The 57,671-nt window shown below is 44.3% G+C and carries 52 protein-coding genes (2 of these 52 running past the window's edge); 22 read left to right on the top strand and 30 right to left on the bottom strand.

The annotated features are described in order from the left end of the window. From JMX70_RS02435 to JMX70_RS02410, 6 genes are all read left to right on the top strand, one after another. Nucleotides 1-167 carry the end of a 2Fe-2S iron-sulfur cluster-binding protein gene (locus JMX70_RS02435; protein ID WP_201589272.1) on the top strand. 508 nt of this gene lie to the left of the window's left edge, so the window shows 167 of its 675 coding nt (coding positions 509-675); its start codon lies off the left edge, out of view; the stop codon is at nucleotides 165-167. Beyond that, nucleotides 164-1,156, top strand: coding sequence for an FAD binding domain-containing protein (locus JMX70_RS02430; RefSeq protein ID WP_201589270.1), 993 nt, complete (start codon nucleotides 164-166; stop codon nucleotides 1,154-1,156). Before JMX70_RS02435 ends, JMX70_RS02430 begins: the two co-directional genes overlap by 4 nt. A gap of 2 nt (nucleotides 1,157-1,158) precedes the next feature. Next, a complete protein-coding gene (locus JMX70_RS02425) occupies nucleotides 1,159-3,579 on the top strand; it encodes a xanthine dehydrogenase family protein molybdopterin-binding subunit (RefSeq protein ID WP_201589268.1) in 2,421 nt (806 codons plus the stop codon). Nucleotides 3,580-3,733: 154 nt separating this feature from the next. After that, nucleotides 3,734-4,984 (top strand): XdhC family protein, encoded by a 1,251-nt coding sequence (locus tag JMX70_RS02420; protein ID WP_201589266.1) that lies wholly within the window; start codon nucleotides 3,734-3,736, stop codon nucleotides 4,982-4,984. Continuing rightward, nucleotides 4,981-5,754: a nucleotidyltransferase family protein gene (locus tag JMX70_RS02415; protein ID WP_201589264.1), complete on the top strand. Its 774-nt coding sequence runs from the start codon at nucleotides 4,981-4,983 to the stop codon at nucleotides 5,752-5,754. The genes JMX70_RS02420 and JMX70_RS02415 overlap by 4 nt, the downstream gene beginning before the upstream one ends. A 187-nt stretch (nucleotides 5,755-5,941) precedes the next feature. After that, a complete protein-coding gene (locus JMX70_RS02410; protein WP_201589263.1) occupies nucleotides 5,942-6,463 on the top strand; it encodes an HdeD family acid-resistance protein in 522 nt (173 codons plus the stop codon). Nucleotides 6,464-6,574: 111 nt separating this feature from the next. Here the strand turns inward: JMX70_RS02410 and JMX70_RS02405 are convergent, their stop codons facing one another. The 6 genes from JMX70_RS02405 to JMX70_RS02380 all read right to left on the bottom strand — a co-directional run bounded on the left by JMX70_RS02405 (nucleotide 6,575) and on the right by JMX70_RS02380 (nucleotide 10,983). After that, entirely contained in the window at nucleotides 6,575-7,234 is a 660-nt protein-coding gene (locus JMX70_RS02405) for a class I SAM-dependent methyltransferase (protein WP_201589261.1), read from the bottom strand. 375 nt (nucleotides 7,235-7,609) lie between these two features. Then, a complete protein-coding gene (locus tag JMX70_RS02400) occupies nucleotides 7,610-8,224 on the bottom strand; it encodes a hypothetical protein (protein ID WP_200662937.1) in 615 nt (204 codons plus the stop codon). Between the two features lie 49 nt (nucleotides 8,225-8,273). Further along, complete coding sequence (locus JMX70_RS02395) at nucleotides 8,274-8,900, bottom strand: hypothetical protein (protein WP_200662936.1); 627 nt, start codon at nucleotides 8,898-8,900, stop codon at nucleotides 8,274-8,276. 186 nt (nucleotides 8,901-9,086) lie between these two features. Further along, a complete protein-coding gene (locus tag JMX70_RS02390; RefSeq protein WP_201589258.1) occupies nucleotides 9,087-9,836 on the bottom strand; it encodes a PhnD/SsuA/transferrin family substrate-binding protein in 750 nt (249 codons plus the stop codon). Between the two features lie 3 nt (nucleotides 9,837-9,839). Beyond that, nucleotides 9,840-10,334, bottom strand: a complete 495-nt coding sequence (locus JMX70_RS02385; RefSeq protein WP_201589255.1) for a PAS domain-containing protein — start codon at nucleotides 10,332-10,334, stop codon at nucleotides 9,840-9,842. A gap of 286 nt (nucleotides 10,335-10,620) precedes the next feature. Next, a complete protein-coding gene (locus JMX70_RS02380; protein ID WP_010201036.1) occupies nucleotides 10,621-10,983 on the bottom strand; it encodes a roadblock/LC7 domain-containing protein in 363 nt (120 codons plus the stop codon). Between the two features lie 680 nt (nucleotides 10,984-11,663). Here JMX70_RS02380 and gdhA point away from each other — a divergent pair. The 5 genes from gdhA (at nucleotide 11,664) to JMX70_RS02355 (ending at nucleotide 16,738) form a co-directional block, all read left to right on the top strand. Next, complete coding sequence (gene gdhA / locus JMX70_RS02375) at nucleotides 11,664-13,010, top strand: NADP-specific glutamate dehydrogenase (protein WP_068407251.1); 1,347 nt, start codon at nucleotides 11,664-11,666, stop codon at nucleotides 13,008-13,010. A 217-nt stretch (nucleotides 13,011-13,227) separates the two neighbouring features. Beyond that, nucleotides 13,228-13,812: a PepSY domain-containing protein gene (locus JMX70_RS02370; RefSeq protein ID WP_201589252.1), complete on the top strand. Its 585-nt coding sequence runs from the start codon at nucleotides 13,228-13,230 to the stop codon at nucleotides 13,810-13,812. A gap of 535 nt (nucleotides 13,813-14,347) precedes the next feature. Then, nucleotides 14,348-15,184: an amino acid ABC transporter substrate-binding protein gene (locus tag JMX70_RS02365; protein WP_201589249.1), complete on the top strand. Its 837-nt coding sequence runs from the start codon at nucleotides 14,348-14,350 to the stop codon at nucleotides 15,182-15,184. Beyond that, the gene (locus JMX70_RS02360; RefSeq protein WP_068407243.1) at nucleotides 15,184-15,921 is read left to right on the top strand and encodes an amino acid ABC transporter permease; all 738 of its coding nucleotides are present in this window, start codon (nucleotides 15,184-15,186) and stop codon (nucleotides 15,919-15,921) included. The genes JMX70_RS02365 and JMX70_RS02360 overlap by 1 nt, the downstream gene beginning before the upstream one ends. Nucleotides 15,922-15,994: 73 nt before the next feature. Further along, nucleotides 15,995-16,738 carry an amino acid ABC transporter ATP-binding protein gene (locus JMX70_RS02355; RefSeq protein ID WP_102077631.1) on the top strand — a complete coding sequence of 248 codons (744 nt, stop codon included), beginning with the start codon at nucleotides 15,995-15,997 and terminating at the stop codon, nucleotides 16,736-16,738. Between the two features lie 138 nt (nucleotides 16,739-16,876). Here the strand turns inward: JMX70_RS02355 and JMX70_RS02350 are convergent, their stop codons facing one another. The 9 genes from JMX70_RS02350 to uraD all read right to left on the bottom strand — a co-directional run bounded on the left by JMX70_RS02350 (nucleotide 16,877) and on the right by uraD (nucleotide 24,621). Continuing rightward, nucleotides 16,877-17,539, bottom strand: coding sequence for an anthranilate synthase component II (locus JMX70_RS02350; RefSeq protein WP_144296992.1), 663 nt, complete (start codon nucleotides 17,537-17,539; stop codon nucleotides 16,877-16,879). Nucleotides 17,540-17,573: 34 nt separating this feature from the next. Next, nucleotides 17,574-18,992: an anthranilate synthase component I family protein gene (locus tag JMX70_RS02345; protein ID WP_201589245.1), complete on the bottom strand. Its 1,419-nt coding sequence runs from the start codon at nucleotides 18,990-18,992 to the stop codon at nucleotides 17,574-17,576. 69 nt (nucleotides 18,993-19,061) lie between these two features. Next, nucleotides 19,062-19,352: a Trp family transcriptional regulator gene (locus tag JMX70_RS02340; RefSeq protein WP_068407232.1), complete on the bottom strand. Its 291-nt coding sequence runs from the start codon at nucleotides 19,350-19,352 to the stop codon at nucleotides 19,062-19,064. 211 nt (nucleotides 19,353-19,563) lie between these two features. Then, on the bottom strand, nucleotides 19,564-20,400 hold the full coding sequence (locus tag JMX70_RS02335) for a bifunctional allantoicase/(S)-ureidoglycine aminohydrolase (RefSeq protein WP_068407228.1): 837 nt from the start codon (nucleotides 20,398-20,400) through the stop codon (nucleotides 19,564-19,566). A gap of 130 nt (nucleotides 20,401-20,530) precedes the next feature. Continuing rightward, nucleotides 20,531-21,085 carry an ureidoglycolate lyase gene (locus tag JMX70_RS02330; protein ID WP_068407225.1) on the bottom strand — a complete coding sequence of 185 codons (555 nt, stop codon included), beginning with the start codon at nucleotides 21,083-21,085 and terminating at the stop codon, nucleotides 20,531-20,533. Between the two features lie 59 nt (nucleotides 21,086-21,144). Then, a complete protein-coding gene (gene puuE, locus JMX70_RS02325) occupies nucleotides 21,145-22,137 on the bottom strand; it encodes an allantoinase PuuE (RefSeq protein ID WP_201589242.1) in 993 nt (330 codons plus the stop codon). A gap of 101 nt (nucleotides 22,138-22,238) precedes the next feature. Then, a complete protein-coding gene (locus JMX70_RS02320; RefSeq protein ID WP_201589239.1) occupies nucleotides 22,239-23,579 on the bottom strand; it encodes a urate hydroxylase PuuD in 1,341 nt (446 codons plus the stop codon). 112 nt (nucleotides 23,580-23,691) lie between these two features. Continuing rightward, nucleotides 23,692-24,060 (bottom strand): hydroxyisourate hydrolase, encoded by a 369-nt coding sequence (uraH, locus tag JMX70_RS02315; RefSeq protein ID WP_068407216.1) that lies wholly within the window; start codon nucleotides 24,058-24,060, stop codon nucleotides 23,692-23,694. A gap of 39 nt (nucleotides 24,061-24,099) precedes the next feature. After that, nucleotides 24,100-24,621: a 2-oxo-4-hydroxy-4-carboxy-5-ureidoimidazoline decarboxylase gene (gene uraD, locus JMX70_RS02310; RefSeq protein WP_201589236.1), complete on the bottom strand. Its 522-nt coding sequence runs from the start codon at nucleotides 24,619-24,621 to the stop codon at nucleotides 24,100-24,102. A 377-nt stretch (nucleotides 24,622-24,998) separates the two neighbouring features. Between uraD and JMX70_RS02305 the strand changes: the two genes are divergently transcribed. Further along, nucleotides 24,999-25,664 (top strand): TetR/AcrR family transcriptional regulator, encoded by a 666-nt coding sequence (locus tag JMX70_RS02305; RefSeq protein WP_068407211.1) that lies wholly within the window; start codon nucleotides 24,999-25,001, stop codon nucleotides 25,662-25,664. Nucleotides 25,665-25,718: 54 nt separating this feature from the next. Here the strand turns inward: JMX70_RS02305 and JMX70_RS02300 are convergent, their stop codons facing one another. Beyond that, nucleotides 25,719-27,143, bottom strand: coding sequence for a uracil-xanthine permease family protein (locus JMX70_RS02300; RefSeq protein ID WP_201589233.1), 1,425 nt, complete (start codon nucleotides 27,141-27,143; stop codon nucleotides 25,719-25,721). A gap of 741 nt (nucleotides 27,144-27,884) precedes the next feature. Here JMX70_RS02300 and JMX70_RS02295 point away from each other — a divergent pair. Then, nucleotides 27,885-29,948: a TonB-dependent receptor domain-containing protein gene (locus JMX70_RS02295; RefSeq protein ID WP_200662924.1), complete on the top strand. Its 2,064-nt coding sequence runs from the start codon at nucleotides 27,885-27,887 to the stop codon at nucleotides 29,946-29,948. A 155-nt stretch (nucleotides 29,949-30,103) separates the two neighbouring features. Further along, a complete protein-coding gene (locus JMX70_RS02290) occupies nucleotides 30,104-31,504 on the top strand; it encodes a PepSY-associated TM helix domain-containing protein (protein WP_201589230.1) in 1,401 nt (466 codons plus the stop codon). 12 nt (nucleotides 31,505-31,516) lie between these two features. Here the strand turns inward: JMX70_RS02290 and JMX70_RS02285 are convergent, their stop codons facing one another. The 4 genes from JMX70_RS02285 to JMX70_RS02270 form a co-directional block, all read right to left on the bottom strand. Then, nucleotides 31,517-32,287, bottom strand: a complete 771-nt coding sequence (locus JMX70_RS02285) for an iron ABC transporter ATP-binding protein (RefSeq protein WP_201589227.1) — start codon at nucleotides 32,285-32,287, stop codon at nucleotides 31,517-31,519. Between the two features lie 52 nt (nucleotides 32,288-32,339). After that, on the bottom strand, nucleotides 32,340-33,434 hold the full coding sequence (locus JMX70_RS02280; RefSeq protein WP_201589224.1) for an iron chelate uptake ABC transporter family permease subunit: 1,095 nt from the start codon (nucleotides 33,432-33,434) through the stop codon (nucleotides 32,340-32,342). A gap of 120 nt (nucleotides 33,435-33,554) precedes the next feature. Further along, nucleotides 33,555-34,664: an ABC transporter permease gene (locus tag JMX70_RS02275; protein ID WP_223808516.1), complete on the bottom strand. Its 1,110-nt coding sequence runs from the start codon at nucleotides 34,662-34,664 to the stop codon at nucleotides 33,555-33,557. Between the two features lie 96 nt (nucleotides 34,665-34,760). Beyond that, complete coding sequence (locus JMX70_RS02270; RefSeq protein ID WP_201589221.1) at nucleotides 34,761-35,816, bottom strand: siderophore ABC transporter substrate-binding protein; 1,056 nt, start codon at nucleotides 35,814-35,816, stop codon at nucleotides 34,761-34,763. Nucleotides 35,817-36,172: 356 nt separating this feature from the next. Here JMX70_RS02270 and JMX70_RS02265 point away from each other — a divergent pair, with 356 nt between their 5' ends. The 3 genes from JMX70_RS02265 to JMX70_RS02255 all read left to right on the top strand — a co-directional run bounded on the left by JMX70_RS02265 (nucleotide 36,173) and on the right by JMX70_RS02255 (nucleotide 38,510). Beyond that, nucleotides 36,173-37,159: an energy transducer TonB gene (locus JMX70_RS02265; RefSeq protein ID WP_201589218.1), complete on the top strand. Its 987-nt coding sequence runs from the start codon at nucleotides 36,173-36,175 to the stop codon at nucleotides 37,157-37,159. 181 nt (nucleotides 37,160-37,340) lie between these two features. Then, entirely contained in the window at nucleotides 37,341-38,033 is a 693-nt protein-coding gene (locus JMX70_RS02260) for a MotA/TolQ/ExbB proton channel family protein (RefSeq protein ID WP_201589216.1), read from the top strand. A gap of 75 nt (nucleotides 38,034-38,108) precedes the next feature. Beyond that, entirely contained in the window at nucleotides 38,109-38,510 is a 402-nt protein-coding gene (locus tag JMX70_RS02255; protein WP_068407187.1) for an ExbD/TolR family protein, read from the top strand. Between the two features lie 383 nt (nucleotides 38,511-38,893). On the opposite strand, the gene JMX70_RS02250 is transcribed toward JMX70_RS02255, so the two are convergent. Further along, the gene (locus JMX70_RS02250; RefSeq protein WP_201589213.1) at nucleotides 38,894-39,433 is read right to left on the bottom strand and encodes a DUF2799 domain-containing protein; all 540 of its coding nucleotides are present in this window, start codon (nucleotides 39,431-39,433) and stop codon (nucleotides 38,894-38,896) included. Between the two features lie 297 nt (nucleotides 39,434-39,730). Here JMX70_RS02250 and JMX70_RS02245 point away from each other — a divergent pair, with 297 nt between their 5' ends. Together JMX70_RS02245 and topA are read left to right on the top strand one after the other, a co-directional pair. After that, the gene (locus tag JMX70_RS02245; protein WP_201589210.1) at nucleotides 39,731-40,321 is read left to right on the top strand and encodes a hypothetical protein; all 591 of its coding nucleotides are present in this window, start codon (nucleotides 39,731-39,733) and stop codon (nucleotides 40,319-40,321) included. Nucleotides 40,322-40,595: 274 nt separating this feature from the next. Beyond that, a complete protein-coding gene (gene topA / locus JMX70_RS02240; protein ID WP_201589208.1) occupies nucleotides 40,596-43,265 on the top strand; it encodes a type I DNA topoisomerase in 2,670 nt (889 codons plus the stop codon). A gap of 89 nt (nucleotides 43,266-43,354) precedes the next feature. On the opposite strand, the gene JMX70_RS02235 is transcribed toward topA, so the two are convergent. The 3 genes from JMX70_RS02235 to lon form a co-directional block, all read right to left on the bottom strand. After that, nucleotides 43,355-43,912 (bottom strand): superoxide dismutase family protein, encoded by a 558-nt coding sequence (locus JMX70_RS02235; RefSeq protein ID WP_201589206.1) that lies wholly within the window; start codon nucleotides 43,910-43,912, stop codon nucleotides 43,355-43,357. 170 nt (nucleotides 43,913-44,082) lie between these two features. Further along, nucleotides 44,083-45,195 carry an META domain-containing protein gene (locus JMX70_RS02230; RefSeq protein WP_201589204.1) on the bottom strand — a complete coding sequence of 371 codons (1,113 nt, stop codon included), beginning with the start codon at nucleotides 45,193-45,195 and terminating at the stop codon, nucleotides 44,083-44,085. A gap of 143 nt (nucleotides 45,196-45,338) precedes the next feature. Continuing rightward, a complete protein-coding gene (gene lon / locus JMX70_RS02225; RefSeq protein ID WP_201589667.1) occupies nucleotides 45,339-47,786 on the bottom strand; it encodes an endopeptidase La in 2,448 nt (815 codons plus the stop codon). A gap of 488 nt (nucleotides 47,787-48,274) precedes the next feature. Between lon and JMX70_RS02220 the strand changes: the two genes are divergently transcribed. Next, on the top strand, nucleotides 48,275-49,648 hold the full coding sequence (locus JMX70_RS02220) for a Na+/H+ antiporter family protein (protein ID WP_227671129.1): 1,374 nt from the start codon (nucleotides 48,275-48,277) through the stop codon (nucleotides 49,646-49,648). A 141-nt stretch (nucleotides 49,649-49,789) separates the two neighbouring features. Here the strand turns inward: JMX70_RS02220 and JMX70_RS02215 are convergent, their stop codons facing one another. Together JMX70_RS02215 and JMX70_RS02210 are read right to left on the bottom strand one after the other, a co-directional pair. Beyond that, on the bottom strand, nucleotides 49,790-50,047 hold the full coding sequence (locus JMX70_RS02215) for a hypothetical protein (RefSeq protein ID WP_201589202.1): 258 nt from the start codon (nucleotides 50,045-50,047) through the stop codon (nucleotides 49,790-49,792). Continuing rightward, the gene (locus tag JMX70_RS02210) at nucleotides 50,044-50,766 is read right to left on the bottom strand and encodes a 5-formyltetrahydrofolate cyclo-ligase (protein WP_201589200.1); all 723 of its coding nucleotides are present in this window, start codon (nucleotides 50,764-50,766) and stop codon (nucleotides 50,044-50,046) included. Before JMX70_RS02210 ends, JMX70_RS02215 begins: the two co-directional genes overlap by 4 nt. Nucleotides 50,767-50,907: 141 nt before the next feature. Between JMX70_RS02210 and fumC the strand changes: the two genes are divergently transcribed. Next, entirely contained in the window at nucleotides 50,908-52,311 is a 1,404-nt protein-coding gene (gene fumC / locus JMX70_RS02205) for a class II fumarate hydratase (RefSeq protein ID WP_201589198.1), read from the top strand. Nucleotides 52,312-53,140: 829 nt separating this feature from the next. Here the strand turns inward: fumC and JMX70_RS02200 are convergent. From JMX70_RS02200 to JMX70_RS02185, 4 genes are all read right to left on the bottom strand, one after another. After that, entirely contained in the window at nucleotides 53,141-53,953 is an 813-nt protein-coding gene (locus JMX70_RS02200; RefSeq protein ID WP_102077661.1) for a MipA/OmpV family protein, read from the bottom strand. 76 nt (nucleotides 53,954-54,029) lie between these two features. After that, nucleotides 54,030-55,028, bottom strand: coding sequence for a rhomboid family intramembrane serine protease (locus JMX70_RS02195; protein ID WP_201589195.1), 999 nt, complete (start codon nucleotides 55,026-55,028; stop codon nucleotides 54,030-54,032). A 265-nt stretch (nucleotides 55,029-55,293) separates the two neighbouring features. Further along, the gene (locus JMX70_RS02190; protein ID WP_201589192.1) at nucleotides 55,294-56,481 is read right to left on the bottom strand and encodes an alpha-hydroxy acid oxidase; all 1,188 of its coding nucleotides are present in this window, start codon (nucleotides 56,479-56,481) and stop codon (nucleotides 55,294-55,296) included. 37 nt (nucleotides 56,482-56,518) lie between these two features. After that, nucleotides 56,519-56,833, bottom strand: a complete 315-nt coding sequence (locus JMX70_RS02185; protein ID WP_102077664.1) for a glutaredoxin family protein — start codon at nucleotides 56,831-56,833, stop codon at nucleotides 56,519-56,521. A 222-nt stretch (nucleotides 56,834-57,055) separates the two neighbouring features. Here JMX70_RS02185 and mtgA point away from each other — a divergent pair, with 222 nt between their 5' ends. Continuing rightward, nucleotides 57,056-57,671 carry the 5' portion of a monofunctional biosynthetic peptidoglycan transglycosylase gene (gene mtgA, locus JMX70_RS02180; protein WP_201589189.1) on the top strand. 71 nt of this gene lie beyond the right edge of the window, so only the first 616 of its 687 coding nucleotides appear in the window; it begins with the start codon at nucleotides 57,056-57,058; the stop codon falls past the right edge of the window.

Raw genomic sequence — 57,671 nt, 5'->3', positions numbered from 1 at the left:
TAAAAAATAAAGCCGCTACTGAAAATAATATTAAGAAAGGCCCAGATGCTGCAAGTGTTATCGGTATTTGGTCGCCGCCGCCTAGTGAAACGCAGCTTAGTAAACCCTCGCAAAACAAGGCGTCACAAAATAAAAATCATAACGCCCAAGCAGGAGCTCACTCATGAAACGCTTTGACTATGTCCGTGCCGAGGCGCCTAAACAAGCGGCGACTGCTGCCGGCCCAAAAGATGCATCATTTATCGGCGGTGGCACCAATCTCTTAGATTTAATGAAGTTTGAGATTGAAACACCAACCAAATTGGTCGATATCACCCGTCTTGAGCTTGAGCAAATCGAAACCACCGCTGATGGCGGATTACGTATCGGTACGCTGGTCACCAATAGTGATTTGGCAGCGCATCCGGAGGTCATTGCCAATTATCCCGTATTATCGCGCGCCATATTAGCGGGCGCGACGGGTCAGCTGCGTAACAAAGCCACGACTGGCGGTAATTTTTTACAGCGTACGCGTTGTTATTATTTTTATCAGACCGACAGTCCGTGCAATAAACGCGAGCCCGGCAGTGGCTGTCCAGCGATTAATGGCGAGAACCGTACCCTTGCTGTTTTAGGTACAAGTGATGCTTGTATTGCCCAACATCCCTCTGATATGGCGGTGGCAATGCGGTTGCTTGATGCTGTTATTGAAACGGTGAAAGCAGATGGTTCTACCCGTTGTATTCCAATTAAAGACTTTTATTGTTTGCCAAAAGACACGCCGCATATCGAGAATGTCTTGGAGAGTGGCGAGCTTATCACTCATGTCGTTTTACCACCGCCTATCAAAGGCATGCATACCTATGACAAAGTCCGTGACCGTGCTTCTTACGCCTTTGCCTTAGTGTCTTGTGCGTCTGTCATAGAGGTTGATGACGACGGTAACTTGGCGACCGTACGTTTGGCTTTTGGTGGTATTGGGGTGATGCCGTGGCGTGATGAAGACGTTGAAGCATTATTAACGGGCACGGCGGGTGATGACGCTACGATCGCACAAGCCGCAGACTTATTATTAAAAGAGGCCAAAGGTCACGGTCAAAACGATTTTAAAATTCCACTGACGCGTCGCCTACTTAAACAAGTTATTCAGCGCGCCTTAGCGGGCGAGGGAGCATAATCATGTCATTATTGGACTCAGTATTGCCATCAGAACCTACCAAAAAAATGATGATGAATGAGCCTGTCGATTCGCTTTTTGACAAAACGGCAAGCAAGTTGGTCGGCAAACCGATCAACCGTGTTGATGGCTCGTTAAAGGTCAGCGGACAAGCGCCTTACTCAGCAGAATTTTATCGAGAAAATCAAGTTTACGGCGTTTTAGTTGGCGCGAAAATAGCCAAAGGTCAAGTGGAAAATATCGATAGCAGTGCTTTGGAGGATATTCCTGGCATCATCAAAGTCGTAACCGATCCTAAGCATTTTTTGCGAAACTCACAGCAAGGCGGTGAGACCGAAGCACCAACCCAAGGCGCCAGTGAGATTTATTATCACGGGCAGCCGATAGCGGTAGTGGTTGCTGAGACTTTTGAAGCAGCGACAGAAGGCGCTAATGCCCTTAAAGTCACTTATAAAAATGAGACCGAACAAGCGGCATTAAACTTTACCCAAGAGCTGCCAAGTGCTCATGACGTCAATGAGCAAAAGGGCTCAGATAAAAATTCTGTTACAGGCGACCCTGATAAAGGCTTAGCGGATGCAGAGGTGACTCTCGATCGCTTTTACCATACGCCAAGTCAAAGCAACTCGCCGATGGAGCCTCATGCGACGCTGGCTTATTGGGAAGACGATAAGCTCATCATGTATACCTCAAACCAAATGATTGCCTCTTGCAAGCAGCAAGTGATGGATGCTTTAGATCTAAAAAAGGATCAGGTGCAATTAATCTCTTATTTTGTTGGTGGTGGTTTCGGTAGTAAATTGGGTATCGCGCCTGAGTCGATTGCAGCAGCGATTGCGGCAAAAGAGCTTGGTCGTCCTGTGCTGATCAGTATGACGCGTCCGCAAGTGATGGAAGCAACCGTTAGACGCTCAAACACTCGCCAACGTATCGCCATTGGCTGCGATAAAGACGGCATTATCAACACCTTTATTCACGATACCGTTGGCAGTAATTTACCGGGTGAGGCATTTTTTGAGCCGACGGCGCTGTCGACCAAATATTTATACCGCGGTGAAAATCGCCGCGTGAATTATAAGCAAGTAGATATGAATTACGTGCTGTCGGGCTCCATGCGCGCGCCCGGTGAAGCGGTCGGTATGATTGCGGTTGAATGTGCGATGGATGAATTGGCCACGCAGTTAAATATTGATCCGCTTGAGCTGCGCCGCCGTAACGAGCCTGAGCAAGACCCAAGCCAAGACATTCCGTTTTCGACGCGGCAGCTACTTGCTTGTATGGAGCAAGGGGCGGCGCAGTTCGGTTGGGAGCAGCGCAATCCCAAGCCTGCCAGTCAGTTAGAGGGTGATTGGTGGATTGGTACGGGAATGGCGGCTTCCGCTCGTGGTAATCAGTTAAAACTGTCAGAGGCGCGGGCGACACTGCAAGTTGACGATTCAAAAGCCCTTGGCGTTAAAGCCATTATCGAAACCGATATGACCGATATCGGCACAGGCTCTTATACGGTGTTTTCCCAGGTTGCCGCTGATTTACTAGGCTTGCCGATAGACCATATCGAGATGAAGCTCGGTGATAGTGAGCTGCCATCAGCCTCAGGCTCGGGTGGTAGTTGGGGTGCGGCAAGTGCAGGTAGTGGTATCTATCTTGCCTGTGAGCAGCTGCGCGATATGTTGGCAGAAAAAGTAGGGCTTTATCCAGATACCATTCAGCTTGATAAAGGTCAGATCAAACAAGCAGGCGAGCATAACCCTAGCGTTACAGAAGCAGCGGTCGAAACGCTTAAAGACAAAGCGCTAGACTTAAAAGATACAGTCGCTGAGAAAACAGGTCTAGCATTATCAGAGTCTGCTACCGAAAAATACGATTTTAGCAATTCTCAGTCTTATGCATTGGCAGATATTATTGCTGAATGCGATGAGCAAAAAATGAGCGCTAAAGGTCAAATCAAACCGGGTAAAAATGCCAAAAGCCATCGCCAAGCGTCGTTTGGTGTCAATTTCGCAGAAATCGCCGTCCATAGAGTGACTGGCGAGATACGTCTCAAGCGCATGGTAGGTGCTTTTGCTGCTGGTCGGATTTTAAATCATAAAACCGCTACTTCACAGTGCTACGGCGGTATGGTGTTTGGGATTGGCTCGGCGCTCATGGAGGAAGTCATCCATGATAAGCGCGATGGTCGCCTATGCAATCATGACCTTGCTGAATACCATGTACCTGTCAATGCCGATGTGCCGCAACTAGAAGTGATATTGGTAGAAGAAGACGACCCTTATACCAATCCTATGCATATCAAAGGGATTGGCGAAACCGCGATTTCTGGAGCAGCGGCGGCTATTGCTAATGCTATTTATAATGCGGTCGGTGTGCGCGTTTACGATTTCCCAATCACCCTTGATAAGCTGCTTCATGAGTTGCCAGAATAGCTATTGTTAATAATCGATATGAAAGAATGGCTAACTGATGATTGATATAAGACACCCGCTAGCGGCCATCACTAGCGGGTTTTTATAAGGCGCAATGCAATTTTAATCATTAAAACTGCAACTAAAATAAAAATAAATAGAGATAAGAGGCACTATGAATCAGGTCGCTGATATTCTAAAGCTCGCAGGCGAGGCGCAGCAGCAAAACATCGATGCGGTGTTAGCAACGGTAGTACATACCGAAGGCTCGGCATATCGGCGTGCTGGGGCGATGATGCTTATCTGCGCTGATGGACGCTCGGTTGGGATGATTAGCGGTGGTTGCCTAGAACCACATATCATCAAACGTGCTTTTTGGTTGACGCGTCATGGCGCAAACGTGCAGGTTTATCAAACGGGTAGTGATGAGGGTGACGAGGCAGATGATGATAGTGAAAGTAATGGCAATGGAAATGGCGATTTAGAAAATGAGCTAAATTTCGGTTTGGGCTGTAATGGCAAGGTTCATGTACTGTTTGAGCGTTTGACAGCCGCAAGGCCGTTTTTAGAAGTTATTCGTCATGTTCGTCGTAGCCAAAATCCTGCAACGATAGCGACGTTAATTCGCGCAAATGAACAATACTATTTACCCATTGGGCTTCGGCTAGATCTGAAAGACTATATTGCCAACGAAAAAATAACTTTTGTCAGCGGTGCTCGTATGGGTAATCAAGCGTTCATTGAACAAGCGAATATTTTTACTCATGAGATTAGAGATATCGTTAAAAAACTGTCAACGCATGAAGTTTCTAACAAAAATACTGAATACGTTGTCCTAAAAAACGGTGATATCACCACAGAATGGCTTATCCAGCGTCTACAACCACAACACCGTTTGCTTATTTGCGGGGCAGGGAATGATGTGATGCCGCTTGTGACCATGGCAAAATTACAAGATTGGCACGTCAGCGTTATCGATAGCCGCGCCCAGTATGCCACGCGGATGCGTTTTCCCGAAGCGGATATCGTGATGCCAGTCGCATTGGACGATAATGAGAAACTGCTCAAGCTCAGTCGTCATGCGGCGGTCGCGTTGATGTCGCACAGTTTGACCCAAGACCGTGCCCGTCTTTCGTTATTGCTTGCGCATTCGACTCATTATAAGTATCTTGGACAATTAGGCCCAAGTTATCGAACCGAGCGCTTGGTAAATGAGATTCGTGCTGCCAAAGACAATCCGGCAAGTTTAAGTGAGGGCGTAAAAAAACTCCATTATCCGATTGGTTATAAACTAGGCGGTGATGGCCCTGAAGCTTTAGCACTTGGCATCATGGCACAAATAAGCGCTGTCATGCAAGAGCAAAATCCTGCTAATGATTTTTTAGATAATAATAGAACCACATCTGAAATATTGAGCGGTGTATGAAGAAAAGTGACTTAACGTCAAATAGCGCGGCATTACCAAATCAAAATTCTAGCCAGCAATCAAGCCATACCATTATTCTTCTAGCCAGCGGCCTCAGTCGTCGTCTTGGAGAGGCTAAACAGCTGCTTTATAAAAATGGCGTTCCTCTCATTAATCACATGCTACAACTGGCAGTAAGTACAAATCCGCAAGTTATTATCGTCGTTATTCCTAAAAATGAGGCATCGATAGCTAGTGAGGTAGCAAAACTAAGCGACACCCATTTACATATCAAGACTGTCATTAACCAAACGCCCGAAACTGGTATGGGACATAGTCTTTATACTGCTATTGAAGCCTTAACTCAGTTTGTTAATGATAAAGCTTTTAATCATGAAGTGGTTGAGCGAGTGTTGATTATGGGCGTTGACCAAGTTTTATTGGACATTGAACATGTTAATGAATTGCTAGCCGGTAAGCATTTAGTGGTTGCCAGTGGTTATGAGCATTGGCAGATTTTCGATATGTTATCAAAAGATGACCATATTGAGCGTAGAGCAGATGCTAAGAATGAAACGAAAAATCCCATCGTTGGTCTACCGTTAGTTATCGATTATCAGCTACTTAAACAATGGCAGCTTCATATAAGTGGAGACAAAGGCCTACGTCATTTAATCAGAGCGCTCTCGCCCAGTGAAATCAGCACAGTCTTCAATAAACAGCTGAGCTATGATATCGATACGCCCGAGCAACTTGCCTATGCCCGACAGCAGGGCTGGGTTGATAAATAATTTGATGCCAAGAATTGTTTGGATGATAGGCATATTACGCCTAAACCGTTAGTAGGGTTATAAGCATGATACAACGCCTGGGCACTGATGGTAACAGGATTACCTGAATACATTACTACCGTCATACAAGCCTGCCAATAATCTGCGATATCATTTGCGCATTATAAATATAAAGTAAGGGTATCTTATGAGTCGTATATTGTGGCTAGTCGTTGGTATCATCAGTATTCTTGGCGGTATCTTTGCTTTTTTCAATCCTCTTAGCGCCAGTTTCGCTGCTGAACAACTGGCTGGATTCGTCTTTCTTCTTGTCGGTATCTTACAGTTTATTGCCCTGTTCCGTGCTTATACCACGACGGGTAAAGTGCTAGCGGCCATTGGCGGTGTGCTTGGCATATTTATCGGTATTGAGCTGCTACAAAACCCGCTACAAGGTATTTTAACCTTGACCATGGTAATTGCTATTTTATTTATGGCAACGGGTATCGTCAGAGTGATGGTTGCTTTCGGTCTACGCCGAACCGTGGCTTTTGTGCCAATATTAATCTCAGGGCTTATCTCGATTACGTTGGCTATCATGATATTCACCAGCTATCCGCAGTCAGCAACCTATATTCTTGGCGTCCTATTGGCCGTTGAGCTGATATCTAATGGCATCTCATTAATCATGTATTCACGTGTGCAACCACCTTTGGTTAGACGCTTATAAATTTATAAACTTATAAATTACATTAATAATAAGTCATGCTATAAAATGCATAAAAAAGACGCCGTAAAATGGCGTCTTTTCTTATTATATAACCTATTAGTTTTCCAAAACCTAACGCGAAAAGGTTAAAATATGTCCTTTAAAAGGTAGCTCAAGATAAGTGGTGTCCTCAGGTTTAACATGCTGACTGCTAAAACCAAATTCAACCATCTTATGGGTCAGCTTGTTTTTGCGCCCGCGTCCAGGGTCAACGACGATAACCTCACAAGTTGGCAGCGCATGACGTTCGATAAACTCCGCTAAGATATCGATATGCTGATCTTCATATAGCAAATCGCTACCGATGATGATATCAAACTTGCCAAGGTGGCTATTGTCCTCGGCCCAGTCTAAACGCTCAAAGTTAATCTCTTTATTATTATTCAGCGTGGTATTTCTATCCAAAAAATACTCAACCGTCGGATGATAATCGGTCGCAGTAATATCGGCGTGGCGATGATTGAGTAGTAAACTTGATAACGCCATACCGCAGCCAACTTCCAAGATGCGCTTGCCTGCAATATCATAATCAAGCATGTGATTGGCCAGCACCAAGCTTGACGGCCAAATCACGCCAAACATCGGCCACGACGCCGAGCAAATACCGAGGTCCAGCGCCTCATTGTCAGGGTCACTAAATTGTTGATTATCGCGTAGGGTGCAGATATGAATGTCAGTATTGCCAATTTCAATCGTTTGATAACGTACGCGCACAGTGGTTAGCGAAGCCATAAACTGTCCTAAAAATAAGCAAGAGTGCAAGGTTTGGCAAAAGTTGCCACGTTCAGGAATGTAGTTATTAATAAAGATGATTCAAAACATTGGAAATGTGAAGATGAGGAAAATCTAGCAATGGAGGTTTTTATTCAAACTATAAATTTAACGAAAAAACTAAACAGTTGCTTGTAATCAGTATAATCTAATGTTTGAACCTTTATTGTTAATTCTAAGGGTATTGTTATTACGCGATAAAATTATAAATGGTAATTTTTATTAGTATATTCAGTGGTTCAAGTTGCAGGCATAAAAAATGCACCGCTTATGGTTAAAGAGTGCATTTATAAGAAGCAGCTGGTTTGATTAAGTGTGGCTTGCTAAATATTCGGTCTAATTAGTAAATCTAAGCCCAGAGGTTTTAAGTGCCCATACCAACTCAACAAAAGCACGGTTGTTGGTTAAAGGCTCGCCATCGATGATAAGCACGTAGCCTGAGCCATCAATCCATAAAAATACAAAACTGGTTTCAGGAATCAACAGATCAACTTGCTGAAAGAAAGAAATCGCTTGGCTCTCTACCGCCCAGCCGCGCTGCTTTTGGCGCAGCATAAAGCCTGAAAAGTCCGCCGCCGCCACACTGAGCATGTCCGCTTCTTCTTGGCTATAGCCAATCCGTGCCAGACAAAAACCTTCATCAGAACCAATCGCCGCTCGGCGTTTACCCGATAAGCTTGAAACCACATAAGGTAAAAATTGATCAAGCGGCAAATTTGGCGCGGGCAAAAATAACGACAGCTTCTCAATCCAGCCATGTTCCAAAAAGCTGTCTAACCATTCATCAGAATAGCGATCGAGCCAGTCAGCGGCCAGCAGCGTCTCGTTATGCGACAATAAATCTTGCAAGGATAACTGCTCAGGCGTTGGTTCACTTTGCGAAAATGACTCAAAAATGCCAGCTGGGGTCAAGGTCAGATAGGTTTTATCAGCGTTTAAATAAGAAGACATAGCAGCTACTCGTTAGAAGAATGTTGATGATGCTATAAAAATAAGCAGGTTAAGCGTCTTGTGCATTTTTGGTTTGCTCAAGTTTTTGCTGACAGTCATTCCAGCGCGCATCGAATTGCCAATCGCTTTTACCCAAGCGAAACCACACCAAGGAGAATGCCAGACGGTCGTGACGCGCGATACAATGGGCAAAAAACTCGTTTTCGATTTGCTCTATGGTATCCCAGTCTTGATTGTCACGCGCGAGCATCAAATCGTTGGTGATGTCTTTAGCGATTTCTTTGGCGTCATCGCTACTGATACGCAGGCGCTGCGTCTGTTCATTTAAAGATGGTGAGACCAGTACGCTCCAGCGCGTTGCCAGCATACTGTTTTTTTGGATATAGCTTTTTTTATCGATACAATCTCGAAAGCCTTGCTCGATATGCGGCAGCATGCGCCCTTGCAAGCGGGTAAACATATTAGTGACATCATAAGGAATGTCATACCAGCAGCCATAAAAAAAATCGGCTACCGCACCTTGTAGTGGTTCTTTTTCGTTTAACAGTAGGGCAGCATTGATACGTTGTTCGTGAAAATGGCGGTTGTTGGGTGCGATAAATATCTTACGTGAGTAAAGACGATAGACGCGCCGTGCTGCCATTTCACTTTCTTTGATGAGATCTAAATCAGACATAAGCGTGTCCTGTTAGTCATAGCACTATGCAAAAAGCGGTTAAAAAGTTATTCAAAAAGTATTAATAAAAATGCTATTAGGGCACCACTTTGCTCAATCGCTATGAGGTAATAGACCATAGCGATTGTTGCTTAGTATTATTGTAGCCTAATAGGCTATGACGTCAGTAAGATGCCAATGAACCTGCTAGTCAAGTAACGTTTGCATCAAATCAATCATAAATTCCGCGTCTTCTTCATTCATGGCTTCAAAACCTTGCGGCATACCAAGTTCAGTCAACGCTTCTTTACCATCATCATCGTTATGCAGATTCAAAATGGCATCCATCAAAATGTCAGTATCCGGAAAGCCGTCTTTAATCAGCAAGACGTGGCTGATATCGGCCAAATCGCTTTCGATTAATACTGATAGCTGCGCTTTGGTTAGGCGTGAAAAGCTATGGAAAATCTCCGCCAAAAAGAACGCCGCTTGCGCCTCACCCTTAATCACTTGGCGCGCCGCTGCCTGATAGGTTTCAGTCACTGACCAGTTAAGGTCGGCTTCTTCGATATCGACCGCTTCAAGCAGGCGTAAACCAATCAATTTTACATCGCGGTTATCAGCCATGGCGATAGTAGCGCCAGCTTTGATGTCGTCTAAGCTATTGATATCGCTATTTGCCGCCGCGGCGATGACCATCTCATCAGATTTACCGATAGGGCGCGCAACCGCATGGTAACCGTGCTCACGAATAAGGGTAGCCGCATCAAAAGGGTTGGCATAAATGACTTGAATATCGCCTTCACTGATAACGGTTTCTTGCTCAGCATGCGAGGTAGGGATATTTAGGTGCATGTTGAGATTGGCACGTTTTTGAATCAAAGTATTAAACATGTGCCAGCCTGCAAAACGCTCCGGCGAAAAATCAGGCGCGATTAACATATTATGTGTCGTCATGATTTAGCCTTCCTCATTTTGTTTCATTTCGGCATATTGGGCGATTGCCGCCTCAATTTTGCTGCGCGATGGTTTACGGCGCACCGAAGTATAGCCAACCGTTTCGCCGCGACGGACGTTTGGTACGACAGTCGCGTAAACCCAGTAGTGACTGCCATCTTTGCATAAGTTTTTCACATAACCATGCCATTTTTGCCCAGCGTCGGCGGTCGACCATAGGTCTTTATAAGCCGCTTTTGGCATATCAGGATGGCGTAAAATATAATGCTGCTTACCGATTAATTCATCGACATCATAGCCGCTAATCTCGACAAAAGCATCATTCACGTGCGTCAAAACGCCGTTTAAGTCGGTACGTGAGACGATTAACTTACCGTCAGGATAAGGGCGTTCGATACCAGTATCATAAACAGTGCGCGAAGTGCCGTCGTGGTAAGTCAGGGTGACTTCTTCGGCTGGCATGTCAGGCTTCATGGCGTCGGGGAGTGGAGAACCCATTGTAATCTCCTTCATTTATCATGGTTGTGATAATTATTAAAAAGCGTAAACCTTATTGAAAAAATATTTAGTTTAAGCGTATGACTTAAATTTATATGGCAAACTGACAATTAAACTTAAGTTTTAAACCGCACTGTTAGATTTATTCAATATAAACGGTATGCAATACCTTAAATAATTTTTATAAGACAAGGCATAACTTTTCATTTAAAGTGTTGTTTATCAAGTAGTTTTTATAGCACTGATAGCCCATAAAACCTTAATGACAGAACTTTAAAAATAAATATTAGATAAGTTTTGCCAAAGCTTCTGAGGCGCGCTTAATGTCTAAGAATATCAAGCCAAGTTTGGCGTTTGGTTTTGCCATAATGGTTAATACCGCTTCATCACCTGATGAGGTCATAATCACATAGCCTTTTTCGCCTTGGATCATAATACGGTCGATGCTACCACGAGCCAATTCACGACCTGCGCGGTCACCTAGTGATAACAAAGCAGCAGACATCGCGCCAACGCGGTCTTCATCAACGCCTGTAGGCAGCGCCGATGCAATCATAAGACCATCGTTCGAGATAAGGGCAGATGCTTCAACATCGGCAGATGAGCTGTTTAGGTCTTCCAAGATTTGCTGGAATGAGTCTGTACGCATAACGATTTCTCTGTGACAAATAAATAAGGGGATAATTGGGATTTTCTGATTTTAGTCTTCGACTAGTGAACAATATTATAAACCCTTACTGTTACTATTGATATGGCAGAGCGCTATTTAACGCCTTAATATCGCGCATTTTTTACTACTTAATCTTATTTCACCACCGTTTATCGCAATTTTATTATAATTAATAAATAAAAGTTGGCATATTTTAAGTTATTTAGTATTTTTATTTTCCATTAATGTGTTTTTTTCCTATAGTCTAAGTAGCAAGTAAAGCAATCAAAGGGTTAGTTAAGACGACAATGTTGCACAAAATCACCGTAAATCACTCAAATAATAGTGGTCTTTTTTTTGACTAACGAGTTTTCACGGCAGGTTTATTGATAGATTATAATGAAATAAATATCCTTTATAAATTTTGATGATGGTGATATTTACTAGACTTATACGGCAAAAAAATGCTATATAGTTATGAGATAAAAATTGTTTGTGCTTCTGGGTTTACGATTTAGAGACACATTCAGTTGGCTTCTAATCTCCCAGTTTCTATATTTATTCGCGTATAGAAACGATTTCAATCTCACATTGGTGTTTTAAATCCCATCGTTTGTATTTAAGCGATAAAACACCCACGTGAATCAGCACGATGACCATTTTTACCCTAAGGAACCTATATGAGTATCAGTCAGGCAATCGAAAAAGTCGAAGCACGTTACGCCCATCAACCTGAATTTATTCAGGCGGTAAAAGAAGTTGCAATCACCATTGCTCCGCTATACGACGCCCATCCGGAATATGATACGTTCAAAATATTTGAGCGTCTTGTCGAGCCTGACCGTGTTATCGCTTTTCGTATCAACTGGGAAAACGATAAGGGTGAAGTGCAGGTCAACCGCGGCTGGCGTGTACAATTCAGCAATGCCTTAGGCCCTTATAAAGGCGGAATCCGCTTTCATCCTACCGTCAACCAATCGGTCCTTAAGTTCTTAGGTTTTGAGCAAATTTTCAAAAACGCCTTAACTGGCTTGCCGATGGGCGGCGGTAAAGGTGGCGCTGATTTTGATCCTAAAGGTAAGTCTGACAGTGAAATCCGCCGTTTTTGCTATGCCTTTATGCGTGAGCTGCATCCATATGTCAGTAAAGACATCGATGTACCGGCAGGCGATATCGGCGTCGGTGGACGTGAAGTCAGCTATATGTTTGCGATGTATAAGAATCTAACCCGTGAGCACGGCGGCGTCTTGACTGGTAAGGGCGTGGGTTTTGGTGGTAGCTTGATGCGTACTGAAGCGACCGGCTATGGCGCAGTTTACTTCTTAGAAAACATGCTTGCCGCTCAAAACGATAACATCAAAGGCAAAAAAGTGTTGGTATCAGGTGCCGGTAACGTCTCACTCCACGCCGCTGAAAAAGCCCACATGCTGGGTGCAACAGTACTAACGGTATCTGACTCACAAGGTACGCTGCACGATGCAAACGGTATGGACCAAGAAAAAATCAACTGGCTAAAAGAGCAAAAAGCCCAAAGTAAGCCGTTGTGTGATTATGTCGATGTATTCGGCGGTGAATGGTTGGCTAAGCAAAAACCTTGGCATATCAAAGGTGATATTGCCATTCCATCAGCGACCCAAAACGAAGTTGATGAAGAAGATGCCAAATTAATGGTTGAAAACGGCATTAAATATATTGCCGAAGGCGCTAACATGCCACTGACCGCTGATGCGATTGACTATGTGCGTTTGCACCGCGTCCACTATGCACCAGGTAAAGCGGCCAACGCAGGCGGGGTCGCGGTATCGGGTCTTGAGATGTCACAAAACTCTGTACGTCAATATAAAACCTTTGAAGAAGTCGATGAGCGCTTAAAGTGCATTATGAAAAATATCCACGACTGCGCCGCTGACGCTTCAGAAAAATATAACCAGACCGATAACGGTTATATCGACTATATGGCAGGGGCAAATATCGTTGGTTTTAAACGCGTTGCTGATGCCTTATGTGCTTATGGTATCTTGAACTAAACTTGTCTTAATACGAAAGCAGTTTTTCATAAACCGCGCTTATCTAAGAGGATAGGCGCGGTTTTTTTGACTGCAAACAATGATGATACATTAGGATACTTTTTTGCTGCACAGGTCTATCTCATCAGCGTTATGATAAGAAAAGCGGTAGAGTTGAATAAAAAATACGGTAAACAAAATCGATAGTAATAAATAAAAATATGAATCAGGAGACGATATGATGAATAAAATTCTCAAAGGTTTTAAGCTAACAACATTGGGTGCTTGTCTGACATTAGCCTTGACGACGGGCGTCATAACTACAGCCGCCAGTGCCGCTAGTAATGTAGACGAAGTACGCGCTGCGCAAGCTGCGAAAATTAGCTTAAAGCAAGCCATTACTATCGCCAGTAAATCAGCTTCTGGTATTTTAATCAGTGCCGATTTTGATGAGGATGATAGCGATGCCATTGGCAAAGGTGGCGTCTATGAATTAGAATTCAGTACCGATAGCGTCAATTATGAAATCAAAGTAGATGCCAATACAGGTAAAATTGTAAAAAAGGAAACGGATCGTCTTGATGGCGATGATATCAACGCTTACCAAGTTCAAAAAAAAGCAAAAACCGATATTATGAAGGCCATTAATATCGCTGAAAAACAAACGGGTGGTAAGATATTAGAAATTGAATTTGAGAATGATCGCGATTATGCCAATCATACGGCGTATTATAAAGCTGACCTATTAAAAGGTAACAAGATTGTTAGTATTAATGTCGACGCTAACAGCGGTAAAACATTTGCCAATAAGTTCAAAAAGTAGCAGTTATTTTGATAAAAATAGTATAAAAGACATCAATCATCAGGTTGATGTCTTTTTTATTGAAAACGGCTTATTTACTATGCGAGCACTCAATATAATAAACGCTTAATATGAATATAACCAAAGTAAGTCTGCCTTACTCTTATTATGAATAAGTAGTTTCATCAAGGAGTTTTATCTAAAAAGCCGTTATATAAAGCTTTATAACTGAGTAAAGCTTAACAATCTTACGCATACTCACTGTTTTTGTACGTTTATTCTTACCCAACTGCGCTAGTATATGAGCAAGTCATGGTTGCATAAGTAGGCTTGCCGTTAAAAATATTATGAATATTAACCGTCACTTAGCCTATTTAATGCAACATAATAGAAAAATAGTATTGAAAAATAGCCACAGTATCCTCAAATCGGGAAGCCAAAGCCAAGCATGATAGTTAATAGACGCAATTCTTAGTCAAGACTGCTTGTAATGCTTTCACCCTATTTATTGGTTTGCTACTTTTTGCCTTATTCACCTACTTTATAAGGACGTCTTATGAAACGTCGTACGCTTTTAGCCTTTGCCGCCAGTACGGTATTACTTGCCGCTTGTAATCAGTCGCCTACTACTGATGCTGATACCAATGCAGCCGATAGTGCGGCGACTGGTGGTTCTGATTTGCTCCAACGTATCAATAATGGCGGTACTATTAATGTCGGTACTGAAGGTACGTATCCGCCGTTCACCTATCATGATGAGAGCGGTAAGCTGACCGGTTATGATGTCGAAGTAACGCGGGCGGTTGCTGATAAACTTGGGGTGGATGTTGAGTTTAAAGAAACCCAGTGGGATGCCATGCTAGCAGGTTTAGACTCAAAACGTTTTGACATGGTTGCCAATCAGGTAGGTTTGACCACGCCTGAGCGCCTAGCAAAGTACGATAAAGCGACTGAATATAGCTGGTCAGGCGCTGTGGTATTGGCACCGACTGATGACAATCGTTATAGCTCGTGGGAAGCGCTAAAAGGACTGCGTTCAGCGCAATCGCTTAGCAGTAATTATGGTGAGCTGGCAGAGCGTTATGAAGCTGAAATCGTTCCCGTCGATGGTATGGCGCAAGCGATTCAGTTGGTCAAACAAGGCCGCGCTGACTTTACGATGAATGACAACCTTGCCGTATTGGACTATCTAAAAAAATTCCCAGACGCCAATCTTGAGATTAAATTGGTTGCGCCTGCCAGTGAGCAGACGGGTTCGGGCTTGGTGCTGCTGAAAGGTGATGACGCAGTTGTCGAAAAACTCAATGGCGCCATGGCTGAGCTAAAAGCTGACGGCACGCTAACCAAACTTAGCGAAGAATTCTTCGGTGCTGATATAAGTCAACAAAAATAATGCTAGCGTCTATAACCTCAGTATTAAGCGATTTATTGGCACTATTGCCCTTTATGGATGCTGCACGCGCCCAAATCGTTATCAACTCATTTTGGCCAATGCTCAAAGGCGGTATTTATTATTCGATACCGCTGGCATTGATATCATTTGCGATTGGAATGGTGATTGCGCTGACGGTAGCTTTGATTCGCATCGTGCCGCGTGCAGGATGGTTCCATGAGATACTTTATCGGCTTGCTCGTATCTATGTGTCTGCCATTCGCGGTACGCCGATGTTGGTGCAGCTATTTATTATCTTTTATGGCTTGCCAAGTGTTGGCGTGAAGCTCGACCCGTTTCCGTCAGCGATTATCGCCTTTTCGTTGAACATTGGCGCTTATGCGTCGGAAACGGTGCGTGCGTCGATTCTGTCTATTCCAAAAGGTCAATGGGAAGCGGGCTCCACAGTTGGTTTAACCTATCTACAAACCTTTCGCCATGTGATTTTGCCGCAAGCGCTGCGGGTGTCGGTACCGCCATTGTCCAATACCTTTATCAGTTTGGTAAAAGACACGTCTTTGGCGTCATTGGTGCTGGTCACGGAGCTGTTTAAACAGGCGCAAATCATTACCGCCCGTAATTATGAGTTTATGCTGGTTTATACTGAAGCGGCGTTTATTTATTGGGCAATTTGTCTGTTTTTAACCTTTATTCAGGGCAAACTTGAAACCAGGCTTGATCGTTATGTGGCGAAATAATTTTTGCTAAAAAATATAGCCATCTTGTCGTTTTTTACCATCAGCGTTTTTTCATTTGTAAGCGGAAACCTCTATGATTCAAGTCACTAATATCCACAAAGCCTTTGGTAGCAATCAAGTGCTCAAAGGCATCGACTTGTCCATTGAAAAAGGCAAGGTAGTGGTCATCTTGGGTCCATCAGGGTCGGGTAAAACCACGTTTTTGCGCTGTCTGAATGCGTTAGAGATTCCTGATCAAGGGGTAATTGCATTTGATGATGGCAGCTTGACCGTCGACTTTGCCACCAAGCCAAAAAAGAAAACCTTACTCGCTTTGCAACGCAAGTCAGGCATGGTATTTCAGTCTTATAATTTATTTCCGCATAAGTCAGCCATTGAGAATTTGATGCTTGGGCCGACGGTGGTACAAGGACAAAGTAAAGCGCAAGCGCGCGAGCAAGCGTTGGCGTTACTTGATAAAGTCGGCTTATCGGATAAAGCAGATTTGTATCCATTTCAGTTGTCTGGTGGTCAGCAGCAGCGTATTGGTATTGCTCGTGCGCTGGCGATTGAGCCGTCATTGTTGCTATTTGATGAGCCAACTTCGGCGCTTGACCCAGAGTTGGTACAAGATGTGCTTGGAACGATGAAGCAGTTGGCTTCTGAAGGCTGGACGATGGTGGTGGTAACCCATGAGATTAACTTTGCGCGTGATGTTGCTGACCATGTGGTCTTGATTGAAGACGGTCACATAGTCGAAGAGGGTAGCGCCAAGCAGCTATTTGAAGATTCAACGCATCCACGCACGCAAGCGTTTTTGCAGCGTATCGAGCAGTAGTTCATTTTGAAAAAAGACTGGCTTCTAAATAGCCAGTCTTTTTTATTGTATAGTAAGTGAAAAGCAATACCGTAGCGTTTTTAGGACATTTTGACTACACCTTTATGCTTTTTAACATTAGCCTTTTAAAACCCTGCATTACACCTGCAATAAAAAATTCGTTAATAAACGCTTCGCCCCCTCAGTCGCAAACGACTCTGGGTGAAATTGCACACCTTGTATCGGGTAGTCAGTGTGCGCAAGTCCCATAATCTCATCACCTGCGACCGCTGCATCTGTCAGTCTTAAGTCATGATGGGCGTCATTACTCACGACGGCGGTAACAGTTAAGCAATCTGGTAACGTATCTGCCTTTACCATCAAGGAATGATAGCGCATGATTTCTATCTCTTGTGGCAAGCCTTGATAGACACCTGCATTATCATGGCGAATGGCTGAGACTTTGCCATGCATTGGTACGCTGGCTCGTACCACTTCGCCGCCAAAGACATGCGCAATGCCCTGCATGCCCAAGCAAACGCCCAATAGCGGCGTCGTCTTGCCCATAACCTCAATCACTTCGGCGCAAATACCAAAATAGGCCGAGTCGTCAGGCGCACCAGGGCCGGGTGAGATGATAATGCGGTCAAGATTCATCGCCTGCACATCAGCCAAGGTAATTTCGTTATTACGTTTGACGATGACATTTGCCGCTTGTTTAGCGCCGTCTTTATCACCATCCATGGTTTGTAAAATCTCGCCAATATATTGATAAAGGTTAAAGGTAAAAGAGTCGTAGTTGTCGATAATTAAAACATTCATAAGGCATAAGCTCTTTAGCAAAAATATAATGGATTTACGCTGTCATAAAGCTGTCTAACACCACTTTCATCGCTGACAGCTTACGCTGGATTTCTAAGTATTCATCAGCAGGATTGGAGTCGTAAACATTGCCGCCGCAAGTTTGCGCATAAGCCGACTCACCATTGATAAATAGACTGCGAATAGGAATGGCAAAAATACAATCACCATTAAAATTAAAGGAGCCTAGCGCGCCGCCATAAGCACCGCGGCCATCAGGCTCAAGCTCATTAATCACTTTAATGGCTTCCACTTTTGGCGCCCCTGATAAAGTACCGGCGGGGAAGTTGCTGGCAAGGGCGCTAAACATGTCTTCATCGGGATGCAAAATTCCGACGATTTCAGAAGAAATGTGCTGCACGTGTGAGAAGCGTTTGATATCCATGAGGCTACGCACCTTTACCGTACCAAATTGTGCCACACGGCCGATATCGTTGCGATGCAAATCGACCAGCATATTGTGCTCGGCAATCTCTTTGGCATCATTCAGTAGCGCGCGGGCAAGCTTACGGTCTTCTGCGATATCGACGCCGCGCTTAGCAGTGCCTGCTAATGGGTAGGTTTCCATCTCACCTTGGCGCAGGCGAAACAGTAGCTCAGGCGAGGCACCAATAATGCATTGCTGAGCAAATTTCATAAAATACATATGCGGTGACGGATTAACCGCGCGTAGCTTTTCATAAATCGGCATCTTATCGCCGGCAATGCGATATTTGGATTTAAAACCAACTTCGCACTGAAAGATGCGCCCAGAGATGATGTCTTCTTTGACTTGCAGCACCGCTTTGGCGTGCTCCTCTTGACTCATGCCATCACCCAAAAACTCTACCGAGGGTGGTTCATAATTGGGGATGGGCGCGTCAAGTAAGGCTTTGATTTGCTCTATACGGTTGTCTTGTTGTTCAGTTGGATAGTAAAAATAGAATATTTCGCCGGTCATCTTATCAAGCGTTAAGCCATCTAAATACACACCAAATTTGAAGGGTTCGAAATCATCACTGGCTTTGGCGTTGAGACTTGGCTCAAAAAAATTGACACTGTCATAACCCAAGTAGCCAACCAGTCCGCCGCTTTGGTCGCGCGCAATAACGTGCTGCGGGGTGATGCTGCGTAATAGCTGATAAGGATTGTCAGTTTGATAATGTGTGGTTTCGGCGGTTTTATTATCAGTAATTGCTAAGGTGGTACGGTCGATAGCGGCAATAGTCATCACTGGGTCAAAACCAATGGCATGGTGGCGCGCCATATGTCCATCCTCGCCCAATGATTCAAGCAAATAACAAGTTTCAAAAGCGTGCTCAATACGCTTAAATAGCGCAAAAAAATCTATATCCTGCGTGAGTTTGATACGCTGTGGTTTGCTAGGAATTTCGATAGCAGCAGGTTGGTCAGGCTTGGAAGTAGAAGCGGTCATAACGATGTCCAAAATAGTTCAATGATTTATCAAAAAAATAAGGCAGAATGAAATTATGTTTTTGCCCAATTAAGCGTCTTTTTTATGCGTATTTTCTCTATGAGTTTTAAGTAGGGCGCTCACATCGTGACTTTGCATGGCTTTCGCACCGCGCGAGACAGTGGCGATACCGACGCCGAGCTGCTCAGATATCTCACGCTGGGTGATACCGCGCTCTAACAAATCAAAAATACGGATGCGATTGGCGATTTCTTGTTGTTCTTTATCGGTCAATAGCGCAGTAAATAGCTCGTCGATAGCGCTACTATCGTGACAGCTGGCCAAATGAGTTAATAGACTGTGATAAGGATTGGCGCTCATAATATATAATCTTAGTAAGAGAAAGGATAATAAGCAAAATATTGTTTCGTTTCAGTATTCTAGTACAGTAGTACAAGAAAAACAAGTAACGTGTTTGGACGTTTAGCGTTATTTGTTTAACGCTTGATGTTGAAGGTTAAATTGAAAATAAAAATAAAAGCCAGCGCATGGTGATATGCTGGTTTTTAGGTCATTTATAATTTTAGATAAATTAACGCTGTGGACGTATAAACGGCATGTGTCTATTTACGTCTTTATAGAGTAAATACCTAAATGGACCAGGGCCCCCGGCGTAACAAGATTGCGGGCAAAATGCGCGTAGCCACATAAAATCACCTGCTTCAACTTCGACCCATTCACCGTTTAAGTGATAGACGGCTTTACCTTCTAGCACATATAAACCATGTTCCATGACATGGGTTTCATCAAACGGAATCACGCCGCCTGGTTGAAAAGTAACGATATTGACGTGCATATCGTGACGCATATCAGACTGTTCGGTAAATCTCGTGGTTTTCCAAACACCATTGGTTTCTGGCATCTCAATTGCTTCAACATCATGATCGCTGGTGACAAAGGCTTCTGGCGCATCAAGTCCTTCTACAAACTGATAGGCTTTGCGAATCCAGTGAAATTTAACAGGCTCATTACTATTATTTTTTAGCGTCCATTGACAGGCAGGTGGTAAGAAAGCATAACCACCGGCTTCAAGATGATGGGCTACGCCTTCGATAGTAATATCCATCTCACCTTCAACGACAAACAGCACGGCTTCGGCATTAGTGTCGAGCTCAGGCTTGTCGGAGCCACCGTTTGGGGCGACTTCAACGATGTACTGTGAAAAAGTTTCTGCAAAACCGCTTAAAGGACGCGCAATCACCCACATGCGCATACCTTCCCAAAACGGCAGGTAGCTAATCACAATATCGGTGAGCACCCGTTTGGGGATAATCGCATACGCTTCGGTAAAAATAGCGCGGTCAGATAACAGTTGCGTTTGCGGCGGTAAGCCGCCAGTTGGGGCGTAATAGGTACTTTTAATTGGCATTATTAATAATCCTTAGGGGGTTTTGCTGTGTTAAATTAGTGTCTATCTTCAAGAGATAAAGGGTGAGTACGGCTGTTTAAGTCTTATTTTCATTTAAGCAAGGCATTAAAAATAGCTTAAATAGTTCAGCTTAGTCTGCGATTTGTGTATTTGGTTCGGCTTGTTCATTTGCTACTTCAATATTCACTTGCCAATCATCAATGGCCAGCTCGTAGCAGTTATTACCCTCACCATTGATACGGTCAATGACCAAAAAATCTGAGTCGCGACCAAGTGCCAGCAGCGGATGATGCCAGACATTGGCATCGTATTGCACGCCTTGATGCGATTTGGCATAAAACACTGATAAATCAGCGGCCGAACGTGGTGGTTCACCAGCTTGTGCGACGACGACAATATAATCTTGACCATTCATCGAAAAAAACGCTTGCGACCCAAAGGGATGATACTCCATCACCGATAAGGCGATAGGCAGTTCGCGCTTTTTGGCACGAAAGATACTGAAGCCAACATCGCCGCCGTCAAGCGTAGCCTGCGTAATCGCATGATGTCGACACGCATAACCTTTATTAATAAAGAAGCAGTTTTCAGAGGTCTGCTCTTCTTTGTCATAGGGTTCAATCACCGTACCATAAGGTGCAAATTCGGCCTTGGTTAAAGGCCTCGCGATAATTGTGGTAGTCATGATGTCACCTTTTGTTTAATGAGCAGTTTTATGTATTTAGTTTAGCTAGCGCCAGATGATTACATCCAGTTGGCGATGTTATCGTCAGTAGCTGGATGGTTTTCATACCAGTGTTTGGCAATGTCATCGCGGCGGCATATCCAGACATCGGGTTTGCTAGTAATGTATTGCAAGAATTTTTTGAGGGCAGTGATGCGGCCCGCACGGCCAATGATGCGGCAGTGCAAACCAATGGTCAGCATTTTGGGTTCGTTTTTACCATTTTTATCGCCTTCTTCGTATAAGGTATCAAAGCTGTCCTTTAAGTATTGATAAAAAGGCTCAGCATTGGTAAAACCAGGGCTTGAAGCAAAGCGCATATCATTGGTCTCTAAACTATAAGGAATGACCAAATGCGGCTTGCGGGCGATTTTTTGCCCATCTTCTACTTTGACATTGAGCCAGTAGGGCAGCTCGTCAGCATAAGAGTCTGAATCATAGATATAACCGCCTTGTTCAGCGACCAGCTCACGCGTGTTGGGACTATCGCGGCCGGTATACCAACCAAGCGGCTGACGACCAAGCATACGCTCGAAGATTTCGGTGGCGCGGCGCACGTGTTCGCGTTCCGTTTCGCGGTACATGTATTGATAAGTAATCCAGCGTAGCCCGTGACTGGCGATTTCGTGACCATCTTCTAGCACGCGCTCGATAATATGCGGCGTTTTTTCAGCAGCGGCGGCGCAGGTAAAGGTAGTGATGGGCAGGCCATACTCTTTAAAGGTATCTAACACGCGCCAAACGCCCACGCGGCTACCATACTCAAAGGCGGATTCGATAGATTGGTGGCGGTTGTTAAATTCTGGCGTACCTAGTACATCCGATAAAAAGCGCTCTGATTGGCCATCGCCATGAATGACGCTATTTTCCGCGCCTTCTTCAATGTTTAATACAAACTGCACGGCAATTTTCGCGCCGCCCGGCCAGTTGGCCTTTGGCGGATTGCCTGCATAGCCTTTTAAATCACGCGGGTAGGTGCCGTGATTAAAATCACTGGTTATTTTTTGACTCATTTTTAAACTATCCTAAATACAATAAAGCAAATTAAAGGTGAGTATTTCTACTGTCGGCTCATTAACTAATTATCTGACTAAATAACTGTCTCATTAAATAACTATAGCCCTGAAGCGTAAGCGACGAGTTGTTGGCGTTCTGTATCGGTCAATTGAGTGAGATTGCCCAGTGGCATATAGCCAGTTTGTACCGCTGTGACAATTTTGTCTTGATGGATTTTCATATCTGCTGGCGTCTGCAAAATGATGCCCGCTGGCGGTGCGGCAAATCCTTGCTGGGTTGGCTGCGCCGCGTGGCAAGTGGTACAACGGGTGTGGACGATATCCATAATGGCATCATCTGCTGAGGCACTCACAGGTACGACTTCGGTAGCCGCTTCATTGGCAGCGCCAGTTTCGGTAGCAGCACTCATTTCCGAGTTATCGGCTGAACCAGCAGTAACTGGTGGCGTAGTGTCCGATGTAGTGTCTGGTGTAGCGTTTGCTGTAGAAACAGAGGCACTAGCAGCGGGTAATGGCTCAACAGGGGCAGGACGCATCCAAATAATCAATAATACTGTTGCTAATGCCGGAATCCAGAGGAATTTTGGCTTGTGATGCCCCAAGTGTTTTTGATTAAAATAATGACGTACCGTTGCTGTGATGATACCGACAAATACTAACACCAACCAACCGTGCGCATGCGAATACATCATCGGATAGTGGTTGCTAATCATGGTAAAGATAAGCGGCAGGGTAAAGTAGTTATTCATCAGCGAGCGGTTTTTTGCTTGTAGCGCCAAATCCGCCACTTCTTTGCCGGGCTTCACACCGCGGCGCACACAATCTACCAACGCGCGCTGAGCAGGCATAATACCAAAGAAGACGTTCCCCGCCATTACCGTCCCTAAAATGGCACCAATATGAATAAATGAAGCGCGATCACTAAATAGCTGATAAGAGCCCCAGCAAGCGATCACTAGTAATATAAAGATAATACTGCTAAAAATCAGCGAGTTTTTACCAAGACGACTACGAACAATCACTTCATACAGAAAGTAGCTACCAAATAAAAACAATAAGCTGGTCGAAATCGCGCCGATACTGCTGCCAAAAGCGACTTTACTGGGATCAATCAGATAGGCAGTCGCATTGAAATAATAAACGATAGCCAGCATCGCCATGCCAGTAAGCCAAGTGGTATAAGCTTCCCATTTAAACCAATGCAGGGTTTTTGGCATCTCTTCTGGTTCAAGCTTATATTTGGCAATTTCATAAAATCCGCCGCCATGTACCGCCCATAAGTCGCCGGATATACCCTTGTCCGCCTTCCACTGTGGCGGCTTACGTAAACTCATGTCTAGCCAAACAAAGTAAAAGGAGGCGCCAATCCACGCCACGCCAGCGATGACGTGAAACCAGCGGAAAAATAAAGCGACCCAGTCGAGAAGATATGCACCCATGCGCGAATTGTCCTTTTCTTTGCAATACTTTTTTATTCAATGTTTGGTTCAGCGTTCTGTCGTTAATTGAAAACGGTAAAACAGACAGCTATAAATCCATTAAGCCATTCATTTATGAACCGCGATAGGTACTATAGCCGTGTGCGCTGAGCAGTAGCGGTACATGGTAATGACCGCCATCACTGATCATAAAATCGATGACTACTTGCGGGTAAAATGCCGTGAGATTTTGCGCGTCAAAATAGGCTTGGGTCGCAAACGTCAAGGTATAACGGCCAACATCTAAATGATATTTAGCGATATCGATACTAGTATCAAATTTCCAGCTGTCAGCGGCAACTCGACCATCGGCGTTGGTGACACCTGTTGCCAATAGATAGGTCTCACCGTTTGCAGGCACGCGGTGGAGGGTGACTGCGATATCAGCGGCAGGTTTGCCAAGATGGGTATCTAAAATGTGGGAAGAGAGAGTGCCTGACATGATCATTCCTTTTATATATTAAAAATAAGCACATTTGCTTTAAGCAGTGCCGAGTAGTTTTTGTAAGCGCAAACGGGTAATTTTATTTTGCTCAGTAGCCGCATTTAGTAGCTCAGTGGCGCGGTCGTTTAGCAGGCGTGTGAGTAATAAATCCAGCATTTCTTGCGCGCTTTTGCCCGTCGCAAAGACGATAAAGATAAAGCCAAATTTAGCAAGATACTCTTGATTGCCTTTTGCCAATGCTTCAATGACATCCATGTCAGCATTATTGGCACCAGATTGCTCATGCGCCGCGCTGTCTTGCGTATTGCGGTATTTTTCTTTTAATGAGTCAACGTTGCCGATTTGTGGATGACCATCAAAGGCCTCAAGCAAATTGGCTTCTTGGGTTTGCGCTTGCTGCCAAGCCTTGTCGCTACTGGCAAGTAGGTCGTCTATATCTGCAAAAGGGCGAGCGCCTGCTACGTCATGCGCCCATTTGCTGCTAGTGCAGCAGGTCAATAGTTTTGAGAGTGCTTCGTCTGGCGAGAGGGCATTAAATTGCGCTAGTGTTAAGCTCACGGTGACATCCTTTTCATTTAAATTTAAAACTCTTTACCCCACTCTCAACTTATTTTTCTAAGGTTATTGGTTTACTTAGTTTTTAAAATTTCAGTTAAAACAATTAGAATTTTAAATTCTATAAAAATCAAAAGCCTACGATAAGTTGAGATTGGCGTAACTCTTTATTCTTATGTTTAATTGAGTGATAAGTGGTTTAATAACATCCATTCTGCTTAAACCTGACCATTTGGTCAACTGTTTTATGCAAATTATTTTTATACGCTGGCGAAAACCCTGCTATATTTTCGCTAAATAAAAAATAAAATTGGCTTATCAGTGCTGTTATATGTTGCAATATGGCTACTTATTTATCCTCCTATCCAATGGTTTATCTTATGACCCAACCTAATCAAACATCTCAAGCGTCCGATTCTGAGGCGCCTATTCATCGTAATCAGCAAGATATCCGCGCCCAAAATCAAGCAGTAATTTTGGCAGCTGCAGAAGAAGAGTTTGTATTACAAAGCTATCGCGGCGCTACGATGCAGGGCATTGCTGATCGGGCAGGACTACCAAAAGCCAATGTCCATTACTACTTTAAAAATAAAAAAAACCTCTACAAAATGGTTTTGCGCTCTATTATTGAAGAATGGAACGATGGTTTGGTGACAATGACCGTCGATAGCGACCCAAAAGCCGTGATAGAGAAGTTTGTACGCACCAAATTACACCAAGCGTTTGTGCATCCAAACCGTCATAAATTGTTTGCGTTAGAGGTCATCGGCGGCGCCCCATATTTACATGACTTTATGTCGACAACCATGAAAGAGTGGGCGCTTGATAAATCACAAGTGATGAAAACTTGGCATGAGCAAGGCAGAATTGGCATCGCTGACCCATTGCAGCTGTTGATTTTGATTTGGGCAACGACGCAGCGTTATGCAGAATTTGAAACAGAAATCGTCGGTCTGCTACAAAAAGACGCTTATGATAAGCAAGATGAAGCGCGCGCGGCTGACTTCTTAATACCCTTTATTCTGCGCGGTTGCGGGCTTGAATAGCGGATTTTACATAGCGCGCCATTTACTCAGCCAAGCCCGCTGCCGTTATAACGGCTAACCTTCAACCTCACTTTTCGGCAACATACGCACAGGTTTTAGACCATCTTCTATATGTTGATCAGACGTATCAAACTCGACGCCATAGTTCTTTGGCAAAATCATATCCAACGTGATAGCGACGATACCTGACATGGTCACTGCCGAGCCAAAGATATTGCGGAACAGCTGCGGCGTTTGCGCAAAGACATCAGGAACAAACGCGATACCCATCGATAAACCAAGCGAAGTCGCAATAATTAAGATATTACGGTGGGTAAAATTCACTGTGGATAGGATGCGGATACCCGCAGTAGCAACGGTTGCGAACATCAATAGCGTCACGCCGCCAACCACAGGCTTTGGCAGCTGCGTAAAGATAGCGCCAAGGATAGGGAATAGCCCCATGGTAAATAAAATCGCCGCCACATAAAAACCCACATAGCGGCTGGCGATACCAGTCATTTGAATGACGCCGTTATTTTGGCTAAAGGTAGTGACGGGAAAGGTATTAAATACCGCGGCAATCCACGAATTGACCCCATCACCTAGCACGCCGCCTTTGATACGCTTTTCGTAGACAGGACCTTGAATAGGTTCGCCTGAAATCATTGAAGTTGCGGTCAAATCGCCTGAGGTTTCGATACTGGTAATGATATACATAAAGGCAATCGGAATAAACGCTTGCCAATCAAAGCTCAAACCGTATTTAAAAGGAATAGGGACGGTAAGTAATGGCGCTTCAGAGACTAAAGAGAAGTCAATACGCCCCATCAACATCGCCGCAAATAAGCCCAACATCAGACCGATAAAAATAGCGCTTGAGCGAATCACTTTATTATTGACGATGCTAATCAGCACCACGCTGACCAGCACCCCGCCGCCCAGTAGTAAATTTTCCATACTACCAAAGTTTTCGGCACCAACCCCGCCCGCCAAATCAGTCAGACCTGTTTTGGTCAATGACAAACCAATGGTGACAATGACGCAGCCAGTAACGATAGGGCTCATCAAAGATTTAAGTTTGGTGATGAACTGGCTTAAAAATATTTCGACAAATGCGCCGAAGAATGACACGCCAAAGATGACAGAAAGAATCTCCTCTGGGCTACCGCCTTTATTTTTTACCACAAAACCTGCGGCAAGGACGGCAGCCAAAAAGCCAAAACTGGTGCCCTGTAATGCCATCAGCCCTGAGCCGACGGGCCCGACTTTACGGGTCTGAATAAAGGTGGCGACCCCTGATACCATCAGTGACATGCTAATCAGATAGGGGATGTGCTCTCCCAATCCCAAAGCGCCACCAATGATTAAAGAGGGCGTGATAATACCAACGAACGCGGCAAGTACGTGCTGTACCGCGCCTAAGAATGCTTTTGCAGGAGCGGGGCGGTCATGCAGTCCATATAATAAATCAGGGTTTCCTTGAGTAACTTCACTCATTTTGGCTTTCTCCTAAAGTGACTTTTAGTCCAATCTCTGAAGGTAAACCTAAACAGCGTAGGAAAACTGATGATTTGAGAGTTGAGTCTGTGACTTAGAAAAGCCTTTCAGTAAACTCTAAATCTTCATCTTGTTTCTCTAGCTATCTAAGCATTTACTAATTTTCCAACAGAGAGTCGCACTTTTCCGTGTGCTAATAAATAAAAGCAGCTCACCATTATTTATCAATATTGCCAGATATGGTGATTAAAACCTGACTAATTAGTCAGCTATCTAAGGGTATAGCGAAAGCCTTGCTTATTGCAATGTTTTTTTTGCGATTAAAATATTAATTTGTTTCATCTCGGCGATTTAACAAAACCTTAATGCGCTTATGACAAATAAAATTACGACTGCTATTAAGTACTTAATAGCAGTCGATGTTAGGTGCTGCTTAACTTTCACAATGTCGTCTATCTTATTGAATTAAATTCCTTACTTTATTTATTGCCAAATTGTTAATACTTCGTTATTATGCCTGTCATATTTCAAATGCTAATCATTATCATTAGTGTTAATCATGTTATTTCTATATGTATTTGTTGATTGAGTAGGCGTGGTCAATCAATAAAACACAAAAATTTTAATAGAAAATAAAAAGCAAAATCCCAAATTGTTTTTTTAGGACCATCTTTTTCAAACTGTCTTTCTAAAGTGGCACTTAAATCCTTCAATCCTAATAGTAAGTAAAGTGAGTGTGTTATGCGTGAAGTTAAGTCAGCAACATTTTCTAATCAATTAACGGTGTTATCGGTTGCTGTTTCAGCAATTCTGTGTTCACAGCTGGCGGTTGCGGCAACGGATGTGCCTAGTACGACCTTACAAACCATCACCGTAACTGCCAATAGCTCGGTACGTGAAAAGGTGCAAGAGGATGGCGTCGATGTCGAAGACTATACGCCTGCACAGCAAGCAAGCCATTTAAGCGATTTTTTAAATGTGGTGCCAGGCGTGACCATAGGTGGTACGTCAGCGGTCAACCAGCGCATTCGTATTCGCGGTCTTGAAGATAGCAACCTAAAAGTCACCATTGATGGCGCGCGCCAAGAAGGCAAGCTGTTCTATCATATGGGCGATATCACCATTGATCCTGATTTGCTCAAACAAGCGGATGTGGCAGTGGGTAACAATTCTGTCACGCTCGGTAATGATGCACTTGGCGGCGCGGTTGCTTTTAAAACGGTCGATGCCGCTGACTTACTTAAACCTGGTCAAAAGATTGGTGCCAAGCTAAAAGCAGGTTATGCCAGTAATAATGATGAGCTACTGACGTCAGCCACGGTTTTTGGCGCACCATCTGATAATGTCGATTTATTGGCTTATTATGGCAAGCGTGATACCAGCTCGGGTGAAGACGGTGAAGGCCGTGAGTTGTTTGAAGACAGTGAGAGCGAGAGCTTCTTATTAAAAGCCGGTGCTTATGTTGGTAATGACCATCATGTAGGTGCAAGCTTTAGCCGTACTGAGAAAGAAGGAATTTTCCCATTCCGTCCAGATTTTCCGAGTCGCTCTGAGCCACCAATTCCGCAACAGGTGAAGCGCGATACTTATGGTATTGATTATAAGTTTAATCCTAGCAATCCGCTGATTGATATAGATACCAATGTGTATCAGACTAAAACCCGTATTTTGCGCGATTCTGATTATATCAATGATCCAGGTTTTGATTTTAACGCGCAAGTTCAAACCACAGGCGCAAAAATCCAAAACACCAGTGACATTGCTACGAATGTTGGCACGCACAAGCTCATCTCTGGGATTGAGCACTACAAAAAAGAATCGGAGATGGAGCGCGACTTCGTTAAAACAGGGTCAGACGAGGCAACAAACACCTCTGTTTATCTAGAAGACCAATGGCAAATGGGCAAGTTTAGCTTAACGCCAGGCGTGCGTTATGACCGCTACAAATCTCCTGAGTTTATTTCTGGTGGCAAAACCTATGACAATGTCGTCGGTGCACTTGCTGCAAGCTATGAGATTGCACCACTAACGCAAGTATTCGCTAGCTACACACAGTTATTTAATGGTCCTGATTTAAGCCAAACCATCTTTAATTCGGACGGTGATAAAACGTATGTTAATAATGACTTAAAAGCAGAAGAAGGGTCTAACGCTGAAGTGGGAATCGTTACAACCTTACGTGACCTAACGGTCGCCGGTGATGCCCTGCAACTAAGCGGTAAATATTTTGAAACCGATATCGAAAACTATATTGAGTTTGTGAGATCAGGTGGGACAAGACCGGGCTTGAACTGTGCAAATGGACAACCAGGTGGCGATTGCCAAGGTGTCATCAATAAAGATGAAGATTTTAAAATTAAAGGCGTTGAGCTCGCCGCTGATTATAAAATGAATAACTTTAGTATGGGTTTGAGCTATTCGCGAGCGCGCAGTAAAGGCGACAAAACAGGCTATAGTATTCCATCAGTGACCGGAAGCAGCTCAGAGTCGGGTGATAAATATATGGTCAATTTGGCTTATAGTCCAACGGAGACCACAGATATTGGCTGGCGCAGTACCTATGTCGCTTCAGTAATGCCAAATACTAGCGCGAATGATATTGAAAAACCAAGCTATGACGTTCATGATATCTTTATGAACTATTCGCCAAAACAAATTGAAGGACTAAAAGCGACGGTTGGCGTTTACAATCTTTTCGATGAGGCTTACGCCAGCCACTCATCTCGCCTAAACCCGATTGATGATGTTGCTACTGACTTCGAGCCAGGTCGTAATATCAAAGCGTCATTGACGTATCAGTTTTAATCCTGCATTTATTTTCTAGTCGCAAAAGAGCCAGCTTTTTATAAAAAAGAGCTGGCTTTTTTATCGCCATTTTTTGGCACTCAAGCTTTCTTTTTAAACATTACGCTTCGGCTGTAGCCCCATTAACCCTATATATTCATAAAGAATCAGCACTCATGACTTCACTTTCATTATCTTCTTTTGCATCGAATATACGCCGTATTTGTCTATGGATTCATCGTTATACTGGGCTTGTGATGGCAGGCTTTTTAATCATGGCTGGCATTACTGGCTCGTTATTAGCTTTCCATGCCGAGTTGGATGATATGTTTAATTATAAATTGGCTCAGATTGAGCGGCAAGATGCGCCACAGCTTCCTATTGCAACCCTGCACGATAAGGTGGTCGCCGCCTATCCAAAGTACAATTTTTCTAGTATGCCAACATCATTAGAAGCGGATAAATCTGCAGTATTTTCGGTCGATAGAGCCAGAGGTGAAAGTACCAAAAATCAACCTAAAGCCCTGTTTCAAGAGGTTTATGTCAATCCTTATAACGGCGATATCGTAGGAACGCGTGATAAAGACGCGTGGGCGTGGCGTAATACCATGTGGAAAGTGTTTTGGTTACACCGTGATTTATTGCTTGGCGATATCGGTAAGCTGCTGCTAGGTGTGATAGCCCTTATTTGGACGATTAACTGCTTTATTGGCTTTTACTTGACCTTTCCTAGGGCGGTTAACAATAAAAAAGTGTCGCAAAAAACTGTACCTAAAACTACGCCTAAAAAACGTGCGTCTTTTATTAAGCGCTGGCTACCGGCGTGGAAAATCCGCCGCAAAACCAATACCTTTAAGCTCAATTATGATTTGCATCACGCTTTTGGTTTATGGTTGTGGCTGATGCTATTTGTCATTGCGTGGTCGAGTGTCGGTTTTAATTTAAAATCGGTGTATCAACCCGTGATGCAAGCAGTGGTTGGGTTTGAAGGTAGAGAGGGTAAAAGAGAAGAAAAAGGCAAGTCAAAGACAACAGATAAATCGAGCGAGCAGGCTATGTCAGCCGTTGCACCAATGAGCACTGAAACGGGTAGTAATACCTTTGTTAATAAAGCGAATAGTATTGCGTATTTAACTGAGCAAGCGCATATTGCTGCGCAAAAAAATGGCGTAACCGTACAGCAGACATTGGGTATCCGCAGGCTTACAGAGGAGGGGCAATGGCAAATGCGTTTTAAAACCGACAAAGATGTCGGCACTCACGGTGGTGCTTCGTCTATCACAGTGGCTACGGCGACTGGCAAAGTTGAAAAGGTTAATTTCGGTTATCAAAGCGCATTTGGTAATAAAATCGACCAATGGTTCTCAACCTTACACATGGGGCATATTGGACAGGGTAACGCTCATTTACTGTATCAAATATTCTTAGCAATGATAGGATTGGCCGTGGCAGTTTTGTCCGCTACCGGTGTGTATTTATGGGTCAAAGGTAGTCAAAGCCGATTAAAGCAAAAATTGACCATTAAAAATAAATTTTCAAACCATTACGGAAAACCGGCTATTAAAAAACAGCTATAAAACACCCAGTACTTAAACGGTATCGACAATCACGGGTCGCCCTTGATGGTTAAGGACAGTCACATCGACTTTGTACAGCTCTTTCATGGTTTCATGCGTGAGTACATCAACAGGCGCGCCGGTTGCCAGTACGCGACCCTCTTTCATCGTCACTACCGTATCGGCAAATTGCGCAGCTTGATTGATGTCGTGCAAGACAATCACCACGGTTTTTTGCTCAGTATGACTCAATTCGCGCAGCTCACGCATCAGACGGCCAGCATGGTACATATCTAGATTGTTGAGCGGTTCATCAAGGAGTAGGTACGGTGTATCTTGGCAGACAATCATCGCAATCAGCACGCGTTGACGCTGACCCCCAGAGAGCGTCGATAAAAAGCGCTCGGCTAACGGCTCAAGCTCAAAGCGTTCGATAATTTCCTGCACTTTTTGCTGATCATCAGCCGTTGGTTGTCCTTGATGATAAGGATAGCGCCCAAACATCAGCAGCTCATGCACACGCAACCGACCTTGTACTTGGTTGTCTTGCCCAAGCATGGCTACGGTCTTAGACAGCGTTCGTGCATGACAGCTGACAATGTCATGCTCCTCATTCCCTATAACGAAACTGACCTGCCCTGATTGTAGCGGTTGCAAGCGCGCCATCACCGAAAACAGCGTCGATTTACCCGCACCATTTGGTCCTATTAAGGCAATCACTTGCGAGGGCGGTAAAGACAGGCTGATGTCATGCAGGATTTGCTGTTTGCCAATATGGTGGGAGACATTATTTATTTTAATCATAGCAGTTCTTGTTTTTAGAAAAATTTAACCGTTGCGTTTTAAAAAGTCATCATTAGCGGCGATAGGTCATAAATATGAGTAATAAAAATACCAAGCCGCCTGCCAATTCAATCACTACTGACAATACACCCGCCATGCCGAGTACTTGCTCAAATATAGTTTGACCGAGGACCAAGCAAATCATCGCCACCAAGCTGACCAATATCAGACGCTCACTGTGATACATATGGCGCGCGATACGATTGGTCAAGGCGCAGACCAGTAAGCCAAAAAAAGTTACCGGACCGACCAAGGCGGTTGCCGTAGCGACTAATACCGCAATGACCGTTAATAGCCCAAAGGCGAGGCGTTGATAGTTGATACCAAGGTTAATTGCTTGTGGTTTGCCCAGCATCAAGACATCGCATTGATAGCGCCAGCGCCAGATAAATAGCGCACTGATGACGCAAATAACAAAGCTAATGCCCAAAAGCTGCGGATTGACCGTATTAAACTGCGCGTAACTGGCCGATTGGACTACCACGAAGTCATCGGGGTTAATGAGCCGTGCAACCAGCGCTGATAAGCTGCGAAACAACACGCCAAAGATAACGCCTACCAGTATCAGCCGCGTTAAATCCTGACTGCTTTTTGAAAACAACAGTCGAAACAACAATAACGACGCGCCAAACATGAGGACGATTTCAAGGGTAAATTTGGTAATGGGGTTGATGCTGGTAAAACTAATTGCGCCTAAAAAGAACACCAATAAGCTTTGTAATAACACATACAGTGAGTCAAAGCCCAATAAGGAGGGTGTCAAAATAGGATTGTGGGTCAAGGTTTGAAAGAGCAGGGTTGATACGCCGATGGCATAACCGACGACCATTAGCGCCAGTAATTTTTTACCCCGTAATGGCAGGGCAAAGTCCCAATAGCCGTTGACGTTAAGTGTCAAAAACAGTGTCATTGAGATAAGTAAGATAATCGCGGCAATGGATTTTGGATGACTGGCGATAAAGGTCCAAAGTTTTGCTAAAGGGTTTTGAGTAGAGGTATCTTCAAGGCTGTCATTTTCTAAAGTAGCATTTGCTAGAGCGCTCTTTTTTGCCGAGCCAGTCTTGGTAGAATTGTCATTTATAAAGTTATGCTTAGACGATGAGAACATGAATAAATCCTACTATGCTACCTTCAATAGTAACAACGCCAAGCTTATCTAATCAGACAACAGGACGAATAAATTAAGAAAATTGTTAATAATCAGGCAGCGACAAGATTGCGCTAGGGCTTATTGCTCAGCAGGCGCACGTAATAACAACCATAAAAATATCACCGTGCCGACCACACCAAAAACTGTCGCCACAGGCACTTCAAAAGGATAACGAATGGAGCGCCCGATAATATCACAAAGTAGCACGGCTGATGCGCCCAAGAGCGCGACTGCAGGCAAGCTGCGACGTAATTTATCGCCCATGATGCGGCTAACGATATTGGGTACGACCAAACCGATAAAGGGAATCATACCAACGGTTACGACGACGACAGCGCTCATCATCGCCACCATGCCAACGCCAAGCCACGTCACTTGCCGTTTACTAATCCCCAAGTTTAGCGCGATATTATCGCCTAAACCGACGATGGTCAGTTTATCGGCGATAATATAAGCCAGCACGCACAGTGCGCCCGTCAACCAAAGCAGCTCGTAACGTCCAGCTAATACCGAAGAGAAGTCGCCAAATTGCCAAACGCTGAGCATCTGTAGCGATTCCGTTTGGTAGGCGATAAAAGTGGTTATCGCCTCGATAATGCCACCAAAGACAATACCGATCAGTGGAATCATCAAAAAATCCGTCGGCGGAACGCGATGTATCAGCAGCATAAAGAGCATCATGCCCGCGACTGCCGCAATAGTTGCGACACCCATTTTGACCAGTAGCGCGCTGGCTGGGAACAATAAACTGACTACCAGTAATCCCAATGCGGCGCTTTGGGTTGCCCCAACCATCGAGGGTTCCACGAAGCGGTTTTTCAGCACCACTTGAATAATCATCCCAGCCACCGCCATCGCGATACCCGTCAAAATAATGGCAACGGTGCGCGGAATACGGCTCACTAACATTAATGAACTATCAGAGTTGGCGCTTTGACTGATAAGGCTTTGCAAAATACCTGACCACGAAAAATCTGCTACACCAATGGATAAGCTTAATAACACCAAAAGCCCCATAATAATGAGGCTGGCTGTGTTTATTAACCACGGCGGTATCGCAGCGCGGCGCTGTTTATCACGGGCGTAGCGGCTGCCACTACTTGCACTCGGCTGCCAGCTTGATGGCGCAGCTGGCAGAGTAGAGCTGGTTTTAACGCTGGCTTGAGCACGAGGTGAAAATAATGGCATAACGGCTACTGGCTTACGAATAGAGTGTGAAAAATTTTATGGATAGCAACTGTCATAAGCAACAGCTGCTACTTGTATTTTGTGTAGCGTCAAAATTTATTTTGCCTTAGTAAAGGCGTTTTTAATTGTCGTTAAATCCTGTAGCCACTGATAATAACCACCAAAGGCTAAGTAAGAGTCTGGGCTTAGATACACTACCTGGGCTTTATCCCACGCAGTGGTTTGCGCCACCAGTGGGTTGTCCAATACGGCTTTGGCACCCGCACCATCTTCACCGATTGCAGCGCTACGATCGACGACGAACAACCAATCTGGATTGGTCTTTTGTATGTATTCAAATGAGATAGGCTGACCGTGACGCGCATCAGTGATTTTATCATCTGCCATTGGAATATCTAATACGCTGTGAATAAAACCATAACGCGACTTATCACCATAGGCTGACAGCTTATTGCCATTGACCATGACCACCAAGCCTTTGCCTTTATTTTCTTTGGTTAAGGCTTTGGTCTCGTCAATCAGCGTGTCAATATTGCCTTGCAATTTTACTGCTTGATCGCTTTTGCCAAATAACGCACCCAAATCGTGTAAGCGCTGCTTGCTTGACTCATAGATATTAGCCGTATCGATAGTCATATCTAAGGTTGGCGCGATGTTTGCGAGCTCATCGTATTTTTCCGCCATACGCGAGCCGATCAAAATTGCTTGCGGCTGCATGGCGTTCAACGCTTCAAGATCAGGCTCAAATACCGTGCCGACTTCTTTAGGATCAGGATGTACTTTTGACTGTAAGTTATCTAAACGTAGCCCACTTGGCATACCGTCAACCGCTACGTCAAGCGCCGCCAAATCTTGCATCAAGGTCATATCATAAACGACCAATGGTGATGGATTCATGGCCAAATCGACTTTACCTTTTACCGTATCAACTGCGATGGTCGCAACAGAAACGTTGTCATTTTCAGCTACATTCGAGGCCGCATCAGCCGTTTGGTTTTCAGCTTTGGTTTCTGTTATCTCATTATCACTTGAATCAGGCGAACTACAACCTGCTAAGCCAACACTAGCAATGAACGCGGTCATCATGGCGGTCAATAATGGACGTTTAACAAGGAGGCTTGCGGTACGATTAGAACATAAAGTAGTAGTCATAAATAACTCGGTATATCAAAGGTTTGGTTGGTATTGTTATAAGAATGCTAAAAAAACAGCAGAATAATGATAAAAAATAGCGGCTTTATAATTAAAGTTTTACGATCATTTGCTATTTTCACTATAAAAACAATTGCCATAATAAAGTAATTGAGACTTATTATCAATATTAACGATAATGGTTTTTATTAACTGACTTTTCATTCATTAAATTTTTAGTTTTAAACAACTTTGCTCAAGAACTTTGCTTAAGATAGGCAGTAAAAAAATGGAGAGATTAATAATTTACTATTGATAATAGTTATCGTTTGCATTATTATCTACGCTATTCTATAACGGTTAAATGTTAGGGTGTTATGAGTTCAACGGATTTAGAGGCGCCACCACTTAGATTGATACTTATCGCTATTATTTTAGTGGTCGGGCTACACCTGCTTACCGCAATCGCTTTGGTGATCATCAAAGCGCCTACGCTTAAAGATGAGCCCATTAAAGAGACGCCGCCGCTTGAAATCCAAATGGTCACATTACCTACTCAACCCATCGAAAACGTGGTTACTGAGGTAGAGGAAGTGCCGCAAAGTAAAGCTGAATCTATACCAACGTCTAAACCCGAACCCAAGCCTGAACCAAAAACGCAACAAAAAATGAAAGCGGTTACGCCAGTAGATCCAGTGGTAAGAGAAGAAGAACCAATCGTTCAGAAAGAAAAACCTGTACAGACGCCGCCTATAAAAGAACCACCTGTAAAGAAAAAAATAGAAGACAAGCCACCAGTTATTGATAAGTCAGTCGCTGACGAACAGCGCCGTATAATAGCTGCGCAGGCAGAAAAGACAGCGCAACAAGCGGAAAGACAAGCGCAAGCAAAAGCGCTGCAAGAAGCGCAGGCGCAAGCGGCTCGTGACGCTCAAGCGCAGGCAGACGCTAATGCCGCTAAAGAGGCGGCGCAAAAAGCAGCGCAGGCAAAGGCTGAAAGAGAAGCGGAAGCCGCTGCTCGAGCAAAAGCAGAGGCTGCAGCCAAAGCTGCGGCTGCGGCAAGTAATGAGCCTGTCAACTTTACCGCCAGTGCTGCGAACTGGGCATCGGCGCCAAACTTTAGCTTTCCTGACCGCGCCGCTCGCCGCGCCCGTTCGGGAGATACGCTCAACGTGGTGTTGGTATTAAGAGTTAATAAACAAGGCGGTATCGATAGCATACGTGTGGCCCAATCGTCAGGAAATCCGCTGTTAGATAAAGAAGCACAGCGCCAAGTGCGTTCAGGTAAATTCAAACCCTTTACCAAAAACGGCGCGCCAGTGGTCGGCAATGTCACCCTGCCAATTGCCTATGCGGTTCCTTAAATATAAAAGACTGGGTGTAGAAAAGCGCATTTATACAAGCAGATATAAAACAACCGACACATACAAAATATAGTGAAACACAGCGAAATATAGCAACGATGTACGAAAATAGTTATCAAAACTCGTACTGCTAACAATCATAAAATGACAAGTAACGACATCCCACATTAAGGAGTCTGATATGGACTTTACAACCTACTGGCAATATAGCGATATGGTGACCAGAACCTTATTCTTTTTGCTTCTTATTTTATCTATTGCCTCTTGGGTGACGGGTATCATTCGCATATTGCAAAGTCGCAAACTGGCAGCTAGCGTCGCCGATGATTTGAGTGCGCAGATTCATAGTAAGCAGGTCAGTTTGGTTGAAAGCGATGCCGCGTCTCGGCGTTTGGTGATTGAGCAGACGTTACTCAAGCATATCGGTCGCTATCGTTTTGCCAGTGAGCGCGGTTTGCCGATACTTGGTACGACAGCAGCAATCGCGCCGTTTATCGGTCTGTTTGGCACGGTGTGGGGTATTTTCCATGCGCTGCATAATATCGGTGTCAGTGGTCAAGCAGGATTAGGACAAGTCGCAGGACCTGTCGGTGAGGCCCTTATTATGACCGGTTTAGGGATTGCTGTTGCGATTCCGGCGGTGGTGTTTTATAACCTTGCGATACGTATCAATCGCCGCGTCATGTATCACGCCAATGATAGAGCGCATGATTTATTGGCACAATCTAGCGAGCTTGCTGCAGTGCAACAAGCGCCAATTCAAAAGCCAGCAGTCCAACGTGATACTACTAATCAAGTAACGCAGTTAACGAAGCAGTCAAATGCAGATAAACAAGCTGAGCATTATCATAAATCCGCACCATCGCAGTTGTAGTGATGGTTCAGTAGAGATAATAAGCCAAAAAAGCACGAGCAGCAAAGACGACAATTAACGGTATTGAGAACAATTATGGCATTTCAATTGGGTGACGATGACAGTCAAAGCATGAATGAGATGAATCTTATTCCGCTTATCGATATCATGCTGGTATTGATGATTATCTTTTTATTGACAGCGACCGTACTGAATCCAACGGTGCCATTGGATTTACCGAAAACCAGTGCCGAGGTCAATGAAACACCGCCCGAGGCGATTCAAATTAGCATCGATAAAGATGCAGGTTTGTTTTGGGATGACAAGCCTATCAGTATAGAAGCATTAGAAGTGCGTCTGCAAGAACAGTCGGCGAATGGCAAGGATCCTTCTATCCAGCTGCGTGCCGATAAAGAAAGTAGGTATGATACCGTGGCGCAAGTATTAGCGGCAGCCAGTCAAGCAGGATTAACGAAGGTGGCTTTTGTTAACGAGTAAGGTTTAAACGACTGATTAATACAGTTGAGCAGTAAAAATAGTTTTTAAAACAATAAGCTAGCAAGATAAATAAGTAAGCTTAGTAATAAGAAAATAACCACGACAATAACAAGAATAATTAAAATAATAAACTTTCTCTCCCGCCTCGCTTGGGCAACCTTGCGAGGTTATCTTTTTTTAGCAACCCTTCAATTTAGTAGATTGTATGGCATTCGGTGGGTCATATAGTGAGTGAAAAGTAATATCGATACATCACGCACTGCTGATATCAATTTTTCTTGTTTGCTGTGCCTACGCAGACAGAGGCTACAAAAAATTGATATCAGCAATACCGTCGCGTTTTCAGGATGTTTTGACTGTATAGCGACCATTAATCATAGTAATTACCAACCATAACCAAACGGGCGATAACCGTAGCCAAAGCGTCCAGGTCCATAACCGAATGGATACGGTGAGCGCAGATAGTCAAGGTCGCGCTGACGTATATAATAGTAGCGTCCTTGTGCGTAGGCTTCCTCAAGCTTTTCGATGCCTTCGAGCGGACAAACAGGCTGCCAATCATAACCTTCGCGGCCAAGTTTATAGGCATTGAGTTCGGTACAGTAGTTTTTTAGTCCTTGCTGACGACCTTGCTCCCACAATATGCGGTTTGGCGTTGCGCCAACGACACTTGCACATTGATTGGTATAATTGCCAAAGTAAGCACCCGAGCGCCCGTGAAGTCCATCGACATAGCCGACTTCTTGCCAGTTACTATTTTGGCATTGTTCAGGCGTCAGACTTTGGGTGGTCGCGCAGCCCGATAAAGTCAGTAAAGCTACGCCTACTAGCGAGATGGTCAGCCCAGATTTACCTATAAGTTTGCCGACACCTTTACTTACTGATGCAGCAGTCGATGAGTTTTGTTTAATAAGATAATTCATAATAAACCTGCGCGCGTTTAAAATTATGGTTTATCATAGCACCTTTTAGAGCCGCCAGCTTTTTGTATCTTGTGAGTATTGGTGTTTTTATATATCGATAAGTAATTGATATACCAGTGAATCCATAAGAGTGATAGCACGGAGGCGAGCTACAAGCGTTTGCGGCTACTGTGTATGACTTGCTTGATTTTTAGGCGTTGATACGCATTATAAGTGTCTATCCGCGCGCTTTTTAGCCGCCAGTCGTGAGCGTTATATTTTTCATATCATTGTTTTTAGTCAAAAGGCCACACCATCATGGGAATATTGATCGGCGTTATCATTGTACTATTTGTGTTAGGGAGTATGATGGCGCTCAAACCGAACGGTATTGATCAGCGTTTGGATAAGCTGCGCATGACAGCGCGCCGCTTGCAGCTCAACCCAAAGCTGGTCAGTTGCCCTGATTGGATCAAAGGCCGTGACAACGAGTATGGCCGCGGCATGCTTGGGCAGTACTGCCTCATACTGGACGATATCCAGCTGCCCCATGCGCGCTATCAAGTGATTGATGGACAGTGGCGACCAGATAGGAGCTTTGTCGATACGAGTGTAGATGACAGCAAGCTTGTGGTGCCAAGTGCGATTCGCTCGACTCATAGCAAGCCTGTCATCAAACCGGCCAACTTTGCTTTGGACAGAGCGCCGCTGGACTTGCCTGCGAGCATCGAGCCTTTTATCAAAGGACTGTTGACCAAAGCCAATAGCATCGTGGTTTACTGGGAAGATATCGCCTATGTGCGTCCAGCAACCAACCCCGCCTATCAACAAAAAATGATTGAGACTGATCTATTAGTCCTAAAGGCAAACCTAGACAAATGGGCGCGACAAATGCAAAAAAATCCCTAAAGCTGGTAAAGCAATTTTTCGTCTCCATTTAATAGCAATATGCAAGCACTTTTGGCAAACTCTCAGTCATTTGCAGTTGACAGCTTAATACTTAGCAGTGTAACGTCCTTATAACCTGCGCTTTGTATTATGGTTAGTGTTTGTTTCATAACCGTTTTTATTGGCAGCCATTACTACAATAAATCGCTGAGCGAATATACTTAGCTACTATAAATTGCCATGCTGCTGAATTTAAACCTACTTTTCATCTACTTATATTATGGTGTCGTCACATATGGCAAAAACCACAACCAAAAAAACTCCAGCATCCGCGACCGATAACCCAAAAAAAGGCAAGTCGTTGGTGATTGTCGAGTCACCCGCCAAAGCAAAAACCATTAATAAATATCTTGGTGATGACTTTATCGTACGCTCAAGTATCGGTCATGTCCGTGATTTGCCCGTTAGTGCCAGTAAAAGTGCAAAAAAGACAACCGCTGCCAAAAAAGATGAGACGCTGAGCAAAGAAGAAAAAGCGCAGCAAGCACTGGTGCGCCGTATGGGTGTCGATCCAGAGCATGACTGGGCGGCCGTCTATGAAGTGCTGCCAAACAAAACCAAAGTCATCAAAGAGCTAAAGGCACTGGCCAAAGACGCTGACAAAATTTATCTGGCCACGGATATGGATAGAGAAGGGGAAGCCATCGCTTGGCATCTAAAAGAAGTCATCGGCGGCCCTGATAGCAAATACCAGCGTGTGGTTTTTAATGAGATTACCAAATCCGCTATTCAAAATGCGTTTAAAGAGCCATCAAAGCTCGATATCGACCGTGTCAATGCGCAGCAAGCGCGGCGCTTTTTAGACCGCGTCGTTGGTTTTATGGTATCGCCGCTACTTTGGCAAAAAGTCGCTCGCGGTCTGTCAGCTGGTCGCGTGCAGTCGGTCGCCATGCGTTTGGTCGTCGAGCGTGAACATGAGATTCGCGCCTTTATTCCAGAAGAATACTGGCAGATTCACGCCGATACTCATGTTGCTGATAGTAAAGCCAAGAAAGCGGCAGACGCTGAGTACATTGCGATTCGTCTAGAGGCAACCAAGCAAGACGGCAAAACGCTAAAGCTTGTTAATAAAGAGCAGACCGATAAAGTACTAGAAGTTCTTAATTCAAACGACTTTATCGTGAAAGAGCGCGAAGAGAAGCCAACGCAGTCGCGTCCGAGTGCGCCGTTTATCACCTCGACATTGCAGCAAGCTGCCAGTACGCGCTTGGGCTTTTCAGTTAAGAAAACCATGATTTTGGCGCAGCGTTTATACGAAGCTGGTCATATTACTTATATGCGTACCGATTCGACTTTCTTGTCTGGTGATGCATTAGCCGCCGTACGTGGCTATATCGAAGACAGTTATGGCAACAAATACGTGCCAGAAAAGCCAAACTTCTATGGCAATAAGCAAGGCGCACAAGAGGCGCATGAGGCGATTCGTCCGTCTAACGTCAATATGAAATCGACGCAGTTAAAAGGCGTTGAGCGTGATGCCATTCGTCTATATGAGCTGATTTGGCGTCAGTTTGTCGCTTGTCAGATGACGCCTGCGAAATACTTATCCGTGAATCTATTTGTCGCTGCCGGCGATGTCGAGCTAAAAGCACGCGGTCGCACCCTAGTGTTTGATGGCTTTACTAAAGTCATGCCACCAGCGAAGACTGACGATACTTTATTACCTGATGTCAAACAAGGTGATAAGTTAACGCTCGATAAGCTCGATCCGAGTCAACACTTTACCAAGCCGCCACCGCGTTACACAGAGGCAAGCCTTGTCAAAGAGCTTGAGAAAAAAGGCATCGGTCGACCTTCGACTTATGCGTCTATCATCTCAACCATTCAAGATCGCGGTTACGTGAAGCTTGAAAACAAACGTTTATTTGCTGAAAAAATGGGCGATATCGTCACCGACAGATTGACCGCCAGTTTCCCAGATTTGATGGATTATACCTTTACCGCTGCGCTAGAAGACAAGCTTGACCATGTTGCTGAAGGTGATACCGACTGGAAAGATGTCCTCGATAACTTTTATGGCGACTTTAAAAAGACTCTAGATCGTGCCAAAGAAAAAGATGGTATGCGTCCGAATGATCCAACCGATGTGCCAGACGTCCATTGCGATATTTGCGATCGTCCGATGCAACTACGTACCGGCTCAACGGGTGTATTCTTAGGCTGTACTGGCTATAATTTACCGCCAAAAGAGCGCTGCAAAGGTACCAAGAACTTGATGCCAGTCGAAGCGTTTGCCAATCTTGATGATGGCGACAGCGATGATGAAGCAGCCGAAGTTAAAGATTTGATGGAGAAAAAACGCTGTCCGAAATGCGGAACGGCGATGAATGGCTATATCGTCGATGGTGGTCTAAAGCTGCACATCTGTGGTAATAATCCTGATTGCGACGGCTATATCCTAGAAGAAGGTAAGTTTGAAGTACCGGGTTCAGATACGCCAACCATCGACTGTGATAAATGCGATGGACAGATGGAACTAAAAACCGGACGTTTTGGGCCATACTTTGCTTGTCAGAAATGTGATAACACGCGTAAAGTGCTTAAAACTGGTGAAGCGGCACCGCCGCGTATGGAGCCTATCCATCTGCCGGAGCTAAAATCGACCAAACATGATGATTACTTTATCTTGCGTGAAGGGGCGGCTGGGATGTTCTTAGCCGCGTCTAAATTCCCAAAAGTACGCGAAACCCGTCCACCAAAGCTGGCTGAGTTACGCGAAATCAAAGATAAAATGGAAGATAAATTCCAGTATCTGTTTGCAGGTCCAGATGAGGATCCAGATGGCAATCCAACCATTCTACGTTGGTCACGGAAGAAAAAAGAGCAGTATATTGGCTCTGAGAAAAACGGCAAAGCCACCCGTTGGGGCGTGTACTGGCGTAATGGCGAGTGGGTAGAAGAGTAAAATCTTTTGCCTTTAGATCAATAATGTATAGTCATAAAAAAACCTCTTAGATTATCTAAAAGGTTTTTTTGCTATTAACTTTTGGGCTATCAGTTCTTTTCGATGATACCGCAAGCAACGCGATCGCCTGCGTTACCAGCAGGCTGGCTCTTATAATCATCAGCACCGCTATGGACGATAAAGGCTAGACGGTTAACACTGTATTTACCTGCATCAGCGGCAGAGATTTTCTTATTCACATAGTTGATAGTAGCAACGCCATTCGCATCGGCGGTTAAGTTCGGCAAGTCGCCCGCATGACCATTCATATCATCAGGATGAGAGTGCGGTTTTTTATCTGGATTAAAGTGACCACCAGCCGCTTTACCCATATCGCCGCAGCTACCCGTTTCATGAATGTGCAATGCCACAGTTTTACCAGGCTGCAGGTTCATGAGCTTACCATAAACTTGGACACCGCCATCTACTGGGCGTAGGAATACTTGACCCACTTCATTTTTATTACCAGCGACTGCATTGATAGTCGATTTCAATGCTGGTTGATTAACAGGATTGCCAGTTTGCATTTGACCTTTGACGGTTTGGCAACCTGTCATCGCTAGAGCTGAACCACATAACAGGGCACTTGCAAGCATCGTCTTATTCATTATTATCTCCATTTATATTTATTTGTTGTGATGAATGTCTATTGTTTTATTAAAATACTCAAACATTGCTTAATGTCGCAATCAGTATAGCCAAGGTTTAAATATAACTATTCATTAAATGCGCAACAATCGGTTAATAAATGTAAATAACGTATGCGTTTGAAAAAGGTTTACAGCGTTTTCTTTACTTCGTTTTGCCAAACTAAGGTTTCGCCTGTTGCCATCGTTTGCAATAAATTATAACGAGGCATATCGGTCTGATTATCTGCTGTTGGCGATGTTGGCTGTGAGGGTTGTAAGCTTAATGTTAGCTGACTGCTGCTATCACGCATCAAATCAAACAAAGCGGACTCGATTCTATTGCCTGTCTCACCGCAGCCCATTACAGTACTAATAATAGTGCCGACTTTGAAAGTATTATCATTGAGTAAAAAATAGGGCGCGCGTGAGCCGTTACAGCCTGAGCTAAAGGAGGCGTATTGATTGTTAGGCCAACTCTCAAAGCTCGCTGAAATAGGGTGATCGGGGTGATAAAAATTGCCCAAAGGTTTTCTAGTTAATTCCCCTTTGGCGTCATAAGTATTACTGACGGCACTCACCAGCGTCCAATGATACTGCTCTAATAACTCGTTAGTAATGGGCAATCCAGCGGGAGTTGCTAATGCTTTAGGTGAACCTATAAAAATTAAGCGATTACCATTTTCGATATTAAGTGCCAAACGTTTAGGGGCAGCTTGTATGGCGACTGGCGCTGATTGTGATGTTAAATGTGAAGTTGGCAATAACTCAAAATTAAGCCTAACAGGTGCGTACCTAACAAATAACGATTGAATACTATTATCCTCTTTAATTGCAGTATCAGTATTATTGTCGTCATGACAAGTTGTGGGTACTTTAGCAAGATGAGAATAATAGGGATAAGGCGGTGCGGACAGCGCATGAAAATCCATTCTATAATGCTCACAGCCTTGATGCAGACTTATTGAACTGGGTTCTATTGCTAAGGTAATCGGTGCAAAATTTTCGATATCGGCTATGTTACCGTTTTGATGAATTACTTGCGCCAATTGCCAGTCATAATGAGCTACCCATTGCATTACTTGTGATTCACTTATGACAGACTTGTCAGTAGGGTGGATGGTGTTGACGGTTGTATTATCTACTGTATCCGTTTGTTGAGGGCTTTTAATAGGTGTGGACTGACAGCCTATTAGCACTGCCGGAAAAGAGATAGCGAGCAATAAGGATAGAGTTAAACGGCTTGAAATCAGGTGGTTTAACATTATGGCTATTACCAAATAAACTTTTGTCTAAAATATAGCACAGGGTTTTAACCAGATTGTTTTTTATTATTACCAAAAAAAGCCGCCCATCATGACGATGAGCGGCTCTTTAATTTGTAAGGCTGGATTAGTAACTAATCAGATTAGTTATGCAGCGCTTTGCCTGAGGTTTTATCAACTGTCACTTTGGCAGGTTTCAGCGGCACTGGCATACTGACCAATGCTACTTTTAATATCTCATCAATCGTCGCTACTGGCTGGATAGTCAATCCTTCTTTGACATTATCAGGGATATCGGCCAAGTCACGCTCGTTGGTCGCTGGAATCAAGACGTGCTTGATGCCACCGCGATGCGCAGCTAGCAGCTTCTCTTTGAGACCACCGATACGTAGGATTTTACCGCGCAAGGTAATCTCGCCTGTCATCGCAATATCTGGACGAATGGCAATGCCCGTCAAGGCAGAGACCAGCGCTGTCGTGAGCGCACCACCAGCCGATGGACCGTCTTTCGGGGTCGCGCCTTCTGGCATATGCACGTGGACGTCAGTAGTTTTAAAGGTCTCGTAATCAATCCCTAAGCTGTCACCGCGGGCACGTACTACGCTCATGGCAGCACGAATCGACTCTTTCATTACATCGCCGAGTGACCCTGTAAAGCTCAGCTCGCCTTTACCTTTCATCGCCACCGCTTCGATGGTTAATAGCTCGCCACCGACTTGTGTCCAAGCAAGCCCAGTCACACGACCAATCTCAGGCTCTTCTTCTGCTAGACCGTAGTCGTACTGATGCACACCTAAATAGTCATCGATGTTTTTGTCATCGACCACGATTAGCTGACGTTCGGCTTTTTTCGGAGCGCGTGCACCATGGGTTTCAACCGAACCGCGAACCACTTTGCGGCAGATTTTATTGACTTCACGCTCAAGGTTGCGCACACCTGCTTCACGCGTATAGCTACGCACGATGCTATGCAATGCCGCTTCTACAATCTCAATTTCGCCTTCTTTAAGGCCATTATTTTTAATCGCTTTTGGTACAAGGTATTTCTGCGCGATATTGACCTTTTCTTCTTCGGTATAACCCGGTAGACGAATGACTTCCATACGGTCAAGCAGGGCTGGCGGAATATCCATGCTGTTGGCAGTACAGATAAACATCACTTGTGATAAGTCTAAGTCCATATCCAAATAATGGTCGTTAAAGGTATCGTTCTGTGATGGATCTAGCACTTCAAGCAACGCTGACGCTGGATCGCCGCGGAAGTCTTGCGCCATCTTATCGATTTCATCCAATAAAAATAGCGGGTTTTTGACTTCGACTTTTGCCAATGACTGGACGATTTTACCCGGCATAGCACCGATATAAGTACGGCGATGACCACGAATTTCTGCTTCATCGCGGACGCCACCAAGTGCCATACGTACAAACTTACGACCCGTTGCGCGCGCAATTGACTCACCCAACGAGGTCTTACCGACACCCGGAGGACCGACTAAACAAAGAATTGGACCGCGCAGTTTTTTCACCCGCGATTGTACGGCGAGGTATTCTAGGATGCGGTCTTTCACATCTTGCAAGCCATAATGGTCTTCGTCTAAGACGGTTTTCGCTTTATCTAAATTGATAGACACTTTGGTCGTCGCATTCCACGGCGTATCCAAAATCCATTCAATATAATTGCGCACCACTGATGATTCACTCGATGCAGGCGGCATCATTTTAAGTTTTTTCAGCTCTTGCTCGGCTTTTTTGCGCACATCTTCTGGCAAGTCAGCATCTTCTAAACGCTGCTCAAGCTCAGCCACGTCGTCTTCATCGAACGCGCCGTCATTCATATCTGACAGCTCGTTTTTGATGGCTTTCATCTTCTCGTTTAAGAAGTATTCGCGCTGATTGTCTTCCATTTGCTGACGAACGGCATCTTGGATATCTTGCTCGATATTTTGCTCAGCGCTTTGTTTAACGAGATATTCGGTCAAGGTATTGATGTGGGTTTTGATATCGTCTTCTTCTAAGAACGACTGCTTAATATCCAAATCCATCGACACGCGGGTCGAGATAAAATATACCAGCTCAAGCAAATCATCGATGCGTTTCGCCACGCGAGTTAGCTCACGAGCATTACGCAGACGAGCATCGGCATAGCCTTCAAATAACGTCGTTAAGGCTTGAATGGTGTTTTTTTGTTGGCTCTCACTCATGCTGATATCGAGATCAGCACGCGTAAAGCTTGCCATCAATAGCTCGTCGTGATTTTCAATATTATCAACGCGCGCACGGTATTGACCTTCGATCAATACTTTGATGCAATTTTCATCGCTATCATGCGGCATAGTGCTGACGATGCGGCACACCGTTCCGTACTGATACAAGTTATCTTGATCAATATCTTCGGTTAGCGAGTCTTTTTGCGCCACGACCAATACTTTATTGCCATACTCAGCTTGTGCCAATTCCACGGCTTTTACCGACGGCGCACGGCCGACAAATAAGGCAATTTGCATATGCGGATAGACAACCACATCACGCAATGCTAGTAGCGGCAGATAACTCTCTTCACCGTCTTTTGCCTTAACGCTTTCAGCTTCGATGTCTTCAGCGCTGTCCTGAATAGTTTTAGACGCCGAGACGTTTTCTAAGGTATCGTCAGATGAAGTATTTAGCGCCTTATCATCAGCAACGTTAGATGAAACGTCGACATCGATGTCGATATTGTCTTGGGCAATTTTATGTTCACTCATATATTCTTCCTCGTTCACCAGACTTGTAAAGTCAAGTTAGTGGTTCATGTTTAGATAAATGGTGTTGCTAAATGAAATTGCAAGGCTATATGACGAGCAGTCATGACAATATTGCGTCTTTATTTGCAGGGTCGCTCCTGTCTGCTAAGTTTTGCGCGTGGGATTTATAGCTAAAATCAGGTAAAATGACGCGCGTCTTAACCGCTCCGTTCAAATAGCAACTATATGGGTTAACGTGTGAGTTAAAACGCGAGGGCGTAATAAATAGGTCGGCAATGTGCTAATAGCGTGCCAATAGTCAATAGCGGACCAAAAAACATAGGGTAAGGGGCGAGAATATGACCATCAATGCGGTGCTACTAGCGGTAGTCATCATGCTAGGCCTGTCTTTGGCGCGGGTACACGTGGTACTCAGTTTATTAATCGGCGCGCTGGCAGGTGGGCTGATTGCGGGTCTTGGTATGACCGATACCTTAAATGCCTTTCAAGAAGGTATCCGTAATGGCGCGCAAATTGCGTTGTCTTATGCCTTATTGGGCGCTTTCGCGGTAGCGATTGCGCATTCGGGCTTGCCGCAATCTTTGGCAGGGGCGGTTATTAAACGCATTGATGCTGGCGGGGCAGGTATAGGTACAGGTGGCATGATTAAATACATGCTGTTTGCAGGGCTCGTCACCATGAGCTGCTTTAGCCAAAACTTAATCCCGATTCATATCGCCTTTATTCCTCTGCTTGTACCGCCTTTATTGCTTGCCTTTAACCGCATGCAAATCGATAGACGCCTGATTGCCTGTCTGATGACTTTTGGTCTTGTGACCACGTATATGTTTATCCCTTATGGCTTTGGCGATATTTATCTTAATCAAATCATGCTTAAAAACGTCGGTGAAGCCGGTATTGATGTATCGAATATTTCGGTCACCAAAGCTATGGCGATTCCGGCACTTGGTATGCTTGTTGGTTTGCTAGTGGCGGTATTTATCAGCTATCGTAAGCCGCGTCAGTATGCCCAATTAGCCATTGATAAAGAGGCTCGCGATGCGGTAGTAGAAAAAGACGCGTTAAGCAAAACAGCTGCCGATGCCCAAACGCAAAGCAAGATGAAAACCATCGTCGCGCTGATTGCTATTGTGACCGCCTTTGTCGTACAGCTTTATACCGATTCATTATTACTGGGCTCAATGTTTGGTTTTGGCGTCTTTATGGCAACGGGCGTGGTCAAATGGCGTGATGCTGATACCGTTTTTAATGACGGTATTAAGCTGATGGCGATGATTGGCTTTATTATGATTACCGCCCAAGGCTTTGCCGAAGTGATGAAAGCGACCGAACAGATTCAGCCGTTGGTTGATGGTGCAGCGTCTTTGTTTGCAGGTAATAAAGCGATGGCTGCATTTATTATGCTATTGATTGGCTTGATTGTGACCATGGGTATTGGTTCGTCATTTTCGACCATTCCTATTTTGGCGGCGATTTATGTACCATTATGTATCTCTTTAGGGTTCTCACCTTTAGCAACCGTGGCGATTATTGGTACAGCTGGCGCGCTTGGTGATGCCGGTTCGCCTGCGTCAGACTCGACGCTTGGACCAACCTCTGGTCTAAACGTTGATGGTCAGCACGACCATATCACAGACAGTGTCGTGCCAACCTTTATCCATTACAATATTCCGTTATTGGTGTTTGGTTGGATTGCGGCGATGGTGCTTTAATCAATAATCTAAACTCTTAATATTGATATAAAAAAGGCGAGTGATTTTATAATCATTCGCCTTTTTTGATTTTTTATAAAAGCTTAATTTATATTTTTTCTCAGTTGCGTAGGGCACACCCTACAAATTGCTCGATATTATTCATTCGCCACTATCAGTATTATCCTCATCAAAATCTCCAATTTCACTATTCAAATTGCTCAAAAACTCATCGCTTTGCGCCATTAATTTGTTTAAGCGTTCTTCATTAATTAGCCTTGCCAACTCATCAGAGCTAAAGGCTTGTTCTTGACTGTAGTAGAGCATCTCCCTAGCATCATCATTTCCTAATGTTTGCAAATATTCCTCAACATTATCAGCGCTAGAGTTAGCATCCATCGCTTGTTTGTCATTTTTCATCGAAACCACCTCAAGCCACTTGGCGTAATCAAACCATCTAATGGCACATCCCACGCTTGACGTTCTAATTGCTCAACGACTTGAAAGTCGTAACACCAGCCGATTTTTAACGGCTTTTTTAACCCTGTTCGATAGCTTTTACCAAGTGTCGTGTCATAAAAGCCACCACCCATGCCCATACGATTACCATTTTTATCAACCGCCACGAGCGGACAGATAATCACATCTAATTCGTGTGCCCAAAGCAATCGGCGGTGATGGTTTTGTTTCATCCCTAGGCTATGAATGCGCGTCGGTATATTCAGCAGTTTCGACTGATAAATAGGCACAAAGCGCAGACGTTTATCGTCATTACCATTTCTAGTACGACCGAGCGAACCAACCACAGGCAGATAAGGTAAATAGCCTAAGCGTTGACACCAGTCCAACAGTCGCTGAGTTGGCAGCTCGCCAAAGCCATCGTAATATAAGCCGATACGCGCACGTGATGGTAAGCGCTGTTGCAATTTAATTAAATGTAAACTTGCCATGCGTGCGTAATGTCTACGTTCGCCAGCCGTTAATTGCCGACGCTGGCGGGTAAATTGGCGTCTGGGCGGATTAGCCAAGCTATCAGCGACTTTAACCTCCTTTTTAGAGTGAACGTCATCATTCGATAACTGAGATAAAGAATCAGAGAATGCAGTAGCAGAATGTTGTTGGCTGGTGTTTTTAGACATCAGTTAGCCTCACGGACTTGGAGAAATTTGTGATAAGTCATGCTATCATAACGCCACTTTACATCGTATTTTCCTTTATGTGCAGCGTGTGTTGCACTTTTTTCAAAGCAGCTATACAACAAACCATCAAAGAGGGTAGTTATGTCGACACAGAATCAGGCAACTCGTACCGAAAAAGATACCATGGGCAACGTGGAAGTCCCAGCTGACGCTTATTGGGGCGCGCAAACTCAGCGTAGCCGTGAGAACTTTAAAATCGGTGGCGAGACGTTGCCACGTCCGATGATTGAAGCGATGGCATTAGTGAAAAAAGCCGCTGCGATTACCAATGCGAGCCTTGAGCGTATCGAAGGCGATAAGCGCGACTTAATCGTGCAAGCTGCTGACGAAGTCATCAACGGTGGTCTAACCGATCAGTTCCCATTGGTGGTATGGCAGACGGGTTCTGGTACGCAATCAAACATGAACATGAACGAAGTATTGGCCAACCGTGCTAACGAAATCGCAGGCAATGAGCGCGGCAGCTACACGCCAATTCACCCAAATGACCATGTCAACCATGCACAATCTACCAACGACAGCTTCCCAACGGCGATTCGCGTTGCTGCTGCTCGTGAAATCAATAGCTTACTGATTCCAGCGGTAAAAGCATTGCGCGATACACTAGACGCCAAAGCCAAAGAATTCGATAGTATTGTTAAAATCGGTCGTACGCATTTACAAGACGCGACTCCTTTAACCTTAGGTCAAGAATTCAGCGGTTATGTCAGCCAACTTGACCATTCATTGACTCGTATTGATAACGCGCTACAAGGTCTATATGAATTGCCACTAGGCGGCACAGCGGTTGGTACAGGTCTAAACGCCCATCCTGATTATGCGGTAAAAGCAGCTGAGCAGTTATCAACCTTGACTGGTCTGCCGTTTGTCACCTCACCAAATAAATTTGAAGCGCTAGCCGCTCGTGATGCTGAAGTATTTGCTTCTGGCGCATTAAAAACGCTAGCAGGTAGCTTAAATAAAATCGCTAACGACGTACGTTGGTTGGCATCAGGTCCTCGTTGTGGTCTAGGCGAATTGACGATTCCTGAAAATGAGCCAGGCTCATCTATCATGCCGGGTAAAGTAAACCCAACCCAGTCAGAAGCGATGACCATGGTTGTCGCGCAAGTCATGGGTAACGATGTTACTATCAGCATGGCTGGCGCGTCAGGTAACTTTGAGCTTAACGTTTATAAGCCAGTGATTGCCTTTAACTTATTGCAATCTATCAAGCTATTGGGTGATGCGTGCAACAGCTTTAATGAAAATTGTGCGGTTGGTATCGAGCCAGTCAAAGACAAAATCGATGACTTCTTGCATAATTCATTAATGCTAGTGACTGCTTTAAACCGTCATGTTGGTTATGAAAACGCAGCAAAAATTGCTAAGACTGCTTATAAAGAAAACAAAACTTTGAAGCAAGTGGCGGTTGAATTGGAGCTGTTAACTGAAGCGCAGTTTGATGAGTGGGTAACCCCTGAGGATATGGTGCATCCTTCTTAATTTAGATTTTTTTGGGTAAATAAAAGATCTTGTCATGTAATGTGGCAAGGTCTTTTTTATGCTGTAAACTTATATTTAGGTTACTAAATTTTGAGTGATTTAATACTCTTATACTATAGTCTACTGTTAGGCTTTATGAGGAAAGTAGAATGGAAAGTGCATGGATTGGTTTAGCAGGGCTACTAATTGGCGTTTTACTTGGAGAGTATTTTCACAGAAATAAACGGATTGAAATTTACTCTTAAAAAGTGTTTGATAAAAGATTATCTGTTCATGAAGAGCTATATAAAATTTTTCTTGAAAGTAATGAGATGGTATCAGAAGCAATGACAAACTCAACTTTGAACGAAGTATAAAGAAAAAATTTAGTTGGCTCTGTAATACATTCTCTTTGTGCGTTCACGGACAAAAACAGATTCTATTTGAATGATTGTCTTATAGTTCAGGTTGTAACCGCATATATGGGGGCTGAAGACGTTTTAAGTTATGAGAATGAGCTGGATGCCATATCGGTAAGATCAAAAGTCTATGAATCAGCTAAAATAACAAAGAAGATGATACTTGAGGAGGCTGGTGTTACTGAGGTATTTAAGCATTTCTCTACAATATCAAAATCCAAGCCTAATTCTGCTGTGATCAGGTATTTTAGAAGATTGAGAATTAATAAGATGACAATACAATACTAATAGGGTGCGTCCCATGCACCATTTTTAAGAAATAGCTATACTATCGGTACGCTAGGCACACTCTACATTTAAAGCTATTAAATAAAAAGACCTTATCACCATAACGCGATAAGGTCTTTTTTTTATCCAAAATCTAAGATTTATTAAAACTTATAAAGCAATCCAAGCGTCGTTGTTGCATCCGTACGCGAGTCAACCATTGGACTATCATACTGCTCATTTGGCAGATAGCTTAAGCTTTGATTGGCAAATCCTGCCCAGCGCTCATTAAAATCATAATTAGCGCTAATATTGATATAAGGATTTAAGCTATTATTTGACTCATAAGCAGCGACGCCTGTCTTCGCTGACTCTTGTGCACTAACGCCATAATAATAGTTATTGTAGTCTGCATCATGGTACTCAAAGCCAATGCTTGGATAGACGGTCAGCTTATCTTTAGTGATTTTAGCAAGATAGGTCAAACGCGCTGTATTACCACCACTTTTATCTAAAACGTCAGTCGCGACTTGCAGGCGAAAACCACCCACAGGCGTACGACGCAGATATGATAGACCGGCAGCGGCTGAAGCCTTACGTTTATCTAGACCTTGCAGCGCGCCAGTTGCATCGTCAGGGTCGAACTCACTGCCATCGAGCTGCGCATAAGCAGCTAGCTGATTGGTGCCATCATTGATGATATAAGCGCCCGCTTGCGCACCGCGTGCATAGATTCTGTTGTTATCATAAAACACACCCGGCAATACTTTTATGTCGGTGCTGTCTTCCAAATCATAAGCCGACTTGACCGCCATGACGTTGACGCCAACGCTTAAAATGGCATCTTTATCAGTCGGTAAGTTGTTTTTAAACAGGGCGGCATTAGAGATGCTGGCGACACTAAATAGGGCAGTGGCGGTCAATGCGCTAAGCACAGTGCGCGTCAACGGTTTCGATAGCGCTGATGATTTAAACATGGTTTGCTCTCATAAGTGGGTGGGATAAACGGTAAAAAAAGCATTGATAAATAGAATAATAAATAAGTCTGGCATTTTACTCAATGGCGGCGAGCACTTGTAGTATTTGCTGATGGATATCTTGCCACCACCAGACAAAACCAATACTGATCAGCAGCATGACCAGCCACGGTAGCAATTGCCAAATAAGCGTCGATTTGGTCGCTGTTTGTTGTTCGTTAATTTTGCCGTGATTAAGGGCTGCTTGATTGGCATAGCTATCTAAGGGTAAGTTTACAGCAGAGTCGTGATTAAAACTGTTGTTATTATCAAAATTACCCTCATTATCAAAGCGAGGAGCGTGGTTAGAAGTAGGGATAGAAAAGTCAGTATCACTACTTGTTGGAGAATTGATATAAGTAGCCTGATAAATGTCTTGCGCTCGGCTAGGCATATTCTGTAGCGTAACAGCCAAGCGCTGACGGTAGGCAATGGCAAACGCCAATGCAATCACCAATCCTGTGACCGCGCCGCCAATATGACCAGCATTATCAATACCCGGTACGGCAAAGCCATATACCAAATTGATGCCCATAATAATGATTAGGCTCTTAAGATTGAGCACCATGCCATTGACTGATATTTTAAATAGCGCAGCTATCAATAGCGCGGCTCCGATACCCATGATACCGCCAGACGCGCCCGCCGATAGTCCGGGTTGTCCAGTGCCATCTAAGATGCCTTGCCACGTAATATGGTTGTTCAGTAAGTTGCCACCGATTGCCGCTAGTAAAAATAACGCCAAAAACTTTGCTGAACCAAACATCGGCTCAGCAATCTGCCCAAAGAAATACATGGCAAAACCATTAAACAATAAATGCATCAGACCGATATGCAAAAAGGCGCTGCTTGCCAAGCGCCATGGTTCATTATCCATGGTATAAGGCAAAGCATTGGCGCCCCATTTTAGCAATGCTTCGGTCGATGGATTGTTAGCATCGACGCCGCTCAGCACCTGCATGAAAAATAAGCCGATAAAGCTTATTAATAGCAAAGTGGTGACGGGCGCGGTTTTTAATAATTGTTGAATGGTCATAAACGCAAACTATCAATAGTAAATGATGAGTAGAGTATAAAGGCTAGGATTAGGGCGTGTCACCCATAAGTGGGTTAGAGTCGATTCAACCTCAAAACGATATAGGATTGCTAGAATAAATTTTTCGCAGCCTCTGGAGTGCGAAGCACACAGCAAGCAAGAAAAATTTATTCAAGCAGCAAGCTATTTTGGACATATCCTTTTCACACCGAACTGAATATATCAATATTTAATAAAGCTGGGCTGTTTAATAAGGACTGGCTTTTTAATAAGCATGAGTTTTAAGATTCTCATAAGTGCCTTTAACCAAAATGTCATCCGTCACTTGATTGATATCGGTATGACCACAAAACGCCATACTGATATCACACTCGTTATAAATAAGCTCTAGCGCACGGCGCACGCCATCTTCGCCATAAGCGCCAAGCCCATACAAAAACGCGCGACCAATCATTGTACCATTGGCGCCTACAGCGAGTGCTTTGAGCACATCTTGACCAGAGCGAATACCACTATCGAGCCAAATCTCGATATTGCTATTTTCCGCTCGTACCGCTTGCACGATATCAGCGAGCGCGGCAATGGAAGACAACGCCCCATCAAGCTGACGGCCGCCATGGTTTGAAACCACCAACGCATCGGCACCGCTACGAGCAGCCATGATGGCGTCTTCAGGTTCCATGATACCTTTGATAATGAGCTTGCCGCCCCACATATCTTTAATGCGTGCGACGTCATCCCAGCTTAGCGCTGGGTCAAACTGTTCAGCCGTCCATGCCGAGAGCGATGAGATATCCTCGACGTTTTTGGCATGACCGACGATATTACCAAAGCTATGCCGTTTGGTACCGAGCATATTCATGCACCACTGCGGCTTGGTCATGAGGTTTAATATATTGGCAAGCGTAGGTTTTGGCGGCGCAGATAGACCGTTTTTGATATCTTTATGACGTTGGCCGAGGACTTGTAAATCCGCGGTTAAGATAAGCGCGGAACAATTGGCCGCCTTAGCGCGGCGAATCAGATTTGCCATAAACTCTTGATCGCGCATCACATAGAGCTGAAACCAAAACGGCGCACTGGTGTTTTCTGCGACATCTTCGATAGAGCAGATACTCATGGTTGAAAGCGAGAAGGGCACACTAAATTTCTCCGCTGCCCGCGCGGCGTGAATCTCACCATCGGCCCACATCATGCCAGTAAAGCCAGTTGGGGCGATAGCAACGGGCATTTTGACTTTTGAGCCCAGCATATCCGTGGCAAGCGAGCGCCCTTCCATATTGACCAGAACCCTTTGGCGCAATTTAATACGGTCAAAGTCGGTTTCATTGTTGCGATAAGTAGTCTCAGTCCATGAGCCTGAATCGACATAATCATAAAACATCCGTGGTACTTTACGCTCGGCAACACGGCGCAAATCCTCAATTTCCGTTATTTTCTTTAAATCTTTCATAAGTTTCTCATTATTATCATTTTTTACGTTGTCTGTTTTATGACGCTGCTAATAATTGCTGCAAATCCAACACTGAAAAAGGATAGTTCAAGCGTTTTGATGGCGTCAATATCACAGGAATCGTAGTAGCAAACTCCATCATCAGCACCTCATCAAAATCAGCAATATCAACATACTGATAGCGTATCGGCTGCACCGCTTGAAATTGGCTAAGCAGCTGCTCAGCGATGTCACAAAGATGACAGCCAGTCGTTCCGAGTAGCCACCATTTATCCTGATTTTCAGCCGTACCAAGATTGGGATTGGCGGCAATCATGCGTGCCCGTAACATTGCTACTGTATTATTAGCCATATTTACACTCTTATTCTTATATCTATTTATCGCCAAGCGTTAGTTTTAAATTTTTAAAGAAAAGTATTCGTAGCACTTGGCAGTATTTACATAATAAAGAAATAGGGTAAATAATGACAGCGATTGTGAGATTAGGTAAGATGACCTGCTATTTATGATTAACGCGTTAGGGTTAACAGTTTATTATGTTGACTATTTTTTAACTACTTGGATATCGCTCGCATGGCAAGTTTTGGCACATTTCTCAAACGCTTATTACTGGCATTCATGTTGTTGGTGGTGGCTTTTCATATATTGGTCGCAGGTCTGCTACTGATTTGGAAAACTCAGCCGATTAATAATAGCATGTTTATGCTGACCCATCGTTTAACGGGCGGCACGGTCACGCAAATGTGGGCTGAGTATGACGCCATTGCCAAATCTGCCAAACAAGCAGCGATTGTCAGTGAAGATTCGACCTTTAGCCAGCATAATGGCTTTGATATGAAAGGCATTAAGGCGGCACAGAAAAAGAACGAAGAAACGGGCAAAATGTCAGCGGGCGGCTCAACGATTACCCAGCAATTGGCCAAAAACTTATTTCTTACCTCGCATCGCTCTTATACCCGTAAAGCTGAAGAAGCGATTATCACAGTAATGATAGAAACCTTTTGGGATAAGCAGCGCATTTTGACCGCTTATCTCAACGTCGCTGAGTTTGGTAACGGCATTTATGGTATTGAAGCCGCCGCGCAGCATTATTTTGATAAATCAGCGGCCAATCTAAACCGTGACGAATCGGCTTTACTCATCGCCATGTTGACCAATCCAAAATACTACGAAGGTCATCAAAGTGACA

It is taken from the genome of Psychrobacter pulmonis, assembly GCF_904846465.1.
GTDB classification, from domain to species: Bacteria; Pseudomonadota; Gammaproteobacteria; order Pseudomonadales; family Moraxellaceae; genus Psychrobacter; species Psychrobacter faecalis.
Note: the sequence above shows the minus strand (reverse complement) of the source record. Positions and strands in the feature narration are given on the sequence as shown.

Excerpts from the sequence above, each read along its gene's own strand:
- JMX70_RS02430 (WP_201589270.1), top strand. The coding sequence starts at position 164 with ATGAAACGCTTTGACTATGTCCGTGCCGAGGCGCCTAAACAAGCGGCG.
- JMX70_RS02425 (WP_201589268.1), top strand. The coding sequence starts at position 1,159 with ATGTCATTATTGGACTCAGTATTGCCATCAGAACCTACCAAAAAAATG.
- JMX70_RS02420 (WP_201589266.1), top strand. The coding sequence starts at position 3,734 with ATGAATCAGGTCGCTGATATTCTAAAGCTCGCAGGCGAGGCGCAGCAG.
- JMX70_RS02415 (WP_201589264.1), top strand. The coding sequence starts at position 4,981 with ATGAAGAAAAGTGACTTAACGTCAAATAGCGCGGCATTACCAAATCAA.
- JMX70_RS02410 (WP_201589263.1), top strand. The coding sequence starts at position 5,942 with ATGAGTCGTATATTGTGGCTAGTCGTTGGTATCATCAGTATTCTTGGC.
- JMX70_RS02405 (WP_201589261.1), bottom strand. The coding sequence starts at position 7,234 with ATGGCTTCGCTAACCACTGTGCGCGTACGTTATCAAACGATTGAAATT.
- JMX70_RS02400 (WP_200662937.1), bottom strand. The coding sequence starts at position 8,224 with ATGTCTTCTTATTTAAACGCTGATAAAACCTATCTGACCTTGACCCCA.
- JMX70_RS02395 (WP_200662936.1), bottom strand. The coding sequence starts at position 8,900 with ATGTCTGATTTAGATCTCATCAAAGAAAGTGAAATGGCAGCACGGCGC.
- JMX70_RS02390 (WP_201589258.1), bottom strand. The coding sequence starts at position 9,836 with ATGACGACACATAATATGTTAATCGCGCCTGATTTTTCGCCGGAGCGT.
- JMX70_RS02385 (WP_201589255.1), bottom strand. The coding sequence starts at position 10,334 with ATGGGTTCTCCACTCCCCGACGCCATGAAGCCTGACATGCCAGCCGAA.
- JMX70_RS02380 (WP_010201036.1), bottom strand. The coding sequence starts at position 10,983 with ATGCGTACAGACTCATTCCAGCAAATCTTGGAAGACCTAAACAGCTCA.
- gdhA (WP_068407251.1), top strand. The coding sequence starts at position 11,664 with ATGAGTATCAGTCAGGCAATCGAAAAAGTCGAAGCACGTTACGCCCAT.
- JMX70_RS02370 (WP_201589252.1), top strand. The coding sequence starts at position 13,228 with ATGATGAATAAAATTCTCAAAGGTTTTAAGCTAACAACATTGGGTGCT.
- JMX70_RS02365 (WP_201589249.1), top strand. The coding sequence starts at position 14,348 with ATGAAACGTCGTACGCTTTTAGCCTTTGCCGCCAGTACGGTATTACTT.
- JMX70_RS02360 (WP_068407243.1), top strand. The coding sequence starts at position 15,184 with ATGCTAGCGTCTATAACCTCAGTATTAAGCGATTTATTGGCACTATTG.
- JMX70_RS02355 (WP_102077631.1), top strand. The coding sequence starts at position 15,995 with ATGATTCAAGTCACTAATATCCACAAAGCCTTTGGTAGCAATCAAGTG.
- JMX70_RS02350 (WP_144296992.1), bottom strand. The coding sequence starts at position 17,539 with ATGAATGTTTTAATTATCGACAACTACGACTCTTTTACCTTTAACCTT.
- JMX70_RS02345 (WP_201589245.1), bottom strand. The coding sequence starts at position 18,992 with ATGACCGCTTCTACTTCCAAGCCTGACCAACCTGCTGCTATCGAAATT.
- JMX70_RS02340 (WP_068407232.1), bottom strand. The coding sequence starts at position 19,352 with ATGAGCGCCAATCCTTATCACAGTCTATTAACTCATTTGGCCAGCTGT.
- JMX70_RS02335 (WP_068407228.1), bottom strand. The coding sequence starts at position 20,400 with ATGCCAATTAAAAGTACCTATTACGCCCCAACTGGCGGCTTACCGCCG.
- JMX70_RS02330 (WP_068407225.1), bottom strand. The coding sequence starts at position 21,085 with ATGACTACCACAATTATCGCGAGGCCTTTAACCAAGGCCGAATTTGCA.
- puuE (WP_201589242.1), bottom strand. The coding sequence starts at position 22,137 with ATGAGTCAAAAAATAACCAGTGATTTTAATCACGGCACCTACCCGCGT.
- JMX70_RS02320 (WP_201589239.1), bottom strand. The coding sequence starts at position 23,579 with ATGGGTGCATATCTTCTCGACTGGGTCGCTTTATTTTTCCGCTGGTTT.
- uraH (WP_068407216.1), bottom strand. The coding sequence starts at position 24,060 with ATGTCAGGCACTCTCTCTTCCCACATTTTAGATACCCATCTTGGCAAA.
- JMX70_RS02305 (WP_068407211.1), top strand. The coding sequence starts at position 24,999 with ATGACCCAACCTAATCAAACATCTCAAGCGTCCGATTCTGAGGCGCCT.
- JMX70_RS02300 (WP_201589233.1), bottom strand. The coding sequence starts at position 27,143 with ATGAGTGAAGTTACTCAAGGAAACCCTGATTTATTATATGGACTGCAT.
- JMX70_RS02295 (WP_200662924.1), top strand. The coding sequence starts at position 27,885 with ATGCGTGAAGTTAAGTCAGCAACATTTTCTAATCAATTAACGGTGTTA.
- JMX70_RS02290 (WP_201589230.1), top strand. The coding sequence starts at position 30,104 with ATGACTTCACTTTCATTATCTTCTTTTGCATCGAATATACGCCGTATT.
- JMX70_RS02285 (WP_201589227.1), bottom strand. The coding sequence starts at position 32,287 with ATGATTAAAATAAATAATGTCTCCCACCATATTGGCAAACAGCAAATC.
- JMX70_RS02280 (WP_201589224.1), bottom strand. The coding sequence starts at position 33,434 with ATGTTCTCATCGTCTAAGCATAACTTTATAAATGACAATTCTACCAAG.
- JMX70_RS02275 (WP_223808516.1), bottom strand. The coding sequence starts at position 34,664 with ATGCCATTATTTTCACCTCGTGCTCAAGCCAGCGTTAAAACCAGCTCT.
- JMX70_RS02270 (WP_201589221.1), bottom strand. The coding sequence starts at position 35,816 with ATGACTACTACTTTATGTTCTAATCGTACCGCAAGCCTCCTTGTTAAA.
- JMX70_RS02265 (WP_201589218.1), top strand. The coding sequence starts at position 36,173 with ATGAGTTCAACGGATTTAGAGGCGCCACCACTTAGATTGATACTTATC.
- JMX70_RS02260 (WP_201589216.1), top strand. The coding sequence starts at position 37,341 with ATGGACTTTACAACCTACTGGCAATATAGCGATATGGTGACCAGAACC.
- JMX70_RS02255 (WP_068407187.1), top strand. The coding sequence starts at position 38,109 with ATGGCATTTCAATTGGGTGACGATGACAGTCAAAGCATGAATGAGATG.
- JMX70_RS02250 (WP_201589213.1), bottom strand. The coding sequence starts at position 39,433 with ATGAATTATCTTATTAAACAAAACTCATCGACTGCTGCATCAGTAAGT.
- JMX70_RS02245 (WP_201589210.1), top strand. The coding sequence starts at position 39,731 with ATGGGAATATTGATCGGCGTTATCATTGTACTATTTGTGTTAGGGAGT.
- topA (WP_201589208.1), top strand. The coding sequence starts at position 40,596 with ATGGCAAAAACCACAACCAAAAAAACTCCAGCATCCGCGACCGATAAC.
- JMX70_RS02235 (WP_201589206.1), bottom strand. The coding sequence starts at position 43,912 with ATGAATAAGACGATGCTTGCAAGTGCCCTGTTATGTGGTTCAGCTCTA.
- JMX70_RS02230 (WP_201589204.1), bottom strand. The coding sequence starts at position 45,195 with ATGTTAAACCACCTGATTTCAAGCCGTTTAACTCTATCCTTATTGCTC.
- JMX70_RS02220 (WP_227671129.1), top strand. The coding sequence starts at position 48,275 with ATGACCATCAATGCGGTGCTACTAGCGGTAGTCATCATGCTAGGCCTG.
- JMX70_RS02215 (WP_201589202.1), bottom strand. The coding sequence starts at position 50,047 with ATGAAAAATGACAAACAAGCGATGGATGCTAACTCTAGCGCTGATAAT.
- JMX70_RS02210 (WP_201589200.1), bottom strand. The coding sequence starts at position 50,766 with ATGTCTAAAAACACCAGCCAACAACATTCTGCTACTGCATTCTCTGAT.
- fumC (WP_201589198.1), top strand. The coding sequence starts at position 50,908 with ATGTCGACACAGAATCAGGCAACTCGTACCGAAAAAGATACCATGGGC.
- JMX70_RS02200 (WP_102077661.1), bottom strand. The coding sequence starts at position 53,953 with ATGTTTAAATCATCAGCGCTATCGAAACCGTTGACGCGCACTGTGCTT.
- JMX70_RS02195 (WP_201589195.1), bottom strand. The coding sequence starts at position 55,028 with ATGACCATTCAACAATTATTAAAAACCGCGCCCGTCACCACTTTGCTA.
- JMX70_RS02190 (WP_201589192.1), bottom strand. The coding sequence starts at position 56,481 with ATGAAAGATTTAAAGAAAATAACGGAAATTGAGGATTTGCGCCGTGTT.
- JMX70_RS02185 (WP_102077664.1), bottom strand. The coding sequence starts at position 56,833 with ATGGCTAATAATACAGTAGCAATGTTACGGGCACGCATGATTGCCGCC.